We start from the raw sequence: 55,964 nt of genomic DNA, 5'->3' as shown, positions 1-55,964 counted from the left end.
CTCGAAGACCAGGGCGATGTTCTTACCCCTCAGGTGCTGCGTCTCGGTCCCCGCCTTCTTGGCCGCCTTCAGCTCCGCGGCCAGCCCGACCAGCCCGCGGAACTCCTCCTGGGTGAAGTCCAGCTCCTTGAGGAAGTGACGGCCGGCGAGGGCGGTCGGGACTGTCGCCATGGGGGGCGCTCCAGAGGTGCGAGAACGGATGACGGATGGAAGTCTATACGACCTTCAACATTTCTATACGGCACCGTGACGGCGCCCTCTCTGTATGTACAGCTACGACACGGCGTCCCGCTCCACGGGGCAGCTCATACAGCGTGGCCCACCCCTGCCCCGGCCCAGTTCGCTGCCCGGGATCTCGATCACCTCGATGCCCTGTTTGCGCAGATGCGTGTTGGTGGTGGAGTTGCGTTCATAGGCGACGACGACGCCGGGTTCGACGGCGAGGACGTTGCAGCCGTCGTCCCACTGTTCACGCTCGGCCGCGTGCACGTCCTGGGTGGCGGTGAGGACGCGGATCTCGCTGAGGCCCAGGGCGGCGGCGATCGCGCGGTGCATGTGCTCCGGCGGATGGTCGGTGACCTTGAGTTCCTTGTCGCTCGCGCCCGGTTCGATGGTGTAGGAGCGAAGCATGCCGAGGCCCGCGTACTGGGTGAAGGTGTCGCCGTCGACCATCGTCATCACGGTGTCGAGATGCATGAACGCGCGCCGCTTGGGCATGTCGAGCGCCACGATGGTCTGCGCCGAGCCCGCCGCGAACAGCTTGTGCGCGAGCATCTCGACGGCCTGCGGGGTGGTGCGCTCGCTCATGCCGATGAGGACGGCGCCGTCGCCGATCACCAGGACGTCGCCGCCCTCGATGGTGGACGGGTAGTCGGCCTGCCCCTGAGACCAGACGCGGAACGTTTCGTCGCGGAACAGCGGATGGTGCCGGTAGATCGCCTCGAAGTGCACGGTCTCGCGCTGCCGGGCCGGCAGGCGCATGGCGTTGATGGCGACGCCGTCATAGATCCAGGCGGAGGTGTCCCGGGTGAAGAGGTGGTTGGGCAGCGGGCCGAGGAGGAAGTCGTCGAGGTCCATCACATGGAAGCGGACGGAGGTCGGCTCCGCGTGCGCGTCCAGAAACTCCCGCTTGGTCATGCCGCCGACCAGCGCCTCGGCGAGTTCACGCGCGGGCAGGGTCTCGAAGGCCTCGCGGAGGTGGTCGGTGGCGAGGGGGCCGTACTCCTTCTCGTCGAAGACCCGGTCCAGGACCAGTGTTCTGGCCTGCGGGATCTCCAGGGTCTCGGCGAGGAGGTCACCGAAGAGGTGGACGGTGACTCCGCGGTCGCGCAGCACGTCGGCGAACCCGTCGTGCTCGGCGCGCGCCCGGCGCACCCACAGCACGTCGTCGAAGAGGAGCGCGTCCTTGTTGCTGGGGGTGAGCCTTTTGAGCTCGAGATCCGGCCGGTGCAGGATGACGCGGCGCAGCCGCCCGGCCTCGGAGTCGACATGGAATCCCATGCCTCCATCCTGACCATCGGGGACCGCCTTCACCCTCCGCATGGCGGTTTCCGCGACTTCTTGTTCGTGTTCCTGCTCTCTTCCTTGCCCTCTTTTTGTTCTCGTCCCATTGACGACAAGCGGCGGTCTGATTATCGTCTACATGACGAGAAGAGACGAAGGGGACCCCATGGCCGACATCACCCGCCGCCTCGGCCGGCGCCATCTGCGCGGCGCTCCGACGGCGCACATCAGACACCACCGCTCGGGCCGGCTGGTGCACGACGGTCCGGGGCTCAGCTTCTGGTTCCGCGCGCTGACCGCTGCGATCTCCGAGGTGCCGGTCGACGACCGGGAGCTGGCGATGACCTTCCACGCCCGTACGTCCGACTTCCAGGACGTGGCCGTGCAGGCGACGGTCACCTACCGGATCAGCGACCCGGCCGTGGCCGCCGCCCGCCTGGATTTCTCCATCGACCCGGACACGGGCGTATGGCGCGGCGCGCCCCTGGAGCAGCTGGCCACGCTGCTGACCGAGACCGCGCAGCAGCACGCCCTTGACGTCCTGGCCCGCACGGCTCTGTCGGCGGCGCTGGTGGACGGGGTGAGCGCGGTGCGGGAGCGGGTCGCGGCGGGCCTCGACGGCGAGCCGCGGCTCCCGGCGACCGGCATCGAGGTGGTCGCCGTACGCGTGGTGGCGCTGCGGCCCGAGCCGGAGGTGGAGCGGGCGCTGCGCACGCCGGCGCGCGAGCAGATCCAGCAGGAGGCCGACCGGGCGACGTACGAGCGCCGGGCCGTGGCCGTCGAGCGGGAGCGGGCCATCGCCGAGAACGAGCTGGCCAGCCAGATCGAACTCGCCCGGCGCGAGGAGCAGTTGGTCGAGCAGCGCGGCACGAACACCCGCCGCGAGGCGGAGGAGAACGCGGCGGCCGACGCGGTACGCGCGCAGGCGGAGGCGGCCCGGACGGTACGGCTCGCGGAGGCGGAGGCCGCCCGCTCGATGAAGCTCGCCGAGGCGGAGGCGGCGCGGACGGCGCGTCTCGCGCGGGCCGAGGCCGAGGGTGCGCGTGAGGTGGGAGCGGCGCGGGCCGAGGCGCAGGCCGCCTGGCTGCGGGTGCACGCGGACGCCGGTGTGGACGGTGTGGCGACCCTGCACGCCCTGACGGCGACCCGGCTGGCGGAGAACCTGCCAAGGATCGACAGCGTGACGGTGTCGCCGGACGTACTGACGGGGCTGCTGGCCAAGCTGGGGGACTCGGCGGGGACGGCGGAGTGAGCCGCGCGCCGCGGGCCGTTCTGGTCCATCGCACCACGGAGTACGAGGAGTTGGTGGCCCGGCACGGCACGCACGGGCAGGCCGCCTTCTTCCTCGCCTCCCGTGGCCGCGACATCGACGAGGTCGCCGCCCGCCACCGCCGCACCCGGCGGGCGCTGGCCGAGGTCGCCTCGGCGGTACCGCTGACCTGGCGGCAGACCCGGGTGGAGCGGGCCGACCTGGACCGTTTCCCGTTCGGCCCGGAGGACGTCGTCGTGGTCGTCGGCCAGGACGGGCTGGTGGCGAACGCCGCCAAGTACCTCGCTGGACAGCCTGTGGTGGGCATCGACACCGACCCCGGCCGCAACCCGGGCGTGCTGGTACGGCACCGGGCGACGAACGCGGCGGTCCTGCTCCCGGCGGTCCAGGCCCGGGGCACCGGCGTCGACGAGCTCACCATGGTCGAGGCCGTCGCCGACGACACGCAGCGGCTGGTCGCGCTCAACGAGATCTATCTGGGCGCCGCCGGTCATCAGACCGCCCGCTACCGCCTGGGCCTCGACGGCGACGGGGGTGTCGTCGAGGCCCAGGCCTCCTCCGGGGTGCTGGTGGGCACGGGGGCGGGGGCGACCGGCTGGCTGCGGTCGGTGTGGCAGGAGCGCTCCAGCTCGCTGGCGCTGCCCTCCCCCAGCGAGGCGCGGCTGCTGTGGTTCGTCCGGGAGGCCTGGCCGTCACCGGCCACGGGTACGTCCCTGGTCGCGGGCGAACTCGCGGCCTCGGCCGGTCTGTCGGTGACCGTCGAATCGGACCGGCTCATCGCCTTCGGGGACGGCATCGAGAGCGACGCGCTGGAGCTGACGTGGGGGCAGACGGTACGGATCGGGGTGTGCGGGGAGCGGCTGCGGCTGGTGGGCTGAGGGGGTTCACATCGCCGTGCAGGGGACGGGCCAGCGCCGGATGCGCGGTGGGAGGGCCACCGCCCAGCCGTCGGTGACCAGCGCCAGCCGCTCCACAGCCAACAGGTCGGCCGCTTCACGGTGGGTGGGAGTCAGCGCGTCGAGGGGCGTGGGTTCCAGCAGGGTGTGGAAGGCGGCGAGGAGATCCGGGTGGTCGAGGGTGAAGCGGGCCGCCGTGCTCGGCTCTCTGCGGTCCAGCACGGTGACGAAGTCCGGGCCTCGGCGGTGGTAGAGCATGCCGTGGGTGTGCCCGGACCGCCAGTCGCTCAACTCGCCCGGTTCCTCGGGGTGTTCGGCGGGCGGTGGCAGGTGGCGGAGGGTCGGGATGTCGTACGGCGTCCCGTCCGTCCGCCAGCTCACCTCGAACCCCGCACTCTGGCACTCGCGCAGAAAGTGGACCGCGACAGCCGTGTCCCGGCCTGCCCCAGCCAGGTCCAGCGGCTCGGTCACCTCGACGCGTCGGCCGGTGACCCGGTGGGCGACGGTGCCCGGCAGCCCGGTCATCCGGCCACCCCCGCGCCGTCGGGCATACGGACCGGTGCGTCCCAGGTGGGCAGGGAGACGTATGTGGGCCCGTCTCGGAACAACAGGCCGAGCCCAAGAGCGTGTTGAACCCAGTCGCTCAGCTCGTCCGCCGGTACCTCGTGGCCGTCCTCGGTCAGCAGCCGGTGCAGCGCCGGTTCCGTGCGGCCGTCCTCCAAATGGCTCAGGGCAGCGGCCGGCCAGCCGGTGAAGCGGTGGGTGCGGTGCGGCCAGCCGGAGCGGCGGTCGTGCACCAGCAGCGCCTCCTCGTCCCGCTCGAACAGCAGCCGCGAGGGCAGGTGCCGGGCGCGCCAGTCGGCGACGGCGTCCTTCAGCCGCTGCTCCGCCGGGCCGGCGAGGCCCGCGTCCTCCGTGTCGAACAGGTAGACCAGGTCGGCGAGTTCGTCCTCGGGCAGGTCGTAGACGTGCTGGTACATCTCGGCCGGGCGCCGCTTGCCGAAGCCGAGGCCGGGGTTCGTGAAGTGCGGGCTGAACCGCTCCAGTTGGATGCGGTGGGCCCCGCTCGGCGGCTGGAGGTGGACCAGTGCGGGGAGTTGGGCGACGACGGGGTCGTAGTCGTCGGCGGTCTCGCCCGGGAAGCCGTAGAGGAGGTTCCAGGAGCAGGTGAGCGCGTGGTTCTCACACTCCCGGATCGTGCGGACGTTGCGGGCGCCGGTGACGCCCTTGTCCATGAGGTCGAGGACCCGGCTGCCCAGGCTCTCGATGCCGGGCTGGATGTGCACGGTGCCGGAACGGCCGAGGAGTTCGAGCTGGGCGGCGGTGAGGTTGGACTTGACCTCGTAGTGCAGCCGCAGGTCCCAGCCGCTGTCGACGACTCGCGGCAGGAAGTCCCGGAAGTACGCCATGTCGATGATGTTGTCGACGGTGACGACGTCGAGGAGGCGGTGGCGGCGGACGAGACGGTCGATCTCCTCCCACAGCCGCTCGCCCGGCTTGGCGCGGAACGCCATCGCGGTGCCGTTGAGGCCGCAGAAGGTGCAGTGGTGCTTCTCGCCCCACCAGCAGCCCCGTGCCCCCTCCACGACCAGCTTGGGGTGCACGTAGTCCAGGACGGGGGACGCCTCCAGGACCGATTGCCACTGGTCGTAGTCGGGTGAGGGGATATCTGCGGGCACCACGGTGCGGCGGGATTCAGTGTTGGCCCGGGACATGTGGCCGTCCCACCAGCACAGGCCGGGCACATCCGTGGGCCGGGTGCCCTCGTCCAGGTGCCGCAGGAGGGCGGGGAACGCGTACTCCCCCTCGCCGCGCACCACATGGTCGACGAACCGGTGGTTGCGGTGCAGGGCGTGGCCCATGGGGCCGTCGCAGTTGCTGCCGCCGAAGACGACGGTGAGCCGCGGGCTGCGGCGCTTGAGTTCCCGCGCCAGGGCGAGCGACGCCACGTTCTGCATGAAGGTGCTGGTGAACCCGACGACGTCGGGTTCGGCCGCCAGCACCTCAGTGGCGCATTCGGCGATGAACTCGGCGGCGTACAGGCGCATGTCGAAGGCCGTGTCGACGAACACATCCCGGGCGGCCGCGTAGTCCCGCAGCCGTGCGGTGCCCCAGTCGGGGTCGTCGTACAGGACGCCCGAGAAGACCCAGTCGCCGAGGCCGTGGAAGATCGAGTCGCTGCCGACCGCCACGTAGTCGCCGGGCCGCAGCCGCCCTCCGGAGCGTTCGAGCAGGAACTCCGCCCAGCGCAGGGAGCCGTGGAGCTCGGTCACCTCGTCGGCCGGGCGGACCTGCCGCACCAGCCGGTGCAGCAGGCCCAGTTGGAGCGAGGGCAGGTCGATGGGATGCCAGGGCATCGTCACCAGATGGACGCGCATGCCGGACCCTCCGGTCAGCGGGTCGGCCGCTTCTCCAGGATCGCCGGCCTGCGGCTGGTGCTCCGCTCCTCGCGTACCACGACCTTCTTGATCTCCATGACCACCACTCCTTCTACGTCTCTCGGGCACCGAACACACGTACACGGCACAGCCGTTCACGATATGGACCGTCACGTACACGTCACAAGAGGGCGTAGCGGACGCAGGGAGCCCAGGGAGGCCGCCGGGACGGCTCAGAGCCGCGGGTCGACCGGCTCCGACTCCAGCGCCAGCACCCCGAACACCGCCTCGTGCACCCGCCACAGCGGCTCACCGTCCGCGAGCCGGTCAAGAGCCTCGAGCCCCAGCGCGTACTCGCGGATCGCCAGCGAGCGCTTGTGGTTGAGGAACCGCTTGCGCAGCCGCTCGAGGCTGTCCGGACGGGTGTACTCGGGACCGTAGATGATCCGCAGGTACTCCCGGCCCCGGCACTTGACGCCGGGCTGCACCAGCCGCCCCTGCCCGTCCCGCACCACCGCGCCGACCGGCTTGACGACCATGCCCTCGCCGCCCCGGCCGGTCATCTCCAGCCACCAGTCGACGCCCGCGCGCACGGACTCCGGGTCACCGGTGTCGACGTACAGCCGTCGCGTGGTGCGCAGCAGTCCGGTGCCGTCGTGCTCCACGAGCCGGTCGAGCAAGGTGAGTTGCTCGTCGTGCGGCAGGCCCGCGAGGCTGCGCTCCTGGACGGCGAGGATCTGGAACGGCGCCAGCTGCACACCGTCCAGGCCGTCGGTAGTCCAGCAGTAGCGCCGGTACGCCTGTGTGAACGCGGCTGCGTCGGCGGCCCGTTCCCGCTGACGCGTCAGCAGCCCGGAGACGTCCACACCGCGCGCCGCCGCGCCCTCCAGCGCGGCCAACGCACCCGGGAACACCGCGCCGGAGGCGGCACCGATGGCGGCGTACTGGCTGCGCAGCAGCCCGGAGGCCTTCAGCGACCAGGGCATCAGCTCGGCGTCCAACAGCAGCCAGTCGGTGGCGAGTTCGTCCCACAGACCGGCGGCGTCGGCGGCTGCGCGCACCCGCCGGAGGATCTCCTCGGTGACGGACTCGTCGTCGAAGAACGGCCGCCCGGTACGCGTGTAGAGCGACCCAGTAGGCCCGTCCACACCGAACCGCTTGCGCGCCACGTCCGCGTCCCGGCACACCAGGGCCACCGCCCGCGAACCCATGTGCTTCTCCTCGCACACGACCCGCTCGACGCCGGCCTCCCGGTACTGGGCGAAGGCCTCCGCCGGGTGCTCCAGGTAGCCCTCGACGTGACTGGTGGCCGTCGGCGCCATGGTCGGCGGGAGGTACGGCAGCAGCCGCGGGTCCACCGCGAAACGGCTCATGACCTCCAGTGCCGCCGCCGCGTTCTCCTCCCGGACCGCGACCCGGCCGGCGTACCGGGTCTCCACGACCCGGCGCCCATGGACGTCGTCGAGGTCCAGCGGCCGGCCGTCGTGCCCGCCCGGCGCCTCGCCGCGCAGCGGCTTCGCCGGTTCGTACCAGACCCGCTCGGCCGGTACGTCGACCAGCTCCCGCTCCGGCCAGCGCAGCGCGGTCAGCTTGCCGCCGAAGACGGCGCCGGTGTCCAGGCAGATGGTGTTGTTGAGCCAGGTCGCCTCCGGGACAGGAGTGTGGCCGTAGACGACGGCCGCCCGGCCCCGGTAGTCCTCGGCCCACGGGTAGCGCACCGGCAGGCCGAACTCGTCCGTCTCGCCGGTGGTCTCGCCGTACAGCGCGTGCGAGCGCACCCGGCCGGAGGTGCGGCCGTGGTACTTCTCGGGCAGTCCGGCGTGGCAGACGACGAGCCGTCCACCGTCCAGGACGTAGTGGCTGACGAGTCCGTCGATGAACTCCCGTACCTGCCGCTTGAACTCCTCGCTCTCGGATTCCATCTGCTCGATGGTCTCGGCGAGTCCGTGGGTGTGCTGGACCTTGCGGCCCTTGAGGTGGCGTCCGTACTTGTTCTCGTGGTTGCCGGGCACACACAGGGCGTTGCCCGAGCCGACCATGGACATCACGCGGCGCAGCACACCTGGGCTGTCCGGGCCGCGGTCGACCAGGTCGCCGACGAAGACCGCCGTACGGCCCTCCGGGTGCACGCCGTCCGCGTATCCCAACTTGGCGAGCAGGGAGTCAAGTTCGGACGCGCAGCCGTGGATGTCGCCGATGATGTCGAACGGGCCGGTGAGGTGGGTGAGGTCGTTGAAGCGCCTCTCGGTGACGACGCTCGCCCGCTCGATCTCCTCGACGCCGCGCAGGACGTGCACCTTGCGGAAGCCCTCGCGCTCCAAGCGCCGCAGGGAGCGGCGCAGTTCGCGGATGTGCCGCTGGATGACGCGGCGCGGCATGTCGGCCCGGTCGGTGCGGGCCGCGTTGCGCTCGGCACACACCTCCTCGGGCACGTCCAGCACGATGGCGATGGGCAGCACGTCGTGCTTCTTCGCCAGCTCGATGAGGTGCCGCCGGCTGTCCTGCTGCACGCTGGTGGCGTCGACGACGGTACGGCGGCCGGCCGCCAGGCGCTTGCCCGCGATGTAGTGGAGCACGTCGAAGGCGTCGCGGCTGGCGCTCTGATCGTTCTCGTCGTCCGAGACCAGACCGCGGCAGAAGTCCGAGGAGATGACCTCGGTGGGCTTGAAGTGCCGCCGGGCGAACGTGGACTTGCCGGAGCCCGAGGCGCCGACGAGCACGACGAGGGAGAGGTCGGTTACGGGGAGAACCCGCCCCTTCTCGATCTGTGTCTCGGTCATGCCGCCTTCGCCTCCTTCTCGGTCGTCTGGGTGCTCATCGTGAATACGGCCATCTGTGTGGGCGGGCCGACCTCGGGGTCGTCCGGGCCGACCGGGCGGTACTCCACGTCGTAGCCGTGCCGTTCGGCCACCGCGCCGGCCCAGGCGCGGAACTCCTCCCGCGTCCATTCGAACCGGTGGTCGCCGTGCCGGACGTGTCCCGCCGGGAGGCTCTCCCAGCGCACGTTGTACTCGACGTTGGGCGTGGTCACGAGGACCGTCCGGGGCCGGGCCGAGCCGAACACCGCGTACTCCAGGGCGGGCAGCCGGGGCGGGTCGAGGTGCTCGACGACCTCGCTGAGCACAGCGGCGTCGTACCCCTTGAGCCTCTTGTCGGTGTAGGCGAGCGAACCTTGGAAGAGCTTGACGCGCGAGGCCTGCCGCTCGCCCATGCGGTCCAGCTTGAGCCGCCGGGAGGCGATGGTGAGCGCCCGCACGGACACGTCGACGCCGACGATGTCGGTGTACCGCTGGTCCTTCAGCAACGCCTGCACCAACTGCCCCTGCCCGCAGCCGAGATCGAGCACTCGGGCCGCGCCGGATCGCCCCAGCTCGTCGAGGATCGCGTCCCGTCGCTGGACGGCGAGCGGGGTCGGCCGCTCCTCCGTCTCGGTCTCGGCCCCGACCGCGTTGTCGATCTCCTCGACCTCGGTGTCGTCGGCCTCGGCGAGCCGCACCAGCTCGAGTCGCTCCATGGCCTGCCGGGTCAGCGACCAGCGGCGGGACAGATACCGGCTGGTGATGAGCTTCTGCTCCGGGTGCGTGGGCAGCCAGCCCTCACCGGCCCGCAAGAGCTTGTCGACCTCGTCGGGGGCGACCCAGTAGTGCTTGGCGTCGTCGAGGACGGGCAGCAGCACGTACAGGTGGCGCAGGGCCTGGGCGAGGGTGAGCGTCTCCGACTCCAGGACGAGGCGCACGTACCGCGAGTCGCCCCACTGAGGGAACTCGGTGTCCAGCGCGACGGGTTCGGCGGTCACCGCCCAGCCGAGCGGCTCGAACAGGCGCCGTACGAGCTCCGGTCCGCCCCGGGCGGGCAGTGCGGGCACCTCGACGCGCAGCGGCAGCGGCTCGGCGGCGCGCTCCGGGCGGGCGGTGCACACACCGCGCATGGCACTGGAGAAGACGCCGCTCAGCGCCACGGCGAGCAGCGAGGACGCGGCGTACGGCCGATCGTTGACGTACTGGCCGAGCGCCGCGTCCGGCGCCCCGCCACGCCCCTTGCCCTTCCCGCGTCGGACCAGCGCCACCGCGTCCACCTCGAGCAGCAGCGCCGCCGTGCAGCGCTGATCGTCCGCCTCGGGGTAGAGCACGTGGGCCGTGCCGTACGAGGTGGAGAACGCCTGCGATTTCTCGGGATGCTTGTGCAGCAGGAAGCCGAGGTCGGTGGCGGGGCGCTCGGGCGTGCCGGTGGTGGTGATGGTCAGGAACATGCCCTGAGTCTTCCGGGCGCGGGCGGCGATGACCAGCGGTTTTCGCAGGGTCCGCCCCTCGCCCGGGGGTGGACCCTGCCGGTGGGTTACGACAGCTGCGACTGGACCTGGGCGGAGATCAGTTCGAGGTGGTCCAGGTCGGCGAGGTCGAGGATCTGGAGGTAGAGCCGCTGCGAGCCGATCTCGGCGTACTTGCCGATCTTCTCGACGACCTCGGCCGGGGAACCGGCCAGGCCGTTGGCCTTCAGCTCGTCGACCTCGCGGCCGATCACTGCGGCCCGGCGGGCGACCTCCTGGTCGTCCCTGCCGACGCAGACGACGAGGGCGGTGGAGTACGTCAGGTCGTCCGCACGGCGCCCGGCGGCCTCGGCGGCGGCCCGCACCCGGCCGAACTGTCGCTCGCTGTCCTCGATGGAGGCGAACGGGATGTTGAACTCGCCGGCATAGCGCGCTGCCAGTTTCGGCGTGCGAGTCGCGCCGTGGCCGCCGATCAGGACCGGGATCCTGTCCTGGGCGGGCTTGGGCAGCGCGGGCGAGTCGGTGAGGTCGTAGTAGGTGCCGTGGAAGTCGAAGGTGTCGCCGACCTTGGTCTCCCACAGGCCGGTGACGACGGCCAGCTGCTCCTCGAGGCGGGCGAACTTCCCCTTCGGGAACGGGATGCCGTACGCCTTGTGCTCCTCCTCGAACCAGCCCGCGCCCAAGCCCAGTTCGACCCGGCCGCCGGACATCTGGTCGACCTGGGCGACCTGGATGGCGAGCACGCCGGGCAGCCGGAAGGTGCCGGCGGTCATCAGGGTGCCGAGGCGGATGCGCTTGGTCTCGCGGGCGAGGCCGGCCAGCGTGATCCAGGCGTCGGTGGGGCCGGGAAGGCCGTCCACGTTGCCCATGCGGAGGTAATGATCGGAGCGGAAAAAAGCGTCGAAGCCGAGGTCCTCGGTGGCCTTGGCCACGGCGAGCAAGGTGTCGTAGGTCGCCCCCTGCTGGGGCTCGGTGAAGATTCGAAGGTCCATACATCTATCCTGCACGCCGATCGCCCCGTCAACCTCATCGGCGCCTTCTGTCGCCCCCGTCCTGCCTATCCCACCTCCTTCTCCGGTAACGCCTCCTCCCTGGCCGCGAGCTTGCGCAGCATCTCCCTCACCCGGTCCCGGGATTCGTCCGCCGCGTCGATCGCCTCCATGCACTGCCAGTACGTCGCCTCGTCGGCGGCGGCGCTGGCCACGCCGACCAGGGCGATGCCGACCTCGCCGAGGAGGCCGCCCAGGCAGAGGAGGGTCTGGCGGGCGTCGTCCAGCTCGGTCAGCTGGGCGGCGCGTAAGTCCCCGGGGTCGAGGTCCGGCGCGTCCAGGACGCCGCAGCCCCGGCCCGCCAGCTCGGTCAGGCCCAGCGCCTCGCCGCGCAGTTCCGGCGGGCCGGAGACCGCCAGGCGGCTGCCGATCGCCTGGGCCAGGGCCTGCGCCTGCCACACCTCCGTCAGGGTCTGAGGCACCCCTCCGCTCGCCGCCAGGGCACGTCTGCTCGTCACGATGAGCCGCACCGCATCCATGCGCTGCCCCCGTCTGTCCGACGTACTCCTGGTACGTCCGCCCGAACCGCACCGTCCGCTACCCAGCGTGAATGTCTCTGGGACGAAAAGCCAGAGCAAGCCGGAAATCTATGGACAACAATTCGGATTCGACGCGGGTTTCAACTGCACAGAGTAATAACGGAGCCCGCCGCTCCTGGTGTTGGGCGTGCCGCCGCGCTAGTTGTCCTCGTCCCCCGGGACCGGGAACCTGCGCTCGTTCCGGTCGATCTTGGCGTCCAGCGCGGTCAGGGGGTCGATGCCGAGCACCTCGCACAGTTGCAGCAGATAGGCGAGCACGTCGGCGACCTCGTCCGTCACGCGGTGCGCGGTGTCGGGGTCGTCCATCACGCGGGCCGACTCCTCGGGCGTCAACCACTGGAAGATCTCGACCAGTTCGGAGGCCTCCACGCTGAGGGCGGTCGCGAGGTTCTTGGGGGTGTGGTACGGCTGCCAGTTGCGCGCGGCCGCGAACTCGGCCAGGCGGCGCTGCAGTTTCGCCACGTCCAGGTGTTCCGTCACGGGTCCAGGTGTACCACCGTGACCCCGTCCACTCCCTGGGCCCACGACGCGTCGCTCACCGCCCCGACGAACCGGATGTGGCCGCGGGCGCACATCCGTGCCGCCAGCCGCAGCAGTTCCGTCCGCTGCCCCGGGTCCAGCGACCGGTCGACGCCGTCGGCGAGCACGGTGAGCACCTTTATCGCGTCGGGCACCTCGCCGGGCGCGTCCACGTCGAGGACGCCGGGACCGGTGAGCAGGACGAGGGCGAGCGCCAAATAACGGAGCTCGCCGTCGCCGAGCCGGCCGAGCTCCGTGCGGGTGCCGTCGCCGCGGTCGAGGAGCGCCCGCAGGGTCCCGTCGCCGGCCGGCTCGGCGAGCAGGTCGGTCACGCGTCCGGCGCAGCCCGCCTGGACGGCGGCGACGAGTTGCGCGTGCCGGCGTGCGCACTCGGCGCGGGTGCGCCACAGAACGTCGGCGAGGTTGTCGCAGCCGGGCAGGAGCCGTCCCGAGCCCATGAGGACGGGCTCGCGCATCCGTTCGGGGCGCGGATCGCAGGCGAAGACGGAGCGCAGGGCGACCACGGTCTGCTCGGCGGCGGCGAGCACCCGGCGCTGGCCGTCCGTCTTGCCCGCGACGCGCAGGGGCAGCAGCGCGGTGCCGAGCCGGTCGTCGGGGAGCGGGGCGCGTGTCACCGGGGAGGCGCCCGCCGTGTGCCAGGCGGCCTGGACGGTACGCCGCCCCGGGTCACGCAGGGCGGTTTCGAGGAGGACGAGCCCGCTCGCCGTCAACCGCTCGCCCACGATGCGCAGTTCGGGCTCGACCTGGACGGCGACGTCGAGCCGGACCGGCCCCTCGGGACCGTCCGCCGTGCACCCGATCCTGAAGCCCCGCCGGCGCTGGACGTCGGGCCGCGCCCACGCGGGCACACAGGCGACCGGATCCCGGAACACCTCGGCGAGCGGCGCCCCGGCACCGAGCCGGGCGAGCGCCTCGTACGCCCGCAACGCGGTCGACTTGCCGCTCCCACTGCGCCCCGCGAAGAGAGTGAGCGGCCCGAGCGGAAACCCGGCCCGCCAATGCCCGGCGAACGCGGACAACCGCAACTCGGTGATACACGGTCGCATGTGCCCGGCCGGCACCGGGGCGGACGGGACCGAGGGGGACGAGGGAACCGCGGAAGCCGAGGGAGCCGACCGAGGCGCCGGGACCTGTGGATCGAATTCGGTGGCCTCACCAGCCCCGCTGAGCGGAACGGGCGCGGAGGGCTCGGGCTGTGTGGGGGAAGCGGGCATATGCGGACCGTAGGCCTCCGCGGGCACGGCGAACCGTTCCGCCTACGGCACCTTCCTACGATCGGGGGACCACGGCCAACCGCCTCTTACGACCGGACGACCCCGTTCAACCGCCGGAGGCCCCCGCCCCCTCCATCAGCTCGCTGACCTCCGTGCCCGGCGGGGTCAGGAGGAACACGTTGCGGTCGACTCGGTGCATTCCGCTGTGCAGGCCGAAGACGACGCCGGTGCTGAAGTCGAGGACGCGTTTGGCCACCACGGTCTCGGCGCCGGACAGGTCGAGCAGGACCGGGATGCCCGCCATGAGCGTCTCGGCGACTTCGCGAGCGTCCGCGAACACGTTGACCCGCAGGACCACGAAACGGCGGCGGGCCTCGGTCTCCGCCTCGGGGAGCGCGCGGTGGTCCACCGCTGACGGCCAGGCGTCCCGGCCCCGCAGCGGCACGACCTGGGCGAGCCCCTCCCACTGTTCATCGGTGGCGTCGTAGCGGTTCACCGGCTTCCCCCCGAACTGACTCGCGTTCCATGCCTGCACCAGCCAATTCTTACGCCAAGCCACCCGATCGGCCCAACAGCGACACGGGGCGCGACCTCCCCGAAAGCCCCACCGGTCTGGCCGACACGCGCGGCACTTGCCGGTTTACGCCCGCTTCTTACCGGCCTCACACCGGGCTCTTCACCTCCTGCGACGCCCCGCTCACCGGCCGCGCATACCGTCCCATCTCGTGCACTTGGCAGAAACACAGCAGGTGACACCCGGCCGGCGGACACAGTCGGCGGTGTTCGCCGCCCCGGGAAACCCGGGGGCCCCAGCTCAATGGCATCGCGTCCTGACCGTCCTCGCCGACGTGAGCCTGCTCATCGGCACGCGCGCGGTGTGGACGGAGGCAGCCAACGACCACATAGTCCTCACCGCCGTCATCTCCGTCTGTTACGCCTCCATCCTGGTGACCGGGGTGCTGGCGCTGACGGTCCGCCGGACCCGGTCGCTGGCCCGCCTGGACCTGCTCGTCCTGGTGACCGCGGTGACCCTCACCCTGTGCCACTGGGCGCTGAGCCACAGCGGCGGCGACGAAGCGGTCCTCACCGCCCAGGCCGCCCGTGAACTTGCCGCGGGACATCCGGTCTACGGACAGCCCTGGCCCTGGCTGTTCACCCGCCACGGCGTCGCACTCACCCCGACGGCAAGCGGCGGCTACGACCTCACGTACGGCTATCCCCCGCTGGCCCCGCTGCTGACCGCGCCCCTGCTGTGGCTGGGGCACGGCGGCACGGCGGCCACGGCGGTGACCACCGGCGCGCTGGTCGCGGGCACGGTCGTACTGTGGCGGATGCTGCCGGCGCCCTGGCGTTCGGCGGCGACGATGGTCTGTCTAGGCTTCGGCTTCCTGCCGACGTACGCCCGGCTCGGTTACCCGGCGATCCTCGCGCTGGCCCTGCTGATCCCGGTGGTGGTGCGCTGGCCGCGGACCGGGCGGGGCGGGCGGCTCGGCGGTGCCGGTGTCGCGCGGGCCGTGTGTCTGGGCGCGGCGTGCGCGGCTCAGCAACTGCCGTGGTTCGTCGCGCCGTTCCTGCTCGCCGGAATCTACGCGGTGCGCCGCGGGGAGCTGGGCGGAGGCGCGGCCGGCCTGGTGGTCCTGCGGATCGTCGGGATCGCCGCCACCGTGTGGCTGCTGATCAGCACGTACTTCATCGTGTCGGAGCCGGGTCCCTGGCTGGGCGGGATCGCACTGCCGCTGACGCAGGGCGCGGTGCTGCACGGCCAGGGTTTGGTGGACATCTCGCTGTACTTCACGAACGGCAGCGACCGCCTCGACTGGTACGGGCACGCGAGCGTGCTGCTTGCGGCGGCCCTGCTCGCACTGTTCGTGCTGTTCGTACGGCGGCTGGGCCCGGCGGCGACGGTGCTGCCCTGGTGCGCGTTCTACCTGGCGACCCGCTCCCAGGACGGCTACTACCTGCTGATGACGCCGCTGTGGCTGGCGGCGGCGGTCACCGCGCCCCTGCCGGAGTTCGCGACCGCCTGGCAGCCGCGCCCCCGCCCGCTCACCGGTCCGCGCCGCCGCCCGGCCCTGGCCGCCGCGATCGGGCTGCTGCTGTCCCCGGCGCTGGTGAGCGCCGCCGTGGCGGTGTCCGGTTCGCCGCCGCTGCACATGCGGGTCACGGCGGTGCGCCGCGCCTCGGCGAATGTGGTCTCGGCGCTGAGCCTGCGGGTGACCAACGTGGCGGGCGACGCGCTCACCCCGCACTTCACGCTCACCACCGGCCAGGGGATGAACAAGTACTGGTCGATCGAGCGGGGCCCGGCGACGATCGCGGCGCACAGCACGGCGAGCCTCGAACTGCGGCCGCCCTCGGGCAGGTTCGCCGTCCCGAAACCGAGCGTGCGGATCCGCCTTCGGGCGTTCACGGCGGCTCCGCAGACGCTGTCGAGTCTGGATGTACGGCTGCGCGAGGGCGGCGGCGCGACCGGCTGACGGGGCGGCCGGCCGGGGTGCTCGGGGTGTCAGGCCTCGGCGGGGGTGAAGCGGAGCGTCGCGACGACCGTCGTCGGGCCGCCCATCATGCCCAGCTGGTTGAAGCTCACGCCGAACGTGTCGCGGGCCACGGTGAACTCCGTCTCCAGCGTGACCGCCGCCTCGTCGGCGGAGGCGACGCGCGCGGTGATCTCCTGCGGGTGGCTGACGCCGCGCACAGTGAGCTCTCCGGTGACGTGCGCCGTGTCGCCCTCGCGGAGCTCGGCGCCGCGGACGGCGAAGGTGATCTCCGGGTGGTTGTCGGCGTCGAAGAAGTCGGCCGAGCGCAGGTGGGTGTCGCGCTTGGCGTGCTTGGTGTCCAGGGAGGTGGCGTCCAAGGTGACGGTGCCGGTGGCGGTCCCGTCGGCCGCGACCTCGCCGCTGCCGCTGACGGCGGTGAAGGTGCCCTTGACGGTGGCCAGACCCCAGAACGTCTTGTGGCGTACGGAGACGGTGGAGGCGCTCGGGTCCAGCTGCCAGGTGCCTGCTTCGACGGCGACGGTCATCGTCGTGCCCTTCTTGATGGTCCAAATTTGGATTATCTTCGGCGGCACACGCTAGCCCAATATCCAAATTTGAACAATAGATAGAATCGATGCATGGCCGCTCGTGATGAACACCCCGCCGACCTGCCCCGATGTCCCTCCGGGGGCAGTGGGCTGCTCCCGGACGAGCTGCGCGCCTGGATGCTTCTGCTGGCCGCGACGGGCGCCGTCGAACAGCGACTGCGCTCGGTGGTGAAGGAGACCCTGGACGTCTCGCACGACGAGTTCCTGATCCTGTGTCTGCTGGCCGAGCAGCCGGGTGAGGGCCTGCGCATGACCCGGATCGCAGAGCTCCTGGGCCGTCCCAAGACGCGGCTCACCTACCAGATCGCCTGTCTCCAGCGCCCGGGCCTGATCACCCGTCGCTCGGTGTGCGGCGACAAGCGGGGCGTGGAGGTGGTCCTCACCGACAAGGCCCGGCAGTTGCTGCGGGAGGCCTCCGCGCTGCTCGCGAGCGCGGTCAAGGAGGCGCTGGCCGAGTTCATCGGACCGGCGCAGCGCGACGCCGTCGCCGGCCTGCTGCCGGGACTCGCACAAGGGCCCTGCTGACCACCCGTCCGGCCGCCCGGACACGCCCGCGCGGACCCCGAGAGGCGCAGGTCACAACCACGGCGAGGGCAACGTCACAGCCCCCACTCCATTACCTCTGTAGTCGGCTGCCCTAGCATCCGAGCCATGACGGTCCTGCCTGACGACGGGCTCCCACTGGCCGCCGAGTTCCCTGACGCGACACACGAGCAGTGGCAACGCCTGGTCGAGGGTGTGCTGCGCAAGTCGGGCAAGGAAGTCTCGGGCGCGGCAGCTGAGGACGCTCTGTCCACGACGCTGGAGGACGGGCTGCGCACCCGTCCGCTGTACACCGCGCGCGATTCCGCACCCGCCACCGGCCTGCCCGGTTTCGCCCCGTTCGTACGCGGCGCCCGCCCGGAGGGGAACACCGCGGGCGGCTGGGACGTACGGCAGCGGCATGCGGCGCTCGGTGTCGGGGCGGCGCTGGCCGACCTGGAGAACGGCGTCACCTCGCTGTGGCTGGTACTGGGCGAGGGCGGCATCCCGGTATCCGAACTGGGCCGGGCCCTCGACGGTGTCTATCTCGACCTGGCGCCCGTCGTACTGGACGCGGGGCGGGACACGCAGGAGGCCGCCGGGGCACTGCTGCGGCTGTACGAGGACAAGGGCGTCGACCCGAAGGCCGTGCGCGGCAGCCTCGGCGCCGACCCGCTGGGCCACGAGGCCCGCACCGGTACCGCGCTGGACTTCGCGCCGGTCGCCGCGCTCGCGCGCCGGGTCGCCGAGGAGTACCCGGCGCTGCGCACACTGACCGTGGACGCGCTGCCGTACCACGAGGCGGGCGGCTCGGCCGCGCAGGAGCTGGGTGCCTCCCTCGCCACCGGCGTCGCCTATCTGCGCGAGCTGACCGAGGCGGGCCTGAGCGTCGAACAGGCCTGCGGCCAGCTGGAATTCAGGTACGCGGCCACCGCCGACCAGTTCCTGACCATCGCCAAGCTGCGCGCGGCGCGCCGGTTGTGGGCCCGGGTCGCCGAGGTGTCCGGGGCGCCCGGCGCGGGCGCGCAGGTGCAGCACGCGGTGACCTCTCCGGTGATGATGACGCGCCGCGACCCGTGGGTGAACATGCTGCGCACGACGGTGGCCACGCTGGCCGCCGGGGTCGGCGGCGCCGACGCGGTCACGGTGCTGCCGTTCGACCACGCGCTGGGTCTGCCGGACGCCTTCTCCCGCCGTATCGCCCGCAACACGTCGACGATCCTGGTCGAGGAGTCGCATCTGGCCCGGGTGATCGATCCGGCGGGCGGCTCCTGGTACGTGGAGCGGTTGACCGACGAACTCGCCGAAGCCGCCTGGGAGTTCTTCCGCTCGATCGAGCGGGACGGCGGTCAGTCGGCCGTCCTGCGCTCCGGCCGGATCCGCACCGACCTGGCGACGACCTGGGCCGAGCGCTCCAAGAAGCTCGCCAAGCGCCGCGAACCCATCACCGGTGTCAGCGAGTTCCCGCACCTCGCCGAGAAGCCGGTGGAGCGCGAGCCCGCGCCGAAGGCTCCGTCCGGGGGCCTGCCGCGCGTGCGCCGCGACGAGGCGTTCGAGGAACTGCGCGCCCGTTCCGACGCGCACCTCGCGGCGACCGGTTCCCGGCCCCGGATCTTCCTGGCCACGATCGGTTCGGCCGCCGAGTACACCGCGCGCGCCGGCTTCGCCGCGAACCTGTTCCAGGCGGGCGGCATCGAGCCGGTCACCGAGGGCCGCTTCGAGGAGAGCGGCGCCACGGAGGCGGTGCTCTGCTCCAGCGACGCGCTGTACGCCGAACAGGCCGAGCAGGTCGCCGAGTTCCTCACGGCCTCGGGCGCCCGGCACGTGTTCCTCGCGGGCCGTCCCGCGGACTACGCCGGCATCGACTCGTACGTCTTCGCGGGCTGCGACGCCGTCGCCGTGCTGTCCGCGACTCTCGACCGCATGGGAGTGTCCTGATGGGAATCCCCGACTTCTCCGGCATCGAACTGGGGACCCCGGTCACCGACGGCGGTGACACGGAATGGCGTACGGCCGTCAAGCGGGCGACCGGGAGCGAGGAGCCGCTGTGGGAGACCCCGGAGGGCATCGGGGTCAAGTCGCTCTACACCGGCCGTGACCTGGAGGGCCTGGACTTCCTGGGGACGTACCCGGGCATCGCGCCGTATCTGCGCGGCCCGTACCCGACGATGTACGTCAACCAGCCCTGGACGATCCGCCAGTACGCGGGCTTCTCCACCGCCGAGGAGTCCAACGCGTTCTACCGGCGCAATCTGGCGGCCGGTCAGAAGGGCCTGTCGGTCGCCTTCGACCTGCCCACGCACCGGGGTTACGACAGCGACCATCCACGGGTGACCGGTGACGTCGGCATGGCGGGCGTGGCGATCGACTCGATCTACGACATGCGGCAGCTGTTCGACGGGATCCCGCTCGACAGGATGACCGTGTCGATGACGATGAACGGCGCCGTGCTGCCGGTGCTGGCGCTGTACATCGTGGCGGCGGAGGAGCAGGGAGTACCGCCCGAGAAGCTGGCCGGGACCATCCAGAACGACATCCTCAAGGAGTTCATGGTCCGCAACACGTACATCTATCCGCCGAAGCCGTCGATGCGGATCATCTCCGACATCTTCGCGTACACCTCGCAGCGGATGCCGCGCTACAACTCCATCTCCATCTCCGGCTACCACATCCAGGAGGCCGGTGCCACGGCCGACCTGGAGCTGGCGTACACGCTCGCGGACGGTGTGGAATACATCCGGGCGGGCCGGGAAGCTGGCCTGGACGTGGACGCGTTCGCGCCCCGGCTCTCCTTCTTCTGGGCGATCGGCATGAACTTCTTCATGGAGATCGCCAAATTGCGTGCGGCCCGGCTGCTGTGGGCCAAGCTGGTGAGCCAGTTCGAGCCGAAGAACTCCAAGTCGCTGTCCCTGCGCACCCATTCGCAGACGTCGGGCTGGTCGCTGACCGCGCAGGACGTGTTCAACAACGTCACGCGCACGTGCGTGGAGGCGATGGCGGCCACGCAGGGCCACACCCAGTCGCTGCACACCAACGCCCTCGACGAGGCCCTCGCGCTGCCCACCGACTTCTCGGCGCGCATCGCCCGCAACACCCAGCTGCTCATCCAGCAGGAGTCCGGCACGACCCGGGTCATCGACCCGTGGGGCGGCAGCGCCTACGTCGAGAAGCTGACGTACGACCTCGCCCGCAAGGCCTGGCAGCACATCCAGGAGGTCGAGCAGGCGGGCGGCATGGCGCAGGCCATCGACGCGGGCATCCCCAAGCTCCGCGTGGAGGAGGCGGCGGCCCGCACCCAGGCCCGGATCGACTCGGGGCGGCAGCCGGTGATCGGCGTGAACAAGTACCTCGTGGACAGCGACGAGCAGATCGAGGTGCTCAAGGTCGACAACTCCTCCGTGCGCGCCCAGCAGATCGAGAAGCTGCGGCGGCTGCGCGAGGAGCGGGACGAGACGGCCTGCCGGGACGCGCTCGACGCGCTGACCCGGGCGGCCGACGGCGACGGCAACCTGCTGGAGCTTGCCGTGCACGCGGCCCGCGCCAAGGCGACCGTCGGCGAGATCTCCGACGCCCTGGAGAAGGTGTACGGCCGCCACGCGAGCCAGATCCGTACGATCTCCGGCGTGTACCGCAACGAGGCAGGCGAGTCCCCGAACGTCGACCGCACCCGTGGCCTGGTGGACGCGTTCGAGGAGGCCGAGGGACGCCGGCCGCGCATCCTGGTCGCCAAGATGGGCCAGGACGGTCACGACCGCGGCCAGAAAGTGATCGCCACCGCGTTCGCCGACCTCGGCTTCGACGTCGACGTCGGCCCGCTGTTCCAGACCCCGGAGGAAGTCGCCCGCCAGGCGGTCGAGGCGGACGTCCACGTGGTCGGCGTGTCCTCGCTGGCCGCCGGGCACCTCACCCTCGTACCGGCACTGCGCGAGCAGCTCGCCGAGGAGGGCCGGGAGGACATCATGATCGTGGTCGGCGGTGTCATCCCGCCGCAGGACGTGCCTACGCTCCTCGAGATGGGCGCGACCGCCGTGTTCCCGCCCGGGACGGTGATCCCGGACGCGGCGTACGACCTGGTGAAGCGGCTGTCGGCCGAGCTCGGGCACGACCTGTAGTCCCATGGCGGCGATCGATCTCGACACGTATGTGAAGGGTGTGCTCGACGGGAGGCGGGCCCTCGTGGCCCGCGCCATCACGCTCGTCGAGTCCACCCGGCCCGGGCACCGGGCGCTGGCGCAGGAGTTGCTCACCGAGCTGCTCCCGCACAGCGGCCGGGCGCGGCGGATCGGCATCAGCGGGGTGCCGGGTGTCGGCAAGTCGACGTTCATCGACGCGTTCGGCACGCTGCTGACGTCGCTGGGGCACCGGGTGGCGGTGCTCGCCGTGGACCCGTCCTCGACGCGCACCGGCGGCTCGATCCTGGGCGACAAGACCCGGATGGAGCGCCTCGCGGTCGACCCGAACGCATTCGTACGACCCTCCCCCAGCGCGGGCACGCTGGGCGGGGTGGCCAAGGCGACCCGTGAGTCCATGGTCGTGATGGAGGCCGCGGGCTACGACGTGATCCTGGTCGAGACGGTCGGCGTGGGCCAGTCGGAGACGGCGGTCGCCGACATGGTCGACTCCTTCCTGCTGTTGACCCTGGCCCGCACCGGCGACCAGTTGCAGGGCATCAAGAAGGGCGTCCTGGAGCTGGCCGACGTGATCGCCGTCAACAAGGCCGACGGCCCGCACGAGCGCGACGCCCGCGCCGCCGCACGGGAGTTGTCGGGCGCGCTCCGACTGATGCACGGCAAGGACGCGTTCTGGACGCCGCCGGTGCTCAGTTGCAGCGCCCGTGAATCGAGCGGTCTGGACACGGTCTGGGAGCGCCTGGAGCAGCACCGCACCCTGCTCGACTCGACCGGCCGGCTCACCGCCAAGCGACGGGACCAGCAGGTCGACTGGACGTGGGCGATGGTCCGTGACGAACTGCTGGGCCGCCTGTACTCGGACCCGGCGGTACGCGAGGCCGCCCCTGGCCTTGAACAGCAGGTCAGGGACGGTGAGTTGACGGCGACCCTGGCCGCCGAACGCATCCTCAAGGCGTTCGGCAACGGCGCCTGACCGCTCTCGACCCGTGGTCTCCACCTTGCCGTTGGGCGCTGTTGCCCGCTCTCGCACTGGCCGCGGTGACGACGCTGACGAAGATCGCCACCGGGTACTGGGCCGCCCGCCGGGCCGGGATCTCCGCCAAGGGCCGCTGGCGGGCCGGCGGCACCCTCGTGGCCCGCGGCGAGTTCTCCATCGTCATCGCCGGGCTCGCCGTCACCGCCGGGATCGAGCCGTCCCTCGGCCCGCTGGCGACGGCGGACGTCCTGATCCTGGTCGTCGTCGGCCCGCTCACCGCCCGCTGGACCGAGCCCCTGGCCCTGCGCCTGACGGCCTGGCTGCGCAGACCTGCCACTGCCGAGGCGGCGGTCCCGGCACCCCTGGAGACGGCGGAGGACCAGGACACGGTCGGACGGTCATGACATAAGTGCTCGCAGGGGCCGCTCGGGCCAGGCCAGGAGGCGGGCGCCGAGGACCGCGGTGTGCAGGGTGCGGCGGTCGGCGGGGTCCGTCGGGTCGCTGCCGGTCAGCTCGCGGAACCGGGCCGGCCGGTACGTCAGCAGGACGTGGTGAAGGTTCTACGCCCCGCGCCGCCCGCCGCGCGCCCGGTGCGGGTCGAACAGCTCCACGGCGATCCCCATCACGACCAGCCCCGCGGCGATCATCAGCCCATGGGGCAGGAACACGCCCACGACCAGCACCGTCACGCCGACCGCCAGCCCCCACCAGGCGCCCGTGCGTCGGTACTCACGCGGCCGGGCCGGGCGGCCCGAGCCCAGGGCGCGGGCGAAACAGGGATCGTCCCGTTCGACTCGTGCGGCGAGGTCGACCAGACGCTCGTCGTCGGACTGGGTCACGGCTCTTTCCTCCCGAACCTGGCACCACCGCGGAGTCGTTCCACTCACCGCGGCCACGCCTCCCGGCCTCCAGGCTTTCCCCCTGCCGCGACTGCCGCCATCGGGTCCAGCCCCCATCCTTCTAGGTGGTTGCCCCGCGCACGCCCCGTCACGCGTCCCAGGGGCGCTCTCCGGCGAACCTCAACCGCCGCAACTCGTACGCCTGTTGGCGCTATGTGGGTGTCGCGCGGGGACTGACGAGGGAGGCGGGGCAACGCCGCTCGCCTGCACCACCCCACGTTACTGGACGCGACGGCGCCCGCCCGGGTCCCGGGCGTCGTGGCGAACACTGCGAAGACACAGGCCGAGAAGTGACCGCGCCGAGGGGACCGTCCGGTGAACCCGCAGGGAACTCTTGGTCATGGGTTCTTCTGGACGTCCGTTCGAGCGCGTTCCGCTTCCTAGCATGAGGGTGATCACGCACGTCACGACTCCAGGAGGTCCGGGTGCCGATGTCCGGCCTCAGAGGGACACACCTGCGTCTGTACGGCGCACTCGGTCTCGCCCTCGTGCTGGTGCTGGCCGCGGTGCTCGCCGTCCGGCACGGGCAGCACCGAGCGCCCGCGGCAAGGCCCGCGCTCCCGCACACCACCGTCGAGGTCTCGTCGAGCCGCTGCGGCCGCGGCTGGAGCTCGCCGGTGCCCGGCGTCCAGGTCTTCGACCTGCACAACACCTCCGACGCACCGGCCGAGGTGTATCTGGAGGACCCGACGAGCCAGGCCGTGTACGGCGAGGTCGAGGACGTCGGCCCCGGCACGACACGCCCGCTGACGGTACGCCTCGGCAAGGGCACGTACGCCTTCAAATGCGTGCCGGACGACGCCGACGCGGCCACCGGGCCCACGGTCCGCCTCGATCGCGGGTACGGCGGGCCGGGCGCTGCGCCGGTCACCGAGCACGATCTGATCCCGCCAGCGCTCGCCTACCAGAAGTGGGTCGGCGGCGGCCTGGACGAGACGGTGCGGCTGACGAAGGACCTGCAGGACGCGATCGACCGCGGCGACCTGACCGCCGCCCGGAAGGCGTGGCTGCCCGCGCATCTGCAGTACGAGCGGCTGGGAGCGGCGTACGACGCCTTCGGTGACGCGGACGCGAAGATCAACGGCACGGACGCGGGGCTGCCGGACGGTGTGCGCGACCGGGGTTTCACCGGCTTCCACCGCATCGAGTACGGGCTGTGGCACGGCCGGTCGGCGGGCGCCCTGCGCGACCCGGCGGCCGGTCTGGTCAAGGCCGTCACCGCCCTGCGCGACAGTTGGGCGCAGGCCCGCATGGACCCGGCCCAACTGGGGCTGCGGGCGCACGAGATCCTGGAGAACACCGTGCAGTTCGAGCTGACCGGCCGCACCGACTACGGCAGCGGCAGCAACCTGGCCACCGCACGCGCCAACGTCGACGGCACGCGCGAGGTGCTGTCCCGGCTGCGCCCGCTGCTCGCGACGCGGTACGCCGACCTCCCCGGCCTGACCCGCGAACTGGACCGCGCCGGCCACACTCTCGACGGCTTCCGCACCCCGTCCGGCTGGACGCCCCTGGACCACCTCACGCGCCCCCAGCGGGAGACGGTCGACGCGACCATGGACGACCTGGTGGAACACCTGGCATCGGTGGCCACGATCTGCGACCCGCGGAGGACGGTGTGAGCGCGGTGGACAGAGGCAGCGGTCACGTCGGCCGCCGGGGCTTTCTGCGGGGTGCGGCGCTCGCCGGTGCCGGGCTCGCCGCGGGGGGCGTGGCCGCGGATCATGCCGTCGCGTCGAGCGGCGAGGCGCACGGTGTCGCCCCGTTCCACGGTGTGCGGCAGGCGTCCGTCGTCGCCGCGCCGCGTCGCGTGAGCGTCTTCGTCGCCTTCGACGTCACCGCCCAGGACCGCGCCGGGCTGGGCGAGTTGCTGCGGACCCTCACCGAGCGCGCGCGCTTTCTGACCGGTGGCGGTACGCCGGACCCGGTCGGGATCACCGGGCCACCCGCCGATTCGGGCATCCTCGGCGACCGGCTGCCGGCCGGCAGGCTCGCGGTGACCGCCGGCGTCGGCGCCTCCCTCTTCGACGACCGCTTCGGCCTCGCCCGGCACCGTCCGCGCCGGCTGACGGCCATGCCCGCCTTCCCCGACGACGACCTGCAGCCCGAGTGGTGCCACGGCGACCTCAGCCTGCAGCTGCACGCCGACGACACCGACACCGTGCTGCACGCCCTGCGCGACATCGCCCGGCACACCCGCGGCGGTATGCAGGTCCGCTGGCGCCTGGACGGCTTCACCAGCCCGCCCCGGCCGTCCGGCACCCCGCGCAACCTGCTGGGCTTCAAGGACGGCACGGCCAACCCGGACATCACCGACGCGCACGCGATGGACGCTCTGGTGTGGGTGGGCCGGGGTATGGGCGAACCGGACTGGGCGGTCGGCGGCAGCTATCAGGTCGTACGGCTGATCCGCATGCTCGTGGAGTTCTGGGACCGCGTCTCGCTGGGCGAGCAGGAGCGCATGTTCGGCCGGGCCCGCGCGTCCGGCGCGCCCCTGGACGGGAACGCGGAGCACGACACCCCGGACTACGCGGACGATCCCAAGGGCGACGTCATCCCGCTGGACGCACACATACGGCTCGCCAACCCGCGTACCCCCGCCACCGCAGGCCAGCGTCTGCTGCGGCGTGCGTACAACTACGACCGGGGCATGGATGCCAACGGCAACCTCGACATGGGTCTGCTGTTCTGCTGCTACCAACAGGATCTGGCCCGGCAGTTCGAGACGGTGCAGAAGCGGCTGGCGGGCGAGCCGCTGACCGATTACATCAAGCCGTTCGGCGGGGGCTACTTCTTCGCCCTGCCCGGCGTACGCGACCCGAACGACTGGTACGGGCGCGCCCTCCTCACCTGAACTTGTCTGGACAGCTTCCCGGTTCATCAGGTCAACTCGCGGTCAAGATTTGCCCCAGCTTCCCTGACCCGGTGTTCATTCCGCCGCCACCACGACTCCGCCGAAATGCCGTGCGTGCGGCGAAACATCCGTGGCCGTACCACCTAGAAGACTTCCCGCCCGAAGGGTGAACCAGCATGGCCAGCAGGGGTAGAAGAACAACGATCAAGGGACTGGGGGCACTTGCCGGTGCCGCCGCGCTCACGGTTCTCGGCGGGGCGGCACCCACCTGGGCAGCCGTGCCGGCCGGCCACTCCTCGACGGCCACGCCCATCAAGCACGTGGTCGTCCTCTTCGACGAGAACATCTCCTTCGACCACTACTTCGGGACGTACCCGAAGGCCGCGAACACCGACGGCACGAAGTTCACCGCGTCGAAGAAGACCCCGAAGAACATCGACACCCTGGCGCACGCCGGGCTGCTGACGAAGAACCCCAACCAGTACGCGCCCAAGCGGCTCACCCCGTCCCAGGCGATGACCTGCGACCAGAACCATTCCTACGGTGCGGAGCAGTACGCGGCGGACGGCGGCAAGGCCGACCTGTACGTGCAGAACACCGAGGTCGACAAGTGCAGCGGCGGCCTGTTCGGCGAGCCGGGCCTGGTCATGGACTACTACGACGGCAACACGGTCACCGCGCTGTGGAACTACGCCCAGCAGTACTCCCTCAACGACCGCTCCTTCAGCTCGGTCTACGGCCCCTCCACGCCCGGCGCCCTGAACCTGATCTCCGGTCAGACGCACGGCGTGGTCTCCACGGACCCCACCTCCGGCACCGAGAACCCGAAGCAGACGTCGAAGCCCGACGCCTACACGGTCCTCTCGCCGGACGCGAACGGTGTCGGCACGGTCATCAACGACCCGGACCCGGCCTACGACGACTGCTCCGACAAGGACCACACGAGCGCCAACGCGCTCGCGTCGATGCAGGGCCGCAACATCGGTGACCTGCTCAACACCCAGAAGGTCAGCTGGGGTTGGTTCCAGGGTGGCTTCCGGCCCTCCACCGCGTGGGACGGCAACCAGGCCGACTACGCCAAGTGCGACACCACGCACACCAACGTCGGCGGCGCGGCCGCGGTCGACTACAGCCCGCACCACAACCCGTTCTCGTACTACAAGTCGACGGCGAACCCGCACCACCTGCCGCCGAAGGACGTGGCCGAGATCGGTCACCAGGGTCAGGCCAACCACAACTACGACCTGACCGACTTCGACGCGGTGCTGAAGGCGGGCCAGCTGCCCGCGGTCAGCTTCCTCAAGGCCGGCGAGTACCAGGACGGCCACGCGGGCTACTCCGACCCGATCGACGAGCAGCACTTCCTGGTGAACGAGATCAACGCGATCCAGAGCTCGCCGCAGTGGAAGTCCACGGCCATCGTCATCGCGTACGACGACTCCGACGGCTGGTACGACCACGCCTACGCCAAGCCGACCAACGGCTCCGCCGACACCACGGTGGGCTCCAACGGCAAGACCACCGACAGCCCCGCCTGCCAGGCCGGTCCCGCCGCCGCGGGTGGTTACGCGGACCGCTGCGGTCCCGGTACCCGTCAGCCGCTGCTGGTCGTCTCGCCGTACAGCAAGGTCAACCAGGTCGACCACACGCAGACCGACCAGGCGTCCGTCCTCCGCTTCATCGAGGACAACTGGCACACCGGCCGCGTCGGCGACCACTCCTTCGACGCGGGCGCGGGCTCGCTGAACGGGATGTTCGACTTCCGGCACCCGAACGGCAAGCAGGTGCTGCTGAACTCGGACGGCTCGGTCAAGTCCGTCGGTCCGATCCGCCACGTGCAGCCCGTCACCACCCATGTGACGCCGGGTCCGGCGATGCAGAACACCGCCGCGACGACCGACGCCGCCTCGTTCCCGGCCCTTCCGGTGGGCGTCGCCGCGGGCGCGCTGCTGGCCGTCGGGGCGACCGGCACGTACCTGACGCTGCGCCGCAGGCAGCGCACGGCCGTCTGACCGCTCCACCCCTCGCGCCCCGGCGCGCCGCGAACTTCCGCGGCGCTCCGGGGCGCTGTGCCGTCAGGTGCCCTTGCCACCGGGGAAGCGGGCCGGGTCGCTGGTCAGTCGTGTTGCCAGAAGTCGCTGCGGCGCTCGGCCCAGCGCTGTACCTGGTCGCCGTAGGTGCCGACGAGGGACTTGGGTCCTCGCTCTGAGTCCCGACGGCACGGGCGGCGCGCGGCTCCAGGTGCGCGACGGCGGTCCCGGACTCACCGACGAGGACGTGGCGGTCGCCTTCGAACGCGGGGTGCTCACCGCCCGCTACCGCGGTGTCCGTCCCGTCGGCAGCGGGCTGGGCCTGGCCATCGCCCATCGGCTGACGAGCCGGCTGGGCGCGGCCATCACCGCCGAGGGCCACGCCCCGGAGGGCGGCGCCTGCTTCACCGTACGGCTGCCGCGCCTCGGCTCCCTCAATTCGACGCGGTGATGGTGACCTTGACGTGTTTCATCAGGGGCTGGTCGCTCTGGGTGCTGTAGTCGCCGATCGCGCACAGCACGTTCATCTCCGGCATGTACCCGGCCGCGCAGCCGCGCGGGATGTCGTACGGGATGGCGAGATAGCCGTCGAGGCGGCGGTTGCTGCCGTCCTTGGCGGTGCTGGTGATGTCGACCGGGTCGAACTCTCCGAGCCCGCGCTCGCGCATGTCGTCCTTGTTCATGAAGACGAGCGTGCGCAGGTTCTTGATGCCGCGATAGCGGTCGTCGTCCGAGTAGATCGTCGTGTTCCACTGGTCGTGCGAGCGCATGGTGCCCAGCGCCAGGGTGCCCGGGGCGGGGATCACGTCGGGCAGGGGCGCGGCGGAGAACTCGGCGCGTCCGGACGGAGTGAGGAAGACCAGTTCGCGGGCGGGCTGCTTGATCCGGAAGCCGAGCGGCAGGCGCACCCGGCGGTTGAAGTCCTCGAATCCGTCGAGGACTTGGGCCATGGTGTCGCGGATGCGGTCGTAGTCCTCGATGTACCACTCCCACGGTGTGGGGCTGTCCGGCAGGGCGGCGCGGGCGATCCCGGCGATGATCGCGGGCTCGGACAGCAGATGGCGCGAGGCGGGACGCTTCATGCCGAGGGACATGTGGACCATGCTCATCGAGTCCTCGACCGAGGTGCTCTGGATGCCGCGGCGCTGGTGGTCCTCCTCGGTGCGGCCGAGGCACGGCAGGATGAGCGCGCGCCGCCCGTGGACGAGATGGCTGCGGTTGAGCTTGGTGCTCACGTGGACGGTGAGGTCGCACTTGCGCAGCGCGTCGTAGGTGTACGGCGTGTCGGGCGCGGCGAGGGCGAAGTTGCCGCCCATGCCGACGAACACCTTCACGTCCCCTCGGTGCATGGCCTGGATGCTGCCGACGGTGTCCAGGCCGTGCTCGTGCGGCGGGTCGATCTTGCAGACCTCGGCGAGACGCGCGAGGAAGTCCTCGGTGGGCCGGTGGTCGATGCCGCAGGTCCGGTTGCCCTGAACGTTGCTGTGGCCGCGCACGGGGGACGGTCCGGCGCCCTCGCGGCCCAGATTGCCGCGCAGCAGCAGGACGTTGACGATCTCGCGGACGGTGTCGACACCGTGCTCGTGCTGGCTGACGCCGAGACACCAGCTGAAGATGGACCGGTCGGCGTCGCCGTAGATGCGCGCCGCCTTGAGGATGCCGGCGCGGTCGATGCCGGACTGGCGCTCGATCTCCTCCCAGGAGGTCTTCTCGCACAGGTCCCGGTACGCCTCGAAGCCGGTGGTGTGCCGGTCGATGAACTCCTGGTCGAGGGCCTTGGGGTCGTTCTTGGCCTGTTCCAGGACGGCCTTGACGATGCCGCGCAGGAGAGCCATGTCGCCGCCGATGCGCGGCTGCAGGTTGAGGGTGCTGGTGCGCGTCGACTTGAAGAGGGCCATGTCCGTGAAGTCGTGCGGCACGATGGTGCGTGTGGCGGCCGCCTCGACCAGCGGGTTGATGTGCACGATCTGCGCGCCGCGGCGGTAGGCCTCGGCCAGGGACGTGAGCATCCTGGGCGCGTTGGAGGCCGCGTTGACGCCCATGATGAACAGGGCGTCGGTGGCTTCCCAGTCCTTGAGGTCGGCGGTGCCCTTGCCGGTGCCGAGGGAGGCCTGCAGGGCGCGGCCGCTGGCCTCGTGGCACATGTTCGAGCAGTCGGGCAGGTTGTTGGTGCCCAGCTCGCGGGCCAGCAACTGATAGAGGAAGGTGGCCTCGTTGCCTAGGCGGCCGGAGGTGTAGAAGGACGCCTGGTTGGGGTTGTCCAGTCCGCGCAGGGCGCTGCCGACCATCTCGAAGGCGTCGTGCCAGCTGATGGGGACGTAGTGGTCGGTCTCCGGGTCGTAGGCCATCGGTTCGGTGAGCCGGCCCTGGTCCTCCAGGGAGAAGTCGCTCCAGTCGTACAGCTCCGTGACGCTGTGGGCGGCGAAGAACTCGCGGCCGACGCGCTTGTTGGTCATCTCCCACGTGACGTGCTTGATGCCGTTCTCGCAGATGTCGAGGTGCAGGCCCTTGGTGTCGTCGGGCCAGGCGCATCCGGGGCAGTCGAAGCCGCTGTTCTCGTGGTTCATCCGCATGATCGCGCGCGGTCCGTCGACGAGGGCGCGCTCGCGCACCAGGACCCGGCTCACGCTCTTGGCCGCACCCCAGCCGGCGGCGGGGTGATGGTAAGGGTGGAACTGCGGTTCGCCCTCGGGGCCCGGCCCCACTTCGGGCTCCAGTCCCTTCTGGTCGTCGTTCGAGGCGTTCAAGATGCTCACCCTTTCACCGGCCGGGGTGTACGACAGCGGAACCGACGGACCTACGACTGCGGCCGTTTCCCGTGGTTCGCGGCGTGCTTGCGGCGACCCTTCTTCTTACGGCGTCGCTTCGAGGACATAGCCACCTCCCGCTCGTGCGTGGCGTCAGGAAGGTTCCTGAATCCGCCCCTTTCACGATTCCACAGGGGATTCGAGGGCGCGATTCGACGGAACACCACACCACAAAACGAATTAATATGACGCAAAATCCCGTGTCAGTTCCCCTCTTGCACCCGAGGACCAGACATGTCCAGCGAACCCGCACCCATCAGTGACGCCGCCCGACACGCCCTCGAACAGGAGCTCGCCGACCTCCGCACCGAACGCCGGACGGTCGCGGCGACACTCCAGGACTCCGACTCGGACGTGGGCGACAGCGCCGACGAGGCCGACGCGTTGCTGCGCGCCGACCAGCTCCAGCGCCTGGACGCCCGTATCGAGGCGCTCACCACCCGGCTGAGCCGGGCGGACGTGGCGGGGCCGCCTCCCACCGATCTGGTCGGTGTGGGCACCACGGTCGCCGTGCGGTTCGGCGACGGGACGGCGGAGACCTTCCAGATCGGTGAGACGGCCGAGGAGTTGGACCCGAGGCTCGTCACGGCCGACAGCCCGCTCGGGCGCGCCCTCCTCGGCCACCGTCCCGGCGACACGGTGACGTACGAGACGCCCGAGGGGCCGGCGACGGCCGTCGTGGTGTCCCTGGGCTGACGCGGGTTCAGTCGCCGTAGTGCGAGGGCGGGTAGGGCGCGCGGTCGCGCTTGTGCATGCCCGTCTCGACCTCACCGGCCCTCGTCTCCCGGTCGATCTCCCGCCATTCCTCCTCGTACTCCGCCTCGACGTCTTCCGGAGGGGCACCCGGCAGACCCGCTTCGCGCCGGTCCTGTTCGGTCCGCTCCGCGAGTTCGTCCTGGTCGGGCCGCCTGGGCATTCCCCTGCCGTGACCGCGTTCCGGGCCGCCCTCGACCTCGTGGTTGGACTTGTGGTGCGTCATGACGCCTCCTTCTCCTTCTCCTCCGAAGCCGCACCGTCGTCCGGGCCGGCCCGGCGTACGGTGCAGTGGAGCGAGTCGTCCTTCACGTCGGCGACGATCGTGTCCCCGGGCCCGGCCTCGCCGCTGAGCAGGAGTTCGGCGATGCGGTTGTCGAGTTCCGCCTGGATGGTGCGCCTGAGCGGGCGGGCGCCGAACTCCGGTTGGTGACCGTGGGCGATCAGCAGCTTCTTGGCGGCCTCCGTCACCTCCAGGCGCATGTCCTGGGCGTGGACCCGGCGCCTGCTCTGCTCCAGCAGGTGGTCCACGATCTCGCCCAGATCGTGCTCGGTGAGGCCGTGGAAGATGATGATGTCGTCGATGCGGTTGAGGAACTCCGGCAGGAAACGGGTCCGCAGCTCCCGCATCAGCTCGTCCTTGAGCTCGGACACGTCGCCCTTGTGGTCGAGGATGCGGTGGGCCCCGATGTTGGACGTCATGATGATGACGCAGTGCCGGAAGTTGACGGTGCGTCCCTGAGCGTCGGTCAGGCGCCCGTCGTCGAGGATCTGCAGCAGTGTGTTGAAGACGTCGGGGTGCGCCTTCTCGACCTCGTCGAACAGCACGACGCTGTACGGCTGCCGGCGCACCTTCTCGGTGAGCTGGCCCGCCTCCTCGTAGCCGACGTATCCCGGAGGGGCGCCGACGAGCCGGGCCACCGTGTGCTTCTCCTGGAACTCACTCATGTCGAAGCGGATCATCCGGTCCTCCTCGCCGAACAGCAGCTCGGCGAGGGTCTTGGCCAGCTCGGTCTTGCCCACGCCGGTGGGACCGAGGAAGAGGAAGGAACCCACGGGACGGTTCGGGTCGCCCATGCCGGCCCGGTTGCGGCGCACCGCCTGCGAGACGGCGGTGACCGCCTCGTCCTGGCCGACGATACGGGCGTGCATCTCGTCCTCCAGCTTGAGCAGCTTCTCCTTCTCGCTGGCGGTGAGCTGGGAGACGGGGATGCCCGTGCGGCGGGAGACGACGTCCGCGATGTCGGCGGCGGTGACGGAGACGACGCCCTCGCGCCGCTCCTCGATGCCCGCGAGTTCGCTCTCCGTCTCGGCGATCTCGGCCTTCATCTGCGCCGCCTTCTCGAAGTCCTCGGATGCGACGGCCTGGTCCAGTTCGCGCCGCAGCTTGGCGATACGGTCCTCGCGGCTGACGACCTCGGTGGAGCGCCCCGCGCTGCGCAGTCGGACGCGCGCGCCTGCCTGGTCCATCACGTCGATGGCCTTGTCGGGCAGGAAGCGGTCGCTGATGTAGCGGTCGGACAGTTCCGCCGCGGCGGCCAGGGCGCCGTCGGCGAAGCGGACCTGGTGGTGGGCCTCGTACGCGTCGCGCAGCCCCTCCAGGATCTGGATCGTCTCCTCGACCGTCGGCTCCGGGACCATCACGGGCTGGAAGCGGCGTTCCAGCGCGGCGTCCTTCTCGACGTACTTGCGGTACTCGTCGATGGTCGTCGCGCCCACCACATGGAGTTCGCCGCGTGCGAGCGCCGGTTTGAGCATGTTGCCGGCGTCCATCGAGCCCTCGCCCGTGGCGCCCGCGCCGACGACCGTGTGCAGTTCGTCGATGAACAGGATGATGTCGCCGCTCGCCGCCTGGACGTCCTCGATGACCTTCTTGAGGCGTTCCTCGAACTGCCCCCGGTACTGCGCGCCCGCCACCATCCCGGACAGGTCGAGGGCGACCACCCGCTTGTCCTTCAGGGTGGCGGGGACCTCACCGGCGACGATGCGCTGCGCGAGGCCCTCCACGATCGCGGTCTTGCCGACGCCGGGCTCGCCGATGAGCACGGGGTTGTTCTTGGAGCGCCGGGAGAGGACCTCGACGGTCTGCTCGATCTCGTCGGCCCGTCCGACCACCGGGTCGAGCTTGCCGGCCTTCGCCTCCTCGGTGAGGTCCCGGCCGTACTCGTCCAGCGTGGTGGCCGGCGTCCTGCGCTCGGCGGGCTGCCCGTCGCCGCGGGACGCCTGCTCCGTGAGGCCCGCCAGCTTCTGCACGTCCTGGCCCTCCGCGCGCAGCAGCCGGGCGGCGCCCGCGTCGGCGTCGTCCAGGAGCGCGCCGAGGATGTGCTCGGGCCCGATGTAGGACACACCGGTCGCCTGGGAGCGGGCGTACGCGGCGGCGAGGGTGCGTTTGGCCGCCGGGGTGAGGCCGGGCTCGGAGGACGGCTCGCTGGACTCGTGGGGCAGGATCTCGGCGATCTGGTCACCGAGCGCGTCGGGATCCACCCCGGCCTGGGCGAGGAGCGTGCGCGCGGGGTCGACCTTCGTGGCGGCCCAGAGCAGGTGCTCCGTGTCGAGATCGGTCGTGCCGTCGTCCAGCGCCCGCCGCGCGGCCAGGTTGATGAGCTCCTGCGAGGAGTCGGTCAGCAGCCGGCCGATCGGCACCCGCTGCACGGCCGGCGGCGACGACGACGGCGACATACCGAAGAACCGGTTCAGCAAGTCGCTGAAGGGGTCGTGCGAGCCGAAACCGAACGACGACATCGACATGGCAGCTCCAGGATCATCTGCGGGTGCTCATTGATGGCTGGTCATCGGTGGGTGCTCATCGACGGGTGCTCATCGACCGGTCTCCCCGACGGGTCCCCATCGAGGGGTGCTTCAACCAAAACCCGGTGCAGAGTGCTCCGCAAGTGGAGCGGAAGATGCCGTTCCGGGCCCTTTCCGCCCGGGGTTCAGGCCGTGTCCGCCGCCGGGTCGAGGGCCACCACGGCCTCGTCCGTGAAGACCAGGAACGTCAGCGTCTGGCGGAAGTACAGCTCGATCTCCGTGGCGTCGTGGGCCGTGTACCCGACGGCGAGGTCCTCACCGAGCCGCAGCTCGTAGTCGCCGCCCCGGGCCGAGAGCAGAAAGGCGCCCTCGACGGCCGGCGCCCAGATCGGCGGACCGTCGAGGATCCGGGCGAGGTGGGCGGCGACGGGGTAGCCGTGGTCCGAGGTCTCGCTGACCGCCGTATACGCCTCGGCGCCCAGCAGCAGTGAGTAGGGGCCCTCCACGCCGGCCAGCCGCAGAGTGGTCACGGCGGCGCTGACCGCGTCCGGGTAGTCGCGCGGCTCGGCCGGAAGCCGCAGGACCGGATGGGAGGTGCGCCCGCGCAGTCCGTCGATGCGCGCCGCCTCGTACCCGTTGAAGACCGCCCGGTCCTCGGCGAACGCCATGCTGCGCGCGGCGTCCTTGACCGGCTGCCAGTCGGAGTCCCGGGCGCCCCGCTCGACGTCGTCGACGGCGGCGCGGCTCACCGTGAACGGCACGGTCAGTTCGACCAGGGGCTGCGCCTGGCGCAGCCGTGCGCCGACGCCGGGTGCCGGCCCGTCGATGGCGGACAGATGGCCCGTCCCGACGCCCGCGAGCTCGGGGCCGTCGGGACCGGAGACGTCCACGGCCCGCCGGCCCGCGAGGTTGCGGCGGAAGGTGCGGCGGGCCTCGTCCTCGATCTCGGCCCAGGCCGCGGGTGTGATCGGGGCGAGTTCCCGGTGCAGGTTGGTGATGCCGTCGGGCGTCGTCATGATCGGACTCCTTCGGACTTCTTCGAGCTCAGGCTTCTTCGAGCTCAGGCTCCTTTGAGGCTGCCGATCCCCAGCGAGCCGTCCGCCGCGGCCTTCGTGCCGGGGGGCGCGGGAAGGTCGTCCAGGAACGTGGCCGTAGGCACGTGGAACAGGCATCCGGTGACCGCGGTCGAGAAGTCGAGGATGCGGTCGTGCCGCGCCGGGCCGTTGCCGAGGAACATGTTCCTGAGCATCTGCTCGGTCACGTCGGGGGTGCGCGCATAGCCGATGAAGTACGTCCCGAACTCGCCGTCCCCAACGGTCCCGAACGCCATGTTCTCCCGTACGATCTTGCGCTCGTTGCCGTCCTCGTCGGTGATGGTGTTGAGGGCCACGTGGGAGTCGGCGGGCTTGACGTCGTCGGGGAGTTCGACGTTGGCCTGCTTGGTCCGTCCGATGACCTTGTCCTGCTCCTCCACGGGCAGGGCCTGCCACGCCGCCATGTCGTGCACGTACTTCTGCACGATCACATAGCTGCCGCCCGCGAAGTCGGGGTCCTCGTCGCCGACGAACACGGAGGCGGCCGCGAGCCCGCCCTCCGGGTTCTCGCTGCCGTCGACGAAACCGAGCAGGTCGCGCTCGTCGAAGTACTTGAAGGCCTGCACCTCGTCGACCACCGTGACCGCGCCGCGCAGCCGTTCCATGAACAGCCGGGCCAGTTCGAAACACAGGTCCATACGACGGGCGCGCACATGGAACAGCAGGTCACCCGGCGTGGACGGGGCGCGGTGGCGCTCACCGGCCAGCTCCACGAACGGATGCAGCCCCGCCGGGCGCGGCCCGCTGAACAACCGGTCCCACGCCGCCGATCCGATGCCGACGGCGCAGGTGAGCCCGTCGTCGGGGGCGCGGAAGGAGACCGAGCGGCGCAGACCGGAGACGTCCTCCAGCAGGCCCCGCACGGTGTCCTCGCGGCCCGGCAGGAGAGTGACCACCAGGAACAAGGTGGCCCGGGCCGGCGGCACGATCACGGGCTGCGACTCGGACAAGAGCCGGCCTCCTCACTGTTCGCGGAAGATCACTGTCGTACGGAAGATCGGGGGAAGGTCAGGGGAAAATCACCGCCGTGGGCGGAATGTCTCACTCACCCATCCTGCGGCAGCCGGGCGCGACTGGCATTCCGCGAACCGGTCAGGTACACCCGTGGCGTGCTGTTTCGCCAACTCGAGTACCTGGTGGCCCTCTCCCGCGAGCGCCACTTCGCCCGCGCCGCCCAGACCTGTCACGTCTCCCAGCCCGCCCTCTCCGAGGCGATCCGGAAGCTGGAGGACGAGCTGGACGTGCCGCTGGTCAGACGCGGCCGCAAGTACGAGGGGCTCACGCCGGAGGGTGAGCGCATCGTGGTGTGGGCGCAGCGCATCCTGGCCGACCGTGACGCCCTCAAGGACGAGGTCGGCGCGCTGCGCACGGGCCTGAGCGGCCGGCTGCGGATCGGCTCGGTGCCCACCGCCTCCGGTGCCGTGTCCCTGCTGACCGGGCCCTTCCTCGCGGCGCACCCACTGGTCACCGTGGAGGTCATGGCGGATCTGCAGTCGCGGGACATCCTCCGGCAGCTGCAGAACTTCGAGATCGACGCCGGTCTCACCTATGTGCGCGAGGACCTGCCCGAGGGCTTCCAGACGGTCCCGCTGTACGACGAGCGGTATGTGCTGCTGACCACGGCCGGCGGCGGCCTCGGCCAGCGGGCGTCGGCCACCTGGGCAGAGGCGGCGCGGCTGCCGTTGTGTCTGCTGACCCCGACCATGCAGGGCCGCAGGACGGTGGACGGCCTGTTCGCGGAGGCGGGCGTGCAGCCGTCCCCGCGCGTCGAGACCGACTCGGTCGGCACCCTGTTCGCCCACGTCAGGACCGGCCACTGGGCGAGCGTCGTCCCGCACGCGTGGCTGCACGTCTTCGGCGTGCCGCACGGCATGCGGGCCGTACCGCTGGTGGAGCCCGCGCGCACGGTACCGGTCGGGCTCGTGATCACGGCGCGGGAGCCCGGTTCGGTGATGGCCCGCGCCCTGACGGACCTCGCCCGGCGGATCGACGTCGCGGCGGAGCTGGAGCGCCTGCCCGGCGCGCGCTGAGGAGCTCAGTGGGCTCCCACCGGCTCCGGTTGCAGACGCTCCGCACCCGCGTACACGTTCATCGAGGCGCCGCGCAGGAAACCGACCAGGGTCAGCCCGCTCTCCACCGCCAGGTCCACGGCCAGCGAGGACGGGGCGGAGACGGCCGCCAGTACGGGAATCCCGGCCGTCACCGCCTTCTGCACCAGCTCGAAGGAGGCCCGGCCGCTCACCATCAGCACCGTTTCGCGCAGCGGCAGCAGCCCCGACCGCAGGGCGTGTCCGACGACCTTGTCCACCGCGTTGTGCCGGCCCACGTCCTCCCGCAGACACAGCAGTTCCCCGTCGGCGGAGAAGAGCCCGGCGGCGTGCAGGCCGCCGGTGCTGTCGAACACCTTCTGGGCCGCGCGCAGCCGGTCGGGAAGCGTCGCGAGCCGCTCCGGCGTGAGGTGCAGCGGGTCCTCGGCCACGGACCACGCCGCCGCCGTACGCACCGCGTCCAGGCTGGCCTTACCGCACAGCCCGCACGACGACGTGGTGTAGAAGTTCCGCTCCAGGGACGTGTCGGGGGCGGCCACGCCCGGGGCCAGGGCGACGTCGACCACGTTGTAGGTGTTGCTCCCGTCCGCCATGGCACCCAGGCAGTAGCGGATCCCGGCCACGTGCTCGGCCGCATGTACGACTCCCTCGCTCACCAGGAATCCGGCCGCGAGGTCGAAGTCGTCGCCCGGGGTGCGCATGGTGATGGTCAGCGGACGCCCGCCGACCCGGATCTCCATCGGCTCCTCGGCGGCCAGGGTGTCCGGGCGGTGCGAGGCGGCGCCGTCCCGGATGCGCAGGACCCGCCGTCGTACGGTCACTCGTCCCATCGTGCTTCTCCTCTGCCTCGTACGGTCGCTCAGGCGGCGGAGCCGGTCGGCTCCAGGCGGACCAGGACGGCCTTGGACGTCGGGGTGTTGCTGATGTCGGCGACGCTGTCGAGCGGCACCAGAACGTTGGTCTCGGGGTAGTAGGAGGCGGCGGAGCCGCGCGGGGTGGGGTAGGCGACCACCCGGAAGTCCTCCGCGCGGCGTTCGATCCCGTCGTGCCACGTGGTCACGAGGTCCACCCGGTCGCGGTCGGCGAGCCCGAGCGCGGCCAGGTCGTCCGGGCTGACCAGGACCACGCGGCGGGCGTTGTGGATGCCCCGGTAGCGGTCGTTCATCGCGTACGGGACGGTGTTCCACTGGTCGTGGGAGCGCAGGGTCTGCAGCAGCAGATGTCCCTCGGGGACGCGCGGCATCGTGAACTCGTTGCAGGTGAAGACGGCCTTGCCGCTCGGCGTGCGGAACACGCCCTCGTTGACCGGGTTGGGCAGCCGGAAGCCACCGGGGTTCGCCACCCGGGCGTTGAAGTCCTCGAAGCCGGGGACGACGCGGGCGATCCGGTCGCGGACGGTGGCGTAGTCGGCCTCGAACTCCTCCCACGGGATGTCCGGTGTCGTACCGAGAGTCCTGCGCGCCAGCCGTCCGATGATGGCGACCTCGCTGAGCAGGTGCGGAGAGGCGGGGGGCAGCTTGCCGCGGGAGGCGTGGACCTCGCTCATCGAGTCCTCGACCGTGTAGAACTGCACGCCCGTGGCCTGGACGTCCCGGTCGCTGCGGCCGAGCGTGGGCAGGATCAGCGCGGTGTCGCCGCAGACGGTGTGGGAACGGTTGAGCTTGGTGGAGATGTGCGCCGTGAGCCGGCAGCGCCGCATCGCCTCCTCGGTGACAACGCTGTCCGGGGTGGCACGGACGAAGTTGCCCGCGACCCCGAGGAAGACCTTGGCGAAGCCGTCGCGCATGGCCCGGATCGAGTCGACCACGTCGAGGCCGTGGTGGCTGGGCGGCGTGAAGCCGAACTCGACGCCCAGGGCGTCCAGGAACGTCCGGGGCATCTTCTCCCACACGCCCATGGTGCGGTCGCCCTGGACGTTGCTGTGTCCGCGCACCGGGCACACGCCCGCGCCGGGCCGGCCGATGTTACCGCGCAGCAGATGGAAGTTGACGATCTCCCGGATCGTGGGCACGCCGTGCTTGTGCTGGGTCAGTCCCATCGCCCAGCACACGATGACGCTCTTGCTCTCCAGGACCATGCCGTGGACGCGTTCGATCTGCTCACGGGTGAGTCCGGTCGCCGTGAGGACGTCGTCCCAGTCGGTCTTGCGGGCGAGCCGGGCGAACTCGTCGAAGCCGGTGGTGGAGGCGTCGATGAAGCCGTGGTCGAGCACGGTGCCGGGTGCGGCGTCCTCGGCCTCCAGCAGAAGCCGGTTGAGTGCCTGGAAGAGGGCGAGGTCGCCGCCGGGGCGGATCTGCAGGAACTCGTCGGCGATCTGCGTACCGCGGCCGATCACCCCGCGCGCCTTCTGCGGGTGCTTGAAGCGGAGCAGGCCGGCCTCCGGGAGCGGGTTCACCGCCACGACCTTGCCGCCGTTGCGCTTGGTCTCCTCCAGCGCGGAGAGCATCCGCGGGTGGTTGGTGCCCGGGTTCTGGCCCACCACGAAGATCAGGTCGGCGTTGTGGATGTCGTCCAGCGAGACGCTGCCCTTGCCGACGCCCAGGGTCTCCTGGAGCGCGGCTCCGCTGGACTCGTGGCACAGGTTGGAGCAGTCCGGCAGGTTGTTGGTGCCGTAGGCGCGGGCGAAGAGCTGGAGCAGGAAGGCGGCCTCGTTGTTGAGCCGGCCGGAGGTGTAGAACAGGGCCTCGTCGGGCGAGTCCAGCGCGCGCAGTTCGGCGGCGAGCAGGTCCAACGCCTCGTCCCAGCCGATGGGTTCGTAGTGCTCGGCTCCGGGGCGCTTGACCATGGGCTCGGTCAGCCGGCCCTGCTGGTTGAGCCAGTAGTCGGACTTGGTGTCGAGTTCGGCGACGGAGTAACGGCGGAAGAAGTCGGCGGTGACCCGGCGTGAGGTCGCCTCGTCGTTGATGTGCTTGGCGCCGTTCTCGCAGTACTCGTTGAAGTGCCGCTTGCCGGGCGCCGGTTCGGGCCAGGCGCAGCCCGGGCAGTCGAACCCCTTGACCTGGTTGATGTTCAGCAGTGTCAGGGCGGTGCGTCGTACGGACGTCTGCTCCAGGGAGTACTCCAGCGCGTGCGTCACCGCGGGCACGCCCGTCGCCCACTGCTTGGGCGGGGTGACCGACAGGTCGTCGCTCGGGTCGTCCTCTATGCCTCTCATGGTCTGCCTCTTCTCTGCCTCAACTGGCGGAGGGCAGCTTCGGTAATTCCCGGGGATATGTCAAAGAGGCGGCTCCGATGACGAAATAGGCGGCGCTTATGTACGACGCCTGCCGCCTCTCACCTGCCCGAACTCCCGGATAATCGTCGCCTATCGCACCATCGGAAAGCATTGTTTGACAGCACTGGGAAATGCGCCGACGATAACCGGGCAGAAATGGGGCGGTGTTTCGGCACTCGCCCTACGATTCAACGCTCGCCATACGGTCACAGGAAGAAGGCAGGTCCCTTGTCCCGACCGCACGCCGGCGTCGCTCCGGCCCCGCTGGTGGACCGGTTCGGCAGGATCCACACCGACCTGCGCCTGTCCCTCACCGACCGCTGCAATCTGCGCTGCAGTTATTGCATGCCGGCCGAGGGGCTGGACTGGCTGCCCCGGGCGGACGTGCTCACCGACGACGAGATCGTGCGCCTGGTGCGCCTCGCGACGCGACGTCTCGGTATCACCAAGGTCCGGCTGACCGGCGGTGAACCGCTGCTGCGCCGGGGTCTGCCCGGCCTGGTCGCCCGGCTCTCCGCGCTGTCCCCGGCTCCCGAACTGTCCCTCACCACCAATGGAATCGGGCTGGCCCGCAGCGCGGCGGCGCTGCGGGAGTCGGGCCTCGACCGGGTCAACGTCAGCCTGGACACACTGCGCCGGGACCGGTACGCCGAGATCACCCGGCGCGACCGGCTCACCGATGTGCTCGACGGGCTGCGCGCGGCACGGGCCGCGGGCCTGGCCCCGGTGAAGGTCAACGCGGTGCCGGTCCGGGGCGTCAACGACGACGAGATCCCCGACCTGGCCGCCTTCGCCGCCGAGCATGGCTACCGCATGCGGTTCATCGAGTCGATGCCGCTGGACGCCCAGGGCGCCTGGCAGCGCGAGCGGATGGTGACGGCCGAGGAGATCCTGCGCCGGCTGGGCGAGCGCTTCGAGCTGGTGCCGGTCGGGCGCCCGGACAACGCGCCCGCCGAGGAGTGGCGGATCGCCGGCACGGACGCGGTGGTCGGGGTCATCGCCAGCGTCACGCGCCCGTTCTGCGGCGACTGCGACCGGGTACGGCTCACGGCGGACGGCCAGTTGCGCAACTGCCTCTTCGCGACGGAGGAGTCCGACCTGCGGTCCCTGCTCCGCGACGGGGCCGACGACGCCGCCCTGGAGTCGGCCTGGCGCACCAGCGTGGCGGGCAAGGGCCCCGGCCACACCATCGGCACGGCCGGGTTCCTCCGCCCCGAGCGCCCCATGTCGGCGATCGGCGGATGACGACCACGAGTGGTACGGAACGCCTCCGGCGGACGCATCGCAGACAGGGCGACCGGAATGCGTGAACGGACGACGACAGCCCGGCCCCTCGCCGAGCACCGGCCTCGACGCCCAGGCGGAGCGATCGCCCATGCCGCAGGTCGTCACCCGCGCAGGGGCACGCCGAGCTGTCGCCGGGGCCCGGTCACGGGCTGAACGCCGGGTGGCCCGGCGCCATGACCTCCGAGCCGCCGGGCGCCGTGAACTCCGGATCGCGCGGCGTGACAACCAAGTGGAGAGCACATGACCGCGACCCGTACGCACACCACCGACGCCATGCCGCATCGGCACGCGGCCCGGTCGGCTCCGAGCTGGGAGGAGGCCCGTTCGCTGGCGCGGCGCAGTGCCGGGGCGCCGCTCGGCTCCATCGGCCTTGCGGCCGGTGACGCCCTCGGGCACGCCCTCGCCGCACCACTCGACGCGCTGTGCGATCTGCCGCCGTTCGACACCTCGGCGATGGACGGCTGGGCCGTGGCCGGTCCGGGACCGTGGCGGTCGTACGGTGGCGTCGTCCTGGCCGGGACCGATCCGGAGCCGCTGCGGCAGGGCACGGCCGTGCCCATCGCCACCGGCGCCCGACTGCCGCAGGGGGCCACCGCCGTACTGCGCCGGGAGCGTGCGGAGAGCGACGGCGAGTGCATCTGGCACACCCCGCCCGATGTGCTGCCCGTCGGCCGGGACATCCGGCCGCGCGGTCAGGAGTGCCGGGCCGGTGAGCCGCTGCTTCCGGTCGGCACCACCGTGACCCCGGCCGTGCTGGGTCTTGCCGCCGCTGCCGGGTACGACCGGCTGTCGGTGCACCGCCGGCCCCGCGTCGAACTCCTGCTCCTCGGCGACGAGTTGCTACGGCACGGTGTGCCGCAGGGCGGGCGGGTCCGGGACGCGCTCGGTCCGCTGCTCACGCCCTGGCTGGGTGCCTGCGGCGCGGAGCCGATCGGGGTCCGCATGGTCGGGGACGACGCCGGCCTGCTGCGGGAGGCCGTCGAGCGCTCCCCCGCCGACGTCGTCATCACCACCGGCAGCACCGCCGCCGGTCCTGTGGACTTCCTGCACGACGTCCTCGGCGGGCTGGGCGCCGCCCTGCCGGTCGACTCCGTGGCCGTACGGCCCGGCCACCCCATGCTGCTCGCCGAACTGCCGCCCGCCGCCGACGGCCGCGCCCGCCATCTCGTCGGGCTGCCCGGCAATCCGCTGGCCGCGGCCGCCGGGATGGTGACTCTGGCCGTCCCTCTGTTGCGGCGCCTGGGCGGGCACACCGATCCGGAGCCCATGCTCAGGCGCGTAGCGGCCGGCCTGCCGGGCCATGCGCGCGACACCCGTCTGCTGCCGGTGCGGCACACCGGGTCCGAGATGGTGCCGCTGCCGTTCGACGGTCCGGCGATGCTGCGCGGCCTGGCGCTCGCGGACGGCTTCGCCGTCGTCCCGCCCGGCGGCGTCCCGGCGGGCACCGTGGTGGAGGTCCTCGAACTCCCCGTATGAGCAGGAACGAGATGCCCTCAGCCGCTGACGAGTCCCACGACGAGGTTGATGGCCGTGGCGAGAATGCTCGTGCCGAAGGCGTACGACAGCAGGGTGTGCCGCAGCACGATCGCGCGGATCGTCGTACTCGACACATTGGTGTCGGACACCTGGTACGTCATGCCGAGGTTGTAGCTGAAGTAGAAGAAGTCCCGGTACGCGGGCGGCTGGTCGGAGTTGAAGTCGATCCCGGTGGCGGACTCGTAGTACACGTAGGCGTAGCGGGTGGCGTACATCAGGTGCAGCGCGGCCCAGGCCAGGAAGACGCCGCACAGCGCGGTCGCGGCGACCGCGTGGCCGGGGTCGGATCGGCCGCGCACGAGCAGCAGCACGATGGCGACCAGTCCGCACAGGGCCACCGCGACGACCACGAGTTCCTCGGCGAGGGGCCGGAAGTCCTCCCGCCGGGCGTTGCTCCGGGTGGCCGCCGCGTCCATCGGCCACAGCACCATCCAGCCCGCCACGACGAAGGCCAGTTGCGTCACGGCGATACCGGCCAGGACACCCAGCGCCACGTCGGTCGCCAGCCACACGGCCATGCCCACCACGCCGCCGAGGAGCACCGCGCCGGCCAGGCGGGGCCCGGCGTCCAGGGATAGCCAGGTCGTCATGCACCCAAACGGTAGTCGCGCCGACGCGGATCAGCCTGGCGGCCGTCATCGACAGCAGGGGATATACACCGAACATGCAGTTCTTCCGCCGCTTCGTCCTTCTTCGGCCCCGGCAGGGCCCGCGGCCTGCGCTCGCCGGTGTGCGGCGCGTGCTGTCGCCGCGCGGTGCGCTGACGCTGCACGAGGTGGACGGTGCGGTCGTGTTCGCCCTGCGGGCCGCCCTGGCGATGGGGCTGGTCGCGGTGCCGATCACTCTCGCGGGCCACCCCGACCTCGCGGTCTACGCCATGCTGGGCTCCTTCACGACCACGTTCGGCCGCAATCTGCCGTATGCGCGCCGGGCCCGTGTCCTCGCCGTCGTGGCTGTGGCCATGACGGCGCTGGTGGGCTGTGGTGCGGCCCTCGCCGTGTGGGCGCGGCCGGGGGCCGGTGGCGCTGGTGTCGCCGTGGTGATCGCGGCCACGGCCCTCGTCGCGGGCGGCGCGAAGTTCGTCTGTGACGCCGCGCGGCTGAGCGGGCTGGGTGCGGTGTTGCTGCTGTTCTCGTTCGCGGTGGCCGCCAACAACGAGACCACGCGCGCCGACGTGCTCCCGTACACCGCGTTCGCCGCGGTCGGCGCGACCCTTGCATGGTTGCTGGGCGTGTCGGGCCGGCTGGTGCATCCGGACCGGCCCGAGCGGCTGGCGGTGGCCACGGCGCTGCGCAAACTCGCCGAGTTGCTGGACGCGTCCGGGGACGTACCGCAGGGCACCCGGCACCGGACGACCGTCGCCGTCCTCCACGCCTACCAGTGCCTCGGTGTCGCACCACCGGCCGACACCGCGCGGACCGACCCCGGCCGCGACGCCGTCTTCGTACGACTGACCGATCTGTCCTGGACGCTGCTCATCGGCTCGGCCCGGCACTCCCCCGCCGACCCGGCCGCCACGGCTCTGCTGCTGCGCCGGCAGGCCCGTCTGCTGACCGACCGGCGGCTCCGGGATCCGCTGCTGCTGACCGAGCTGTCCTCCCAGGGCGGGGGTACGGTCCGGCGCCCGGCGACGACGACCGCGGTGCAGGAAGGGCCCGCCGCCCGGCGCGCCACCGAACTGCTGAGGGGACGGATCGGGGGCCGGGAGCACATCGCCGTCCTGGCCGTGCCCGCCCTGCGGATGGCGCTCGGCACCGGCGTGGCCGGCGGGGTCGCCGCCCTCCTCCATCTGGAGCGCGGCTACTGGGCAGCGATCACCGCGGCCGCCGTGCTGCACTCGGTCAGCCTGCGCACCACGGCCCAGCGTGCCGCCCAGCGGACCCTGGGCACGGTCGTCGGGCTGCTGCTCGCGTTCGCGGCCCTGGCCGCGCACCTGCCACCCGTGGCGCTCGCGCTGCTGATCGTGGTCCTGGAGTTCCTGCTGGAGTACGTCGTGGCCCGCAACTACGCCCTGGGCGTCGTCTTCCTCACGCCGATGGCGCTGCTGCTGAGCGACCTGGCGGCACCCGCGCCGCCCGGCGAGCTGGTCCTCGACCGGGTGCTGGGCAGCGTCGTGGGGATCGCCGTGGCGCTGCTGTGCGCGCTGCTCGTGGTCCACGACCGGGCCGCGGTCCGGGTGGAGCGGGCGCTGGCCGCGTGCCTGGCGGCAGTCGAGCGGACCGAACGGGCACTGACCGGGCTCGACGAGCCGCCGCCCGCGTTCGTCCAGGTGCAGCTGGCGCTGGCGGTCGTGGAACTGCGCGAGGCCGACGACGCCGCGGCGGGTGAGCTGTGGCCGGCCGGCATCGACCCGCCGCTGCTGGCGGCCACCGAGGAACGCGCCTATCTGCTGCTCGCCCGGTTCCACGGGGGCGGGGACTGAACCGGGCACTCACTTCGGGAGCTGGGCCAGGAATTCCTGCGGCGTGACGGCGGGCCCGTCCTCGGCCTTCACCACCGGGATCACTTCGTCGTCGTACCAGACGACCGGTGTTCCCACGACACCGTAGGAGGCGAAGCCGCCGACCGTTTCTCCGGCCCAGGTCAGATAGGTGTCGTCGGTGACCTTGCGGTCGAAGTCGGCGGACCTCAGTCCCTCGACCTCGCTCGCCAGCGACAGCAGCACCGAGGTGTCGGCGAAGCGGTCGAGTCCGGGCGGGTACGGCTGCGCCGCGAACAGCACGGCCAGGTACTCGATGAACTGCCGCTGTCCCGCGTCGCTGGCCGCGCCGAGGGCGCTCAGAGCGCGCTGCGAGCCGCTGCCGCCGACCGTGTCGTCCAGGGTCGCCGCGAAGTGGAACCTGAGGACCCACCGGTTGTCGTCGGCGGCCTGCCGGAAGGTTGCGAGAAGGCTCTCCGCCATGCGGTGACTGGCCCGGTCGCGCAGTTCGAGGAAGACCCGGAGCGTGTGGAGGCTGTCGAGGTTTCCGTAGTACACAGTGGCGCCGCCGACGCCCGTCGTGTTCGCCGGAGTCATACCACGAGGCTGCCACAGCGGACCGGCCGTCACGACCGGAGCGACCGGAGGACTGCTCGAAGACCTTCAGGCTCCACCCCGTGTCGGTGTTCGAGCCGGGGCCATCGGCACGGCTGTAGGTGATGTTCCCCCGGTGTCGGTGCGGGTCTGGGTGGTTGTGGACACACTTCCTCACGTCATGGTGGGCGCCGCGGCGGACGAGGCGACGGCTCAGCGCCCCGCCAGGAGGTGGCTGCACAGGCCCTGGTGGACCCAGCTCTCCCACACCTCGGGGGACCAGTCGCGTTCGGCGACGAACAGGTGGTACACCTCGGGGCCGAGCAGGGCGTAGCAGATGTCGACCGCGCGGTCGGTGTCGAGGCCCTCGGCGAGTTTTCCCTTCTCGGCGAGCACCTCGACGAAGCGCCGCTGGACAATCCGGCGCTGTTCCTTGCAGGAAGCTGATGAGCGCCTATCCGTCCGCTACCGAGATGATCGACCAGCTGCTCGCGGGCCGCGACTCCTTCCTGGCGCGCGCCATCGACCAGTTCGTCGCGCAGGACAAGCTCAAGGACGTGGAGAAGACCATCGAGTTGCTGGAGCGGCTGGCCGCGGCCGACCTGAGCGACGGCGCCATATGAGCACTCGTACCTCCCGGACCAACACCTCCTGGACCGGCGGTCGGAAAGGCGGCGGCTCGCGCGAGCCCTTCGCGCCGACGTTCACCACCCCGCTCTATGTGGGCTCCGCGCTCAACCCCGTCAACAGTTCCATCATCGCGACGGCCATGGTGCCGATCGCCACCGAGCTCGGTGTGTCGGTGGGCGCCACCGCCGTACTGGTGTCCGCGCTGTACCTGGCCAGCGCCGTCGTGCAGCCCACGGCGGGCAAGCTGGCGGAGGTGTTCGGCCCGCGCCGGATTTTCCTGTCCGGCATCGTCCTGGTGCTGCTCGGCGGCGTGGTCGGCGGCCTCGGCCAGAACTTGGTGATGCTGACCGTCGCCCGGGTCCTGATCGGCATCGGCACCTCGGCCGCCTTCCCCTGCGCGATGGTGCTGATCCGGCGCCGTGCCGAGGACGCCGGGCTCGACACCCCGCCCGGCGGGGTGCTCGGCGGCATCGCGATCGCGGGCATGGCCACCACCGCGGTCGGCCCGCCGATCGGCGGACTCCTGGTCGGCGTCGCGGGCTGGCGCTGGGCCTTCTTGATCAACAACCCGGTCACGTTGATCGCGCTGGTCATGGCCCTGCGCTGGCTGCCCAAGGGTCCCCCGTTCGACCGCGAGCACAGCGGTTTCCGCCAGGTCGCCGCCCGGATCGACCTGCCTGGCATCCTCGGCTTCGCCACGTCGATGACCACGCTGGTCATCTTCCTGATGAGCCTCCCGCAGGTCCGCTGGACCGCACTCGCCGTCTTCGTCCTGGCCGCCGCGCCCACCGCCTGGTGGGAGCTGCGCACGACGGCGCCGTTCTTCGACTTCCGTGCGCTCAGCGCGAACGGCGCCCTCACCCGCACCTATCTGCGCCAGGCGCTCACGCTCCTGGGCGTCTACTCCGTGATGTACGGGATGACGCAGTGGATGGAGGCCGCCTACGGGCTGTCCACCGTGCAGGCGGGCCTGATGCTGCTGCCGATGGGCGCCGTCTCCATGGGGAAGGGTGGGGGGCTGGGGGAGATACGTACCTGACTGGACAGAGGCGGCCGCTTGTCGTACGTGGCCGGGCGCGGCGCGCCTGATCAGCCCTGCGCGACCTGGGACACGTGCTGCCAGTCGGCCCATGTCTGCAGGCGCTGGGCGTAGAGGGGTTCGAGGATCTCGATGGGTTCCGTGCCGAACAGCACCCGCAGCGGCGGGTTCTCGGCGTCGACGATCTGCAGCAGGGCGGTGCCGGCGTCGGCAGGGTCGGCGTAGCGGGCCTCGCCGAAGCGGGCCGCGATGGCCTCACGGACCTGGTCGTAGGCGGGGTTCGGCTCGGCCCGCACGCCGGAGGAGCCGCCCCAGTCGGTGCTGAACCCGCCCGGCTCGACCACGGTGACCTTGATCCCCGCGCCGGCGACCTCATGGGCGAGGGCCTCGCTGAAGCCCTCGAGCGCCCACTTGGACGCGTGATATGCGCCGAGCGAGGGGAACGCGGCGACGCCGCCGACGGACGAGATCTGCACGATGTGGCCGCTGCCCTGGGCGCGCATGATCGGCAGGACGGCCTGGGTGACCCAGAACGCGCCGAAGAGGTTCGTCTCCATCTGGTCGCGCAGCTGCTGCTCGGTGATCTCCTCGACCATGCCGAACAGACCGTAGCCGGCGTTGTTGACCACCACATCGAGGCGGCCGAACTTTTCGTGCGCGGCGGCCACCGCGGCGGCGACGGCCGACTTGTCGGTGACGTCCAGCGCCAGGGGCAGAACCGCGTCGTCACCGTACTTGGTGACGAGATCGTCCAGCGCGGCCATGTTCCTGGCACTCGCCGCGACCTTGTCCCCGCGTTCCAGGGCGGACTCGGCGAACGAGCGGCCGAGGCCGCGGGACGTACCGGTGATGAACCAGACCTTGCTCATGATGACTCCTTCGGGAACGGCCTTCGGGAACAGATCTCCGGGCCGATTTCACTGTAACCCAAAACTTAGACGAGTCCAAAAATACATCCGTCCAGGATTCGGTACGTAGGATGACAACACCGAGAGAAAGCGAGAAAGAGGAGCCATGAACCTGCGGGAGCGCAAGAAGCTCGCGACCTGGCGCGCCATCCGGACCGCCGCCCTGCGACTGTTCGACGAGCAGGGCTACGAGGCCACGACCGTCGAGCAGATCGCGGCCGCGGCGAACGTCTCCCGCGCCACCTTCTTCAACTACTTCGCCGGCAAGGAGGCCGTGGTCTTCGACCAGGACCCCGAGGAGCGGGGCAACTGGCGGGCCCTGATGGACGACCGCCCCGCGGACGAGTCGCTGTGGGATTCGCTGACCGCCATCCTGACCGGGTTCGTCGAGAGTCTGCGGGACCGCATGGCGCTGCAGCGCCGCCTCAAGGCGCAGTCGCCCGTCCTCGCCCAGTCGGGCCAGAACTTCGGCGAGCGGTTCTTCACCGAACTGAGGCAGTGGGTGGCGTCCCGGACCGCCGACTCCGACGAGCTGACCGCGACGCTGCAGCTGAACCTCGCACTGGCCGCCATCGACACGGCCTATCAGACCTGGCCCGATGACGAGCCGTTCGACGGGTTTCTACGACGCCTTGAGCGCTGCCTCCGCCAGGCGCGCCCCGGCACGGCCGCCGGCTGACGTGTCAGCCGGCGGCCACGACGACAGGCCAGACAGCTCAGCGGCGTCGCGCCCAAGGCGTGCCCTTCAGAGCGGACAACCAGACTGCCCCTCGAAGCAGCTGACACCCCATCAGAATGAGCGTCACGAGCGTCAAGGTGTCGCCCGTAACGCCCACACCGCACACAATGCGCACGCACAGAACCGCAGATCAGGAGCCAGGATGCGGAGCTTCCCCTACCTGCGACGAACTGCAGTTCGAGGTGCGCGCAAAGGTCGCCCGGAGGTGGGACGTTCAGCCGGCGACTTGGAGCTCACCTGGCTGGCAACTCGACGACGACCTGAATGACGGGAGCGGTATCAGTCACGGCTGCAGCGCTGTCACAAAACCGATCACTATCCGGTCATTCGGTAAAAAGGGCACATCATTCGAGCCCTATACCGCTGTCTTTCCCAGACTCCCGAGGAGAGCACTCGATGACCATAGCCACCCTCGACGCAGTGACACTGGGTAAGCAGTTGACCGCATCTGATATATCCGACACGGCAATCGCGCTGCTCGACGAGCAGGGGACGGTCGCCGCATGGACACACACCGCCGAACGGCTCGTCGGATACTCCGCCGGTGACGTCGTGGGCCGGTCCGCCGCACTCGTGCTGCCATCCTTCAAGGAAGCGACGACGACATCGGCGTTCGTCGAGCAGTGTCGTGCCGAAAACGGCTGGTCAGGGGCGACAGTGGTGCGCCACCGGGACGGTCGCGTACTCGACGTCAGCGTACGGATCACGATGTTGCGCGGTCAGGACGCGACAGCGCGATGGCTCGCGTCCGTGACCGACACCGTTCCGCAGTCCGGGGACGCGACAGACAGATCGGTCCGGGGGCCGCTTCTCGCCCTCGCGCCGATCGGTGTCTGCATTCGTGACCGGCAACTGCGGTCCACCTACGTAAACGACGTTGCCGAGAGCCACGACGGCCTTCCCCGTGACCGACGTCTCGGACGTCGATTCACCGAGGTACTGCCCGGTGCCAATGCCGAAACAATCGAGGCGGTAATGCGGCAGGTCCTCCAAAACGGTGCGACCAAGATCCACGAGTACCGGACGTGGCTGCCGACGAGCCAGGGCCCGGAGCACCAGTTCGCGGCTTCATTCCAGTGCCTACAGGGCGCCGACGGCGAATCGCTGGGGGTGTGCGTCATCGGCGCCGACGTCACCGCGAGCTGGCAGGCGCGTGAGCGCCTCGCCGTCCTCAGCCAGGCCAGTACGCGTCTGGGCAGCACCCTGGATGTGATGCAGGCCAGCCAGGAACTGGCCGACCTTGCCGTGCCTCTGCTCGCCGACTACGTCGCCGTGGACCTTGAGCAGTCGATCTCGTTCGGGGAGGGGCCCCCGGTACGCATCAGCGCGACGGGCGAGCGCCTCCCCGCTTTCCGGCGGGCGGGTCTGGCCTCGATCCACCAAGGTGTGCCGGAATCCCCATGGGTGCGCGGCGAGCCGGTCAACGTGCCTCCCGCCTCACCCTTTACCGCCGTGCTGCGTGCCGGGAAGTCCCGACTGGAGCCGGTCCTTGACACCGCTTCGGGCACATGGGTCGACAAGGTCCCGGAACTGGCGCACAGGGTCCGCGAAAACGGCATGCACTCGATCATGATCGTGCCGATCCGTGCACGGCGCGCCCTGCTGGGCGTGGCACTGTTCGTCCGCACAACGGATCCCGTGCCGTTCCATGAGACCGATCTGCTCCTGGCCGAAGAGCTCGTCGGCCGCGCCGCGCAGGCGTTGGACAACGCCCGTCGGTACGCTCTCCAGCACACCGCCGCCCTCACGCTGCAACGCAATCTGCTGCCCCGCCATTTGACGGGTGGCACGGCGGTCGAGGTGGCGTCGCGCTACCTGCCCGCGGACGTGGACCACGGTGTCGGCGGCGACTGGTTCGACGTTATCCCGCTCTCCGGCGCACGGGTGGCGCTCGTCGTCGGCGACGTGGTCGGGCACGGCCTCAACGCCGCCGCGACCATGGGCAGGCTCCGCACCGCCGTCCACACCCTCGCCGACATGGAACTGCCCCCCGACGAACTGCTGGCCCACCTCGACGACACGGTCCAACGACTGGGCGAGGAAGAGTGCGATGTCCCGGACCAGATTCCGGCCGTGACGGGCGCCACCTGCCTGTACGCCGTCTACGACCCGGCCACCCGCCGGTGCACCATGGCGGCGGCCGGGCATCCCCCGCCCGCGATCATCGACCCGCAGGGCCGGGTCACGTACCCCGACCTTCCCACCGGCGCCCCCCTGGGTATCGGCGTGCGGGACATCTTCGAGTCCGTGGAACTGGAACTGGCCGAGGGAAGCGTCCTCGCCTTGTACACCGACGGCCTGATCGAGACTCGCGACCACGACATCGAAGAGGGGATGCACCGGCTGGGCACCGCCCTCGCACAACCGGGCCGAACCCTCGAGGACCTCTGCGACATCGCAACGCAGACCCTTCCCGACCAGGCGCCGTGCGACGACGTCACACTCCTCCTCGTCCGCACCCGCTCCCTCAGCCCGAGCCAGGTAGCTTCCTGGACGCTCCGCGATGACCAGTCCGCCGTCCGCACCGCCCGCACCCTTGCAGCACGACAACTGACAGAATGGGGCCTGGAAGATCTTCAGGACGCCACGAAACTGATCGTCAGCGAACTCGTCACCAACGCCATCCGCCACGGCACCGGACAGATCGGGCTGCGGCTCATCCGGCACCAGGTCCTGACCTGCGAAGTGTCCGACACCGACGCGTTCGCACCGCGACCGTGTCGCGCACGCACCACGGACGAGAACGGTCGCGGCCTCTTCCTCGTCACCAAGCTGTCCCGCAGGTGGGGCTCCCGCTCGATATCGGGCGGCAAGGTCGTCTGGGCTGAACAAGACCTCCCATACGCATCCGGCCCCCGATCGGCGCATACCTGAGGCGAACCCACCGACCTCGCGGGGAGGCTTCCGGGGCATCCGACACACCTCCGACACACTCTGTGCCGCTGGCACCCTCTGACGTACTCCGCCGCAGGTCAGCGACCCAGGGCGGCTTCGCCACCCGCCGTGGGGCGGGTAAATGGGCACATCGAACGCCCCGTAGCCCTTGATCAACACCGTGCCGCGGGGTGGCAGCACAGGAGGCGAGGTCAGCTACCTGCGGTTTTGCCTGCAGCGGTTGGTATTTACGCGTCAGCGTGGCCTTGGCGACTCCGGCGTGCTCGATGACGCGGTCGATCCCGACCGATTGCTCCTACCTGCTGCAGCAGCACGCCCCGAACGCCCAGCTCATCCTCTACCCCGACGCCAACCATGGGGCTCATCACCAGTATCCCGAGCTGTTCGTCAAGCACGCCAAGCTCTTCCTCGACTCCGAGTAGGAGTCGGCGAGGATCAACCGCGTGCGCTCGCAGCTTCATCGGGCCCGCGCTGCGGCAACTATGAGGAGAGCTGGTCGAGCAGTTCCTGACGGTGTGCGGTGGCCCACGAGCCGAGATGGATGGGCTCTCGGCCGAGCAGGTCCTGGACCGTGCTCGTGGTGACCGCGGAGTAGTCGAAGCGGCCCTCGTAGGTCTGTCCCGCCCAGATCAGCGTGCTGGCCGCGTACGCGGTGTCCATGTTGGCGGGCGCGACGTCCAGCCCGGCGTCGATCATGCGCTGCAGATCGTCCGGGGTCAGGACCAGCGCGGGAATCTCCCGCCCAAGGGCGGTGGACAGGACCTCGGCCACCTCGGTGCCGTTGAGGAGATCGGCGGACAGGTAGTAGTCCTTGCCCGCGTGCGTCTCGGGGCCTTCGGCCAGAATCTTGGCCACGACCGCCGCGATGTCGTCGCCTGCGATCCAGCCGACCTGCTTGTCTCCCATCGGCCACACCATCTGGCCGTCGCGCAGCCGGTTGATGCCCAGCAGGTTCTCCATGAACACATGCGGATGCACACTCGCCCAGGCCAGCTTGGAGCCGGCGATGTAGCGCTCCACCAGTTCGTGCCACGCGAAGTGCGGGTCGGTGGAGCGCCCGTCGCTGAACACGCCCAGATGCACCAGGAAGCTGACGCCGGCGTCCTCCGCGGCGTCCACCAGGGTCTTCGTCTGCTGGTTCATCGCCGAGGTGTAGCCAGTCATCAGGAATACCCGGTCGATGCCCTCCAACGCGCCGGGGAAGGTGTCGGGGTCATCGAGATCGATGCGGACCGCTTCCTTCCCCTCCTTGATCCACTGCTCGACGGTGGCCTTGCTGCGTGAAGCGCGCACCGGGACCACTTGGCCGGGTGTCGCCTCCAGAGTCTTCACGACCGCCGCTCCGGTACGGCCTGTGGCCCCGAGGACCAGCACCCGCGGGGTGTCTGTGTTCCGCATCTGTCTCTCCTTGACCTCACACGAAAGCAATCACTTTCGTATGACACGATAGTCATCGCTGTCGTATGCTCTGTCAAGCCGACGCGAGACCGGAGGAAGAAGCGTGCGTACCTGGGCTGAGAACGACCCCAAAGCGCGCCTGATGGCGCGCAAGCGCGAGGCGATCATCAACGCCGCCCTCGCGGCCTTCCTCGAAGAGGGGTACGGCGGAAGCTCGGTCAACCGCATCGCCGCAAGCGCAGGCGTGTCCATCACCACCCTGTACCGGCACTTCGACAGCAAGGACGATCTCTTCGTCGCCGTCATCCAGGAGGCCTGCGACACCTCCGCGCAGACCGCGGACCCGGAGTGGCTGAACCTGCCGCCCCTGGAAGGCCTGACGGAAGCGGGCTGCGAACTCCTCCAACACATCCTGTCCGAGCAGCAGTTGGCGCTGTTCAGGGTGGTGACCCGGGACGCGCAGCGCTTCCCCGAGCTCGGCCGCCGCTACCAGCAGGAGATTCTCGGAGACCGCATAGCCCTGTTCACGCGGCATCTCTCCCACTGGCCGGCGGAACTGCGCTCCAGGGTCAGCGACCCCACGCGGGCCGCGCACGTCTTCTCCGCCCTCCTCCAGGCGGAGATCGTGGACACCGCCCTGCTCGGCGGACCGGTCCCCGACCCGGCCGCCATCCGGATCCGCTCCGAGGAAGCCGCGAACGACCTACTTGCCCTCGCCCAGGCCGGACGCCTGTAACCGACGTTCGCCCCTTGGATCATCCACCTTGACGACCAATGCGCTCTCGAGCTTGAACGCTCGGCTTCACACCCGGCCATCACCGGCGACGCGCGAGTGCGGGGGCGACCCGCGCCGTGGCGGAGACGAGTTGGAGCAGTCCTACAAACCGGTCCTCCTGCCCAGCCTCGGCCGAGCCCTCCTCAACCGCTGCGCCTCGCTGCCGGCCGACCAGGGCGCCGCCGTCGCCCGGCTCGACGACCGACTCTCCGGGCCACGGCCGGCTCCAACTGCGCGCTACTGGTTCCCCCGCGCGGCCTGCCACTCGCGGGGAGACATGCCACAGGCCGTGCGGAAGACCCGGCTGAAGTGGCTGCGGCTCACAAAACCCCACCGTCTGGCGATCGCCGCCACGGTGAGGGGGGCGCCCAACCGCCAGCAGCCGCTCGTACGGCGTGTCAGCCTCGATCTCGAAGTCCCCCCACCGCGCCCGGACCAGCCACGGGCCAACTCGAGACTCCATGGCTCGCACAGCACTGTTCGCGCTGGTCAGACGGACGTCTGGCGTGTACCACCAGCAGACGAAGAATCAGCTGGGTGCTCCACACATGTGGCTGAGCATGACCGCTTGGCACCACGAAATTCTCGGGCATCCTGCGTAGCCGGCTTAGCCAACAGACCACCTGACCAACGGCACAACGCGCCTGACACTCCATCAGAACGAGCGTCAAATGAGCGTCACGAGCATTCCAGCGTCAAGGTGTCGCCCGTAACGCCCACACCGCACACAATGCGCACGCACAGAACCGCACCCATGAGGGCCGGGCCTGTCAAGGGGCGTAAACGGCCACCGCCTGCGGCCTCTCGATGGGATGCCGGGGCGTTTTCCTTGCGAGGGCTTCCTCGCGGTGTATCTGTGGGACCGCCGCCTGGGAGGGGTCCAGTTGGAGCGCCCGGAGCCCCGCGAGGAACGAGCGGGGCGAGGACG

49 protein-coding genes and 1 pseudogene (1 of these 50 running past the window's edge) are annotated in these 55,964 nt (G+C 70.8%); 23 read left to right on the top strand and 27 right to left on the bottom strand.

All coding sequences use genetic code 11. The features are described from left to right. Both argF and ACFYXB_RS07425 read right to left on the bottom strand, forming a co-directional pair. On the bottom strand, positions 1-171 hold the 5' end (the start) of the coding sequence (gene argF, locus ACFYXB_RS07430) for an ornithine carbamoyltransferase (protein WP_389578783.1). 837 nt of this gene lie to the left of the window's left edge; 171 of the gene's 1,008 nt are visible here — the first part of the coding sequence; it begins with the start codon at positions 169-171; its stop codon lies beyond the left edge, outside the window. A gap of 102 nt (positions 172-273) precedes the next feature. Continuing rightward, positions 274-1,500: an arginine deiminase gene (locus ACFYXB_RS07425; RefSeq protein ID WP_351351979.1), complete on the bottom strand. Its 1,227-nt coding sequence runs from the start codon at positions 1,498-1,500 to the stop codon at positions 274-276. Positions 1,501-1,669: 169 nt separating this feature from the next. Between ACFYXB_RS07425 and ACFYXB_RS07420 the strand changes: the two genes are divergently transcribed. Both ACFYXB_RS07420 and ACFYXB_RS07415 read left to right on the top strand, forming a co-directional pair. Then, entirely contained in the window at positions 1,670-2,755 is a 1,086-nt protein-coding gene (locus ACFYXB_RS07420) for an SPFH domain-containing protein (protein ID WP_389578780.1), read from the top strand. Continuing rightward, the gene (locus ACFYXB_RS07415; RefSeq protein ID WP_389578778.1) at positions 2,752-3,651 is read left to right on the top strand and encodes a hypothetical protein; all 900 of its coding nucleotides are present in this window, start codon (positions 2,752-2,754) and stop codon (positions 3,649-3,651) included. Before ACFYXB_RS07420 ends, ACFYXB_RS07415 begins: the two co-directional genes overlap by 4 nt. Positions 3,652-3,657: 6 nt before the next feature. Here the strand turns inward: ACFYXB_RS07415 and ACFYXB_RS07410 are convergent, their stop codons facing one another. The 9 genes from ACFYXB_RS07410 to ACFYXB_RS07370 form a co-directional block, all read right to left on the bottom strand. Then, positions 3,658-4,194 (bottom strand): DUF5825 family protein, encoded by a 537-nt coding sequence (locus tag ACFYXB_RS07410; protein WP_389578776.1) that lies wholly within the window; start codon positions 4,192-4,194, stop codon positions 3,658-3,660. Beyond that, positions 4,191-6,047, bottom strand: coding sequence for a RiPP maturation radical SAM C-methyltransferase (locus tag ACFYXB_RS07405; protein ID WP_389578773.1), 1,857 nt, complete (start codon positions 6,045-6,047; stop codon positions 4,191-4,193). Before ACFYXB_RS07405 ends, ACFYXB_RS07410 begins: the two co-directional genes overlap by 4 nt. Before the next feature lie 233 nt (positions 6,048-6,280). Next, on the bottom strand, positions 6,281-8,827 hold the full coding sequence (locus tag ACFYXB_RS07400; RefSeq protein ID WP_389578770.1) for a polynucleotide kinase-phosphatase: 2,547 nt from the start codon (positions 8,825-8,827) through the stop codon (positions 6,281-6,283). After that, positions 8,824-10,296: a 3' terminal RNA ribose 2'-O-methyltransferase Hen1 gene (locus tag ACFYXB_RS07395; protein ID WP_389578768.1), complete on the bottom strand. Its 1,473-nt coding sequence runs from the start codon at positions 10,294-10,296 to the stop codon at positions 8,824-8,826. The genes ACFYXB_RS07400 and ACFYXB_RS07395 overlap by 4 nt, the downstream gene beginning before the upstream one ends. Before the next feature lie 86 nt (positions 10,297-10,382). Then, positions 10,383-11,306 carry an LLM class F420-dependent oxidoreductase gene (locus tag ACFYXB_RS07390; RefSeq protein ID WP_389578766.1) on the bottom strand — a complete coding sequence of 308 codons (924 nt, stop codon included), beginning with the start codon at positions 11,304-11,306 and terminating at the stop codon, positions 10,383-10,385. 65 nt (positions 11,307-11,371) lie between these two features. After that, on the bottom strand, positions 11,372-11,842 hold the full coding sequence (locus ACFYXB_RS07385; RefSeq protein WP_351352003.1) for a DUF6099 family protein: 471 nt from the start codon (positions 11,840-11,842) through the stop codon (positions 11,372-11,374). 198 nt (positions 11,843-12,040) lie between these two features. Continuing rightward, positions 12,041-12,382, bottom strand: coding sequence for a nucleotide pyrophosphohydrolase (locus tag ACFYXB_RS07380; protein WP_351352006.1), 342 nt, complete (start codon positions 12,380-12,382; stop codon positions 12,041-12,043). Continuing rightward, a complete protein-coding gene (locus tag ACFYXB_RS07375) occupies positions 12,379-13,488 on the bottom strand; it encodes an ATP-binding protein (protein ID WP_389578763.1) in 1,110 nt (369 codons plus the stop codon). The genes ACFYXB_RS07380 and ACFYXB_RS07375 overlap by 4 nt, the downstream gene beginning before the upstream one ends. A 274-nt stretch (positions 13,489-13,762) precedes the next feature. Then, a complete protein-coding gene (locus ACFYXB_RS07370; RefSeq protein ID WP_351352012.1) occupies positions 13,763-14,152 on the bottom strand; it encodes a cell division protein SepF in 390 nt (129 codons plus the stop codon). 253 nt (positions 14,153-14,405) lie between these two features. Between ACFYXB_RS07370 and ACFYXB_RS07365 the strand changes: the two genes are divergently transcribed. Next, positions 14,406-16,133: a hypothetical protein gene (locus ACFYXB_RS07365; protein ID WP_389579510.1), complete on the top strand. Its 1,728-nt coding sequence runs from the start codon at positions 14,406-14,408 to the stop codon at positions 16,131-16,133. Positions 16,134-16,162: 29 nt separating this feature from the next. Here the strand turns inward: ACFYXB_RS07365 and ACFYXB_RS07360 are convergent, their stop codons facing one another. Beyond that, positions 16,163-16,678 (bottom strand): YceI family protein, encoded by a 516-nt coding sequence (locus tag ACFYXB_RS07360; RefSeq protein WP_389579507.1) that lies wholly within the window; start codon positions 16,676-16,678, stop codon positions 16,163-16,165. A gap of 93 nt (positions 16,679-16,771) precedes the next feature. Between ACFYXB_RS07360 and ACFYXB_RS07355 the strand changes: the two genes are divergently transcribed. The 5 genes and pseudogenes from ACFYXB_RS07355 to ACFYXB_RS07335 all read left to right on the top strand — a co-directional run. Then, complete coding sequence (locus tag ACFYXB_RS07355) at positions 16,772-17,266, top strand: MarR family winged helix-turn-helix transcriptional regulator (protein ID WP_389578760.1); 495 nt, start codon at positions 16,772-16,774, stop codon at positions 17,264-17,266. Between the two features lie 126 nt (positions 17,267-17,392). Next, complete coding sequence (locus tag ACFYXB_RS07350) at positions 17,393-19,201, top strand: methylmalonyl-CoA mutase family protein (RefSeq protein ID WP_389578758.1); 1,809 nt, start codon at positions 17,393-17,395, stop codon at positions 19,199-19,201. Then, complete coding sequence (scpA, locus tag ACFYXB_RS07345) at positions 19,201-21,375, top strand: methylmalonyl-CoA mutase (protein ID WP_389578755.1); 2,175 nt, start codon at positions 19,201-19,203, stop codon at positions 21,373-21,375. Before ACFYXB_RS07350 ends, scpA begins: the two co-directional genes overlap by 1 nt. Positions 21,376-21,379: 4 nt before the next feature. Then, on the top strand, positions 21,380-22,366 hold the full coding sequence (gene meaB, locus ACFYXB_RS07340) for a methylmalonyl Co-A mutase-associated GTPase MeaB (protein ID WP_389578752.1): 987 nt from the start codon (positions 21,380-21,382) through the stop codon (positions 22,364-22,366). Between the two features lie 8 nt (positions 22,367-22,374). After that, positions 22,375-22,773, top strand: a pseudogene (locus tag ACFYXB_RS07335) (cation:proton antiporter); the annotation flags it as partial. Between the two features lie 156 nt (positions 22,774-22,929). Here ACFYXB_RS07335 and ACFYXB_RS07330 read toward each other — a convergent pair. Further along, the gene (locus ACFYXB_RS07330) at positions 22,930-23,208 is read right to left on the bottom strand and encodes a DUF3040 domain-containing protein (RefSeq protein ID WP_389578750.1); all 279 of its coding nucleotides are present in this window, start codon (positions 23,206-23,208) and stop codon (positions 22,930-22,932) included. Positions 23,209-23,699: 491 nt separating this feature from the next. On the opposite strand from ACFYXB_RS07330, the gene ACFYXB_RS07325 reads away from it, so the two are divergent. From ACFYXB_RS07325 to ACFYXB_RS07310, 4 genes are all read left to right on the top strand, one after another. After that, the gene (locus ACFYXB_RS07325) at positions 23,700-24,890 is read left to right on the top strand and encodes an EfeM/EfeO family lipoprotein (protein WP_389578748.1); all 1,191 of its coding nucleotides are present in this window, start codon (positions 23,700-23,702) and stop codon (positions 24,888-24,890) included. Then, complete coding sequence (gene efeB / locus ACFYXB_RS07320; RefSeq protein ID WP_389578745.1) at positions 24,887-26,122, top strand: iron uptake transporter deferrochelatase/peroxidase subunit; 1,236 nt, start codon at positions 24,887-24,889, stop codon at positions 26,120-26,122. Before ACFYXB_RS07325 ends, efeB begins: the two co-directional genes overlap by 4 nt. Before the next feature lie 176 nt (positions 26,123-26,298). Continuing rightward, entirely contained in the window at positions 26,299-28,134 is a 1,836-nt protein-coding gene (locus tag ACFYXB_RS07315; RefSeq protein ID WP_389578742.1) for a phospholipase C, read from the top strand. A gap of 67 nt (positions 28,135-28,201) precedes the next feature. Next, positions 28,202-28,603 (top strand): sensor histidine kinase, encoded by a 402-nt coding sequence (locus tag ACFYXB_RS07310; RefSeq protein WP_389578740.1) that lies wholly within the window; start codon positions 28,202-28,204, stop codon positions 28,601-28,603. Here the strand turns inward: ACFYXB_RS07310 and ACFYXB_RS07305 are convergent. Next, complete coding sequence (locus tag ACFYXB_RS07305; RefSeq protein ID WP_389579504.1) at positions 28,587-30,869, bottom strand: FdhF/YdeP family oxidoreductase; 2,283 nt, start codon at positions 30,867-30,869, stop codon at positions 28,587-28,589. The two genes, ACFYXB_RS07310 and ACFYXB_RS07305, sit on opposite strands and share 17 nt — an antisense overlap. 80 nt (positions 30,870-30,949) lie before the next feature. After that, positions 30,950-31,027: a 50S ribosomal protein bL37 gene (locus ACFYXB_RS07300; protein WP_373296929.1), complete on the bottom strand. Its 78-nt coding sequence runs from the start codon at positions 31,025-31,027 to the stop codon at positions 30,950-30,952. A gap of 166 nt (positions 31,028-31,193) precedes the next feature. On the opposite strand from ACFYXB_RS07300, the gene ACFYXB_RS07295 reads away from it, so the two are divergent. Beyond that, positions 31,194-31,655, top strand: coding sequence for a GreA/GreB family elongation factor (locus ACFYXB_RS07295; RefSeq protein ID WP_389578737.1), 462 nt, complete (start codon positions 31,194-31,196; stop codon positions 31,653-31,655). Between the two features lie 7 nt (positions 31,656-31,662). On the opposite strand, the gene ACFYXB_RS07290 is transcribed toward ACFYXB_RS07295, so the two are convergent. The 4 genes from ACFYXB_RS07290 to ACFYXB_RS07275 form a co-directional block, all read right to left on the bottom strand. Next, positions 31,663-31,938 carry a hypothetical protein gene (locus ACFYXB_RS07290; protein ID WP_351352049.1) on the bottom strand — a complete coding sequence of 92 codons (276 nt, stop codon included), beginning with the start codon at positions 31,936-31,938 and terminating at the stop codon, positions 31,663-31,665. Then, positions 31,935-34,460 carry an ATP-dependent Clp protease ATP-binding subunit gene (locus ACFYXB_RS07285; RefSeq protein ID WP_389578734.1) on the bottom strand — a complete coding sequence of 842 codons (2,526 nt, stop codon included), beginning with the start codon at positions 34,458-34,460 and terminating at the stop codon, positions 31,935-31,937. Before ACFYXB_RS07285 ends, ACFYXB_RS07290 begins: the two co-directional genes overlap by 4 nt. Before the next feature lie 185 nt (positions 34,461-34,645). After that, the gene (locus ACFYXB_RS07280) at positions 34,646-35,476 is read right to left on the bottom strand and encodes a family 1 encapsulin nanocompartment shell protein (RefSeq protein ID WP_389578732.1); all 831 of its coding nucleotides are present in this window, start codon (positions 35,474-35,476) and stop codon (positions 34,646-34,648) included. 44 nt (positions 35,477-35,520) lie between these two features. After that, positions 35,521-36,504, bottom strand: coding sequence for a Dyp-type peroxidase (locus tag ACFYXB_RS07275; protein ID WP_351352058.1), 984 nt, complete (start codon positions 36,502-36,504; stop codon positions 35,521-35,523). 159 nt (positions 36,505-36,663) lie between these two features. Between ACFYXB_RS07275 and ACFYXB_RS07270 the strand changes: the two genes are divergently transcribed. Then, complete coding sequence (locus ACFYXB_RS07270) at positions 36,664-37,584, top strand: LysR family transcriptional regulator (RefSeq protein ID WP_351352061.1); 921 nt, start codon at positions 36,664-36,666, stop codon at positions 37,582-37,584. A 5-nt stretch (positions 37,585-37,589) separates the two neighbouring features. Here ACFYXB_RS07270 and fdhD read toward each other — a convergent pair whose 3' ends face one another. Together fdhD and ACFYXB_RS07260 are read right to left on the bottom strand one after the other, a co-directional pair. Next, positions 37,590-38,432: a formate dehydrogenase accessory sulfurtransferase FdhD gene (gene fdhD / locus ACFYXB_RS07265; protein WP_351352064.1), complete on the bottom strand. Its 843-nt coding sequence runs from the start codon at positions 38,430-38,432 to the stop codon at positions 37,590-37,592. A gap of 29 nt (positions 38,433-38,461) precedes the next feature. After that, positions 38,462-40,756, bottom strand: coding sequence for an FdhF/YdeP family oxidoreductase (locus tag ACFYXB_RS07260; protein WP_389578729.1), 2,295 nt, complete (start codon positions 40,754-40,756; stop codon positions 38,462-38,464). Between the two features lie 288 nt (positions 40,757-41,044). On the opposite strand from ACFYXB_RS07260, the gene moaA reads away from it, so the two are divergent. Then, positions 41,045-42,061: a GTP 3',8-cyclase MoaA gene (gene moaA / locus ACFYXB_RS07255; protein WP_351352070.1), complete on the top strand. Its 1,017-nt coding sequence runs from the start codon at positions 41,045-41,047 to the stop codon at positions 42,059-42,061. Between the two features lie 282 nt (positions 42,062-42,343). Beyond that, on the top strand, positions 42,344-43,579 hold the full coding sequence (locus ACFYXB_RS07250) for a molybdopterin molybdotransferase MoeA (protein WP_389578727.1): 1,236 nt from the start codon (positions 42,344-42,346) through the stop codon (positions 43,577-43,579). Positions 43,580-43,596: 17 nt separating this feature from the next. On the opposite strand, the gene ACFYXB_RS07245 is transcribed toward ACFYXB_RS07250, so the two are convergent. Continuing rightward, on the bottom strand, positions 43,597-44,229 hold the full coding sequence (locus ACFYXB_RS07245; RefSeq protein WP_389578724.1) for a DUF1345 domain-containing protein: 633 nt from the start codon (positions 44,227-44,229) through the stop codon (positions 43,597-43,599). A 74-nt stretch (positions 44,230-44,303) separates the two neighbouring features. Between ACFYXB_RS07245 and ACFYXB_RS07240 the strand changes: the two genes are divergently transcribed. Then, entirely contained in the window at positions 44,304-46,061 is a 1,758-nt protein-coding gene (locus ACFYXB_RS07240) for an FUSC family protein (RefSeq protein ID WP_389578721.1), read from the top strand. Positions 46,062-46,070: 9 nt separating this feature from the next. On the opposite strand, the gene ACFYXB_RS07235 is transcribed toward ACFYXB_RS07240, so the two are convergent. Next, entirely contained in the window at positions 46,071-46,655 is a 585-nt protein-coding gene (locus ACFYXB_RS07235) for a thioredoxin domain-containing protein (RefSeq protein ID WP_351352082.1), read from the bottom strand. A gap of 210 nt (positions 46,656-46,865) precedes the next feature. Next, positions 46,866-47,048: a hypothetical protein gene (locus ACFYXB_RS07230; protein ID WP_389578719.1), complete on the bottom strand. Its 183-nt coding sequence runs from the start codon at positions 47,046-47,048 to the stop codon at positions 46,866-46,868. 50 nt (positions 47,049-47,098) lie between these two features. On the opposite strand from ACFYXB_RS07230, the gene ACFYXB_RS07225 reads away from it, so the two are divergent. After that, entirely contained in the window at positions 47,099-47,275 is a 177-nt protein-coding gene (locus tag ACFYXB_RS07225) for a hypothetical protein (protein WP_389578717.1), read from the top strand. Then, positions 47,272-48,321 carry an MFS transporter gene (locus ACFYXB_RS07220; protein ID WP_389578715.1) on the top strand — a complete coding sequence of 350 codons (1,050 nt, stop codon included), beginning with the start codon at positions 47,272-47,274 and terminating at the stop codon, positions 48,319-48,321. Before ACFYXB_RS07225 ends, ACFYXB_RS07220 begins: the two co-directional genes overlap by 4 nt. A 50-nt stretch (positions 48,322-48,371) precedes the next feature. Here ACFYXB_RS07220 and ACFYXB_RS07215 read toward each other — a convergent pair whose 3' ends face one another. Then, positions 48,372-49,190, bottom strand: a complete 819-nt coding sequence (locus ACFYXB_RS07215) for an SDR family NAD(P)-dependent oxidoreductase (RefSeq protein ID WP_389578712.1) — start codon at positions 49,188-49,190, stop codon at positions 48,372-48,374. A gap of 145 nt (positions 49,191-49,335) precedes the next feature. Here ACFYXB_RS07215 and ACFYXB_RS07210 point away from each other — a divergent pair, with 145 nt between their 5' ends. From ACFYXB_RS07210 to ACFYXB_RS07200, 3 genes are all read left to right on the top strand, one after another. After that, complete coding sequence (locus ACFYXB_RS07210) at positions 49,336-49,908, top strand: TetR/AcrR family transcriptional regulator (protein ID WP_389578709.1); 573 nt, start codon at positions 49,336-49,338, stop codon at positions 49,906-49,908. A 456-nt stretch (positions 49,909-50,364) separates the two neighbouring features. Continuing rightward, the gene (locus ACFYXB_RS07205; protein WP_389579502.1) at positions 50,365-52,842 is read left to right on the top strand and encodes a SpoIIE family protein phosphatase; all 2,478 of its coding nucleotides are present in this window, start codon (positions 50,365-50,367) and stop codon (positions 52,840-52,842) included. 287 nt (positions 52,843-53,129) lie between these two features. Further along, positions 53,130-53,285, top strand: coding sequence for an alpha/beta fold hydrolase (locus tag ACFYXB_RS07200; protein ID WP_389578706.1), 156 nt, complete (start codon positions 53,130-53,132; stop codon positions 53,283-53,285). A gap of 58 nt (positions 53,286-53,343) precedes the next feature. Here the strand turns inward: ACFYXB_RS07200 and ACFYXB_RS07195 are convergent, their stop codons facing one another. After that, on the bottom strand, positions 53,344-54,261 hold the full coding sequence (locus ACFYXB_RS07195) for an NmrA family NAD(P)-binding protein (RefSeq protein WP_389578704.1): 918 nt from the start codon (positions 54,259-54,261) through the stop codon (positions 53,344-53,346). A gap of 103 nt (positions 54,262-54,364) precedes the next feature. Between ACFYXB_RS07195 and ACFYXB_RS07190 the strand changes: the two genes are divergently transcribed. Further along, positions 54,365-54,997 carry a TetR/AcrR family transcriptional regulator gene (locus tag ACFYXB_RS07190; protein ID WP_389578701.1) on the top strand — a complete coding sequence of 211 codons (633 nt, stop codon included), beginning with the start codon at positions 54,365-54,367 and terminating at the stop codon, positions 54,995-54,997. A 276-nt stretch (positions 54,998-55,273) separates the two neighbouring features. Here the strand turns inward: ACFYXB_RS07190 and ACFYXB_RS07185 are convergent, their stop codons facing one another. Continuing rightward, positions 55,274-55,390 (bottom strand): helix-turn-helix transcriptional regulator, encoded by a 117-nt coding sequence (locus tag ACFYXB_RS07185; RefSeq protein ID WP_389579499.1) that lies wholly within the window; start codon positions 55,388-55,390, stop codon positions 55,274-55,276. Positions 55,391-55,964: the final 574 nt, after the last annotated feature.

This window comes from Streptomyces sp. NPDC002619 (assembly GCF_042889305.1).
Taxonomy (GTDB): domain Bacteria; phylum Actinomycetota; class Actinomycetes; order Streptomycetales; family Streptomycetaceae; genus Streptomyces.
This window is presented reverse-complemented; position numbering and strand designations above follow the sequence as displayed.

What these genes read in the sequence shown, in the direction of transcription:
- ACFYXB_RS07260 (WP_389578729.1), bottom strand. Translation starts at nt 40,756, where the DNA reads ATGAGAGGCATAGAGGACGACCCGAGCGACGACCTGTCGGTCACCCCG.
- ACFYXB_RS07350 (WP_389578758.1), top strand. Translation starts at nt 17,393, where the DNA reads ATGACGGTCCTGCCTGACGACGGGCTCCCACTGGCCGCCGAGTTCCCT.
- meaB (WP_389578752.1), top strand. Translation starts at nt 21,380, where the DNA reads ATGGCGGCGATCGATCTCGACACGTATGTGAAGGGTGTGCTCGACGGG.
- ACFYXB_RS07290 (WP_351352049.1), bottom strand. Translation starts at nt 31,938, where the DNA reads ATGACGCACCACAAGTCCAACCACGAGGTCGAGGGCGGCCCGGAACGC.
- ACFYXB_RS07420 (WP_389578780.1), top strand. Translation starts at nt 1,670, where the DNA reads ATGGCCGACATCACCCGCCGCCTCGGCCGGCGCCATCTGCGCGGCGCT.
- ACFYXB_RS07395 (WP_389578768.1), bottom strand. Translation starts at nt 10,296, where the DNA reads ATGTTCCTGACCATCACCACCACCGGCACGCCCGAGCGCCCCGCCACC.
- ACFYXB_RS07405 (WP_389578773.1), bottom strand. Translation starts at nt 6,047, where the DNA reads ATGCGCGTCCATCTGGTGACGATGCCCTGGCATCCCATCGACCTGCCC.
- scpA (WP_389578755.1), top strand. Translation starts at nt 19,201, where the DNA reads ATGGGAATCCCCGACTTCTCCGGCATCGAACTGGGGACCCCGGTCACC.
- ACFYXB_RS07210 (WP_389578709.1), top strand. Translation starts at nt 49,336, where the DNA reads ATGAACCTGCGGGAGCGCAAGAAGCTCGCGACCTGGCGCGCCATCCGG.
- ACFYXB_RS07400 (WP_389578770.1), bottom strand. Translation starts at nt 8,827, where the DNA reads ATGACCGAGACACAGATCGAGAAGGGGCGGGTTCTCCCCGTAACCGAC.
- ACFYXB_RS07280 (WP_389578732.1), bottom strand. Translation starts at nt 35,476, where the DNA reads ATGACGACGCCCGACGGCATCACCAACCTGCACCGGGAACTCGCCCCG.
- ACFYXB_RS07355 (WP_389578760.1), top strand. Translation starts at nt 16,772, where the DNA reads ATGGCCGCTCGTGATGAACACCCCGCCGACCTGCCCCGATGTCCCTCC.
- ACFYXB_RS07245 (WP_389578724.1), bottom strand. Translation starts at nt 44,229, where the DNA reads ATGACGACCTGGCTATCCCTGGACGCCGGGCCCCGCCTGGCCGGCGCG.
- ACFYXB_RS07325 (WP_389578748.1), top strand. Translation starts at nt 23,700, where the DNA reads ATGTCCGGCCTCAGAGGGACACACCTGCGTCTGTACGGCGCACTCGGT.
- ACFYXB_RS07425 (WP_351351979.1), bottom strand. Translation starts at nt 1,500, where the DNA reads ATGGGATTCCATGTCGACTCCGAGGCCGGGCGGCTGCGCCGCGTCATC.
- ACFYXB_RS07375 (WP_389578763.1), bottom strand. Translation starts at nt 13,488, where the DNA reads ATGCGACCGTGTATCACCGAGTTGCGGTTGTCCGCGTTCGCCGGGCAT.
- ACFYXB_RS07385 (WP_351352003.1), bottom strand. Translation starts at nt 11,842, where the DNA reads ATGGATGCGGTGCGGCTCATCGTGACGAGCAGACGTGCCCTGGCGGCG.
- ACFYXB_RS07205 (WP_389579502.1), top strand. Translation starts at nt 50,365, where the DNA reads ATGACCATAGCCACCCTCGACGCAGTGACACTGGGTAAGCAGTTGACC.
- ACFYXB_RS07240 (WP_389578721.1), top strand. Translation starts at nt 44,304, where the DNA reads ATGCAGTTCTTCCGCCGCTTCGTCCTTCTTCGGCCCCGGCAGGGCCCG.
- fdhD (WP_351352064.1), bottom strand. Translation starts at nt 38,432, where the DNA reads ATGGGACGAGTGACCGTACGACGGCGGGTCCTGCGCATCCGGGACGGC.
- ACFYXB_RS07195 (WP_389578704.1), bottom strand. Translation starts at nt 54,261, where the DNA reads ATGCGGAACACAGACACCCCGCGGGTGCTGGTCCTCGGGGCCACAGGC.
- ACFYXB_RS07220 (WP_389578715.1), top strand. Translation starts at nt 47,272, where the DNA reads ATGAGCACTCGTACCTCCCGGACCAACACCTCCTGGACCGGCGGTCGG.
- ACFYXB_RS07295 (WP_389578737.1), top strand. Translation starts at nt 31,194, where the DNA reads ATGTCCAGCGAACCCGCACCCATCAGTGACGCCGCCCGACACGCCCTC.
- ACFYXB_RS07300 (WP_373296929.1), bottom strand. Translation starts at nt 31,027, where the DNA reads ATGTCCTCGAAGCGACGCCGTAAGAAGAAGGGTCGCCGCAAGCACGCC.
- ACFYXB_RS07235 (WP_351352082.1), bottom strand. Translation starts at nt 46,655, where the DNA reads ATGACTCCGGCGAACACGACGGGCGTCGGCGGCGCCACTGTGTACTAC.
- ACFYXB_RS07360 (WP_389579507.1), bottom strand. Translation starts at nt 16,678, where the DNA reads ATGACCGTCGCCGTCGAAGCAGGCACCTGGCAGCTGGACCCGAGCGCC.
- ACFYXB_RS07225 (WP_389578717.1), top strand. Translation starts at nt 47,099, where the DNA reads ATGAGCGCCTATCCGTCCGCTACCGAGATGATCGACCAGCTGCTCGCG.
- ACFYXB_RS07250 (WP_389578727.1), top strand. Translation starts at nt 42,344, where the DNA reads ATGACCGCGACCCGTACGCACACCACCGACGCCATGCCGCATCGGCAC.
- ACFYXB_RS07215 (WP_389578712.1), bottom strand. Translation starts at nt 49,190, where the DNA reads ATGAGCAAGGTCTGGTTCATCACCGGTACGTCCCGCGGCCTCGGCCGC.
- ACFYXB_RS07410 (WP_389578776.1), bottom strand. Translation starts at nt 4,194, where the DNA reads ATGACCGGGCTGCCGGGCACCGTCGCCCACCGGGTCACCGGCCGACGC.
- ACFYXB_RS07200 (WP_389578706.1), top strand. Translation starts at nt 53,130, where the DNA reads ATGACGCGGTCGATCCCGACCGATTGCTCCTACCTGCTGCAGCAGCAC.
- ACFYXB_RS07390 (WP_389578766.1), bottom strand. Translation starts at nt 11,306, where the DNA reads ATGGACCTTCGAATCTTCACCGAGCCCCAGCAGGGGGCGACCTACGAC.
- ACFYXB_RS07315 (WP_389578742.1), top strand. Translation starts at nt 26,299, where the DNA reads ATGGCCAGCAGGGGTAGAAGAACAACGATCAAGGGACTGGGGGCACTT.
- ACFYXB_RS07285 (WP_389578734.1), bottom strand. Translation starts at nt 34,460, where the DNA reads ATGTCGATGTCGTCGTTCGGTTTCGGCTCGCACGACCCCTTCAGCGAC.